Here is a 56,290-nt window from a genome sequence, read left to right on the forward strand (position 1 = left end):
CCGACCGGGCATTGTAGCTGTGAAGGGTGGACGAAATCCACCGCCAGCCAGCGCAGCCCTGCCGCCTAAGCGCCGTGGATTAATCCACTCCGCGCTGGCGTTCGGCGTGGAAGGTGGCCACAAAGCTTTCAAACTGATCGGCCTCAATCGCTTGGCGCATGTCGGCCATCAGTTGCTGATAATAGTGCAGGTTATGCACCGTGTTCAGCCGCGCGCCAAGAATTTCGCCCGCCCGGTGCAGATGGTGTAGGTAAGCCCGGCTAAAGTTCCGGCAAGCGTAACATTGGCAGGTTTCATCCAGCGGACGAGTGTCGTTGCGGTATTTGGCATTTTTGATCTTGATATCGCCAAAGCGGGTAAAAATCCAGCCATTGCGGGCGTTGCGGGTGGGCATCACGCAGTCGAACATGTCAATGCCGTGCGCCACGCCGTATACCAGGTCTTCCGGGGTGCCCACGCCCATCAGGTAGTGCGGCTTGTCCGCTGGCAGCATGGGCTGCATCACCTGCAGCATGCGCTGCATTTCATGCTTGGGCTCGCCCACCGACAGGCCGCCAATGGCAATGCCGTCAAAGCCGATGGCCATCAGTTCGCGCAGCGATTCTTCGCGCATCGCCGGGTACATGCTGCCCTGGACAATGCCAAACAGCGCATTCGGGTTGCCTTGGTCGTCAAAGGCCTTGCGGCTGCGCTCTGCCCAGCGCAGGCTCATGCGCATCGAATCGGCAGCGGTTTTTTCATCGGCGGGATAGGGCGTGCATTCGTCGAAAATCATCACGATGTCCGAATTCAGCACACGCTGGATTTCCATGGATTTTTCTGGGGACAAAAACAGCTTGTCGCCATTGATCGGGCTCTGGAAAGTCACGCCGTCTTCGGTAATCTTGCGCAAATCGCCCAGGCTGAATACCTGAAACCCGCCCGAATCGGTGAGGATGGGTTTGTCCCAGCCAATAAACTGATGCAGGCCGCCAAACTCGGCCACCACGTCCAGACCAGGGCGCAGCCATAAATGGAAGGTGTTGCCCAGAATGATCTGGGCACCAATTTCATTCAGCTCCAGCGGGCTCATGGCCTTGACTGACCCATAAGTGCCTACCGGCATGAAAGTGGGGGTTTCAATCGTGCCGTGATTCAGGACCAGCGTGCCACGGCGGGCACCGGCGCTGGTGGAGTGCAGAGTAAACTGGAGCATGATGTCGGAGAATGTTTTAGAAAAATCAGCGGGCTAGTATACCGCAAGCCGGGCGCTTGCAAAAAATGCTTGCGCATCGGATCAAATCTCTCTAAACTGCGCAGCTCCTGACTTACAGGCGGTTAGCTCAGCTGGTTAGAGCGCCACGTTGACATCGTGGAGGTCGCTGGTTCGATTCCAGTACCGCCTACCAAAATACTTTGCGGAGTTTTTCCCATGGCTTTCCGAACTACCACTACCGGCATCAGCACCCTAGCTTGAGCCTCGGATTGTTACTGCGAACTACTGCGTAAAACACAAGAAAGTGCGGCTCTGGCCGCACTTTTTTTTTGGTTTTTTTTCGTCACCCCCGTTGATCTGCCCCACTGCCCGGAGTATTGACATGCCTGATATCCGATTGCCTGATGGTTCCATCCGCTCCTTTGAACAGCCGGTCACCGTGGCAGGCGTGGCCGCCTCGATTGGTGCCGGCCTGGCCCGCGCCACCCTGGCGGGTCGGGTGGATGGCGCGCTGGTGGACGCCAGCCATCTGATTGAACACAACGCCGACCTGGTGATCATCACCGAGCGCGACGCCGATGGCCTGGACATCATCCGCCATTCCGCCGCCCACCTGCTGGCGCACGCGGTGAAAACCCTGTTCCCCGACGCTCAGGTCACCATCGGCCCGACCATCGAAAACGGCTTTTACTACGACTTCAGCTACAAGCGCCCGTTTACCCCGGACGATCTGGCCGCCATCGAAAAGAAAATGGCCGAACTGGCCAAGGCAGATATTCCGGTAGAGCGCTACACCCTGTCACGTGACGACGCCGTGGCTTATTTCAAGTCGATTGGCGAAGCCTACAAGGCCGAGATCATCGAATCGATTCCGCAGGATCAGACGCTGAGCCTGTACCGCCAGGGCGACTTTACCGACCTGTGCCGTGGCCCGCACGTGCCATCCACCGGCAAGATCAAGGTGTTCAAGCTGATGAAGCTGGCCGGTGCCTACTGGCGTGGCAACAGCAAGAACGAAATGCTGCAGCGCGTGTACGGCACGGCTTTTGTGAAGAAAGAAGAGCTGGAAGCCCACCTGCACATGCTGGAAGAAGCCGAAAAGCGCGACCACCGCAAACTGGGCCAGCAGCTGGATCTGTACCATATGCAGGACGAAGCACCGGGTTCGGTGTTCTGGCACCCCAAGGGCTGGCGTTTGTTCCAGACGCTGATTGGCTATATGCGCCAGCGTCAGGAACAAGCCGGCTATGTGGAAGTGAACACGCCGGATGTGATGGATCGCGGCCTGTGGGAAACCTCCGGTCACTGGTTCAACTACCGCGAAAACATGTTCACCACGCAAACCGAAGACGAGCGCGTGTTTGCCCTGAAGCCGATGAACTGCCCTGGCGCGGTGTCGATGTACGCCCACGGCTTGCACAGCTACCGCGATTTGCCGATGCGCATGGCCGAATTTGGCAAGGTGCACCGTTACGAGCCGTCTGGCGCGCTGCATGGTTTGTTGCGTGTACGCCACTTTACCCAGGATGACGCGCATATTTTCTGTACCGAAGGCCAGATGGAACAGGAATGCCGCGATGTGGTGGCGCTGATTCTGGATATTTACAAGGATTTCGGCTTTGACAGCGTGCGCATCAAGCTGTCTACCCGCCCGGAAAACCGCATTGGCTCGGATGAGGTGTGGGACAAGCTGGAAGGTGCGCTGTCTTCTGCGCTCGAGTCCATGGGCATGGCCTACGAGCTGTTCCCTGGCGAAGGCGCGTTCTACGGCCCGAAACTGGAATTTGTCTTGCGTGATACGCTGGGTCGCGACTGGCAATGTGGTACGCTGCAGGTAGACATGAATCTGCCCGAGCGTTTTGACATCAGCTATGTGGCCGAAGACAACACCAAAAAACGTCCGGTGATGTTGCACCGTGCGCTGTTTGGCTCGCTGGAGCGCTTCACCGGCATTCTGATCGAACACTACGCCGGTGCCTTCCCCACCTGGCTGGCACCGCAGCAGGCAGTGGTGATGACCATCACCGAAGCACAGTGCGATTATGCCCGTGAAGTGACGGCACAATTGCGCGCTGCAGGCGTTCGTGTTGAAGCCGACTTGAGAAACGAGAAAATTAGCTATAAAATCCGCGAGCATAGCCTGCAGAAATTGCCGTACCAGGTCATCGTCGGTGACAAGGAAAAAGCAGGCGGTCTGGTTGCCGTGCGCACGCGGACTGGCGAAGATCTCGGTCAGTTGCCGCTTTCCCAGTTTATCGAACGAATCAAGTCGGAATCGTCGCGTTAAGCCTTATGCCACGGTGCATGACATTTTGTAATTAGGAGAATTTGCTATAGCTCAGGAAAAAGAACCACGGATCAACGGTGAGATCACCGCACGCGAGATCCGCCTGGTAGGCAGTGAAGGCGAGCAGCTCGGTATTGTCGGTCTGCGCGATGCGCTGGAACGCGCCGAAGAGGCTGAACTGGATCTGGTCGAAATCGCCCCCACCGCACAACCGCCGGTGTGCAGGCTGATGGACTACGGTAAGTTCAAGTACCAGGAAAGCAAGAAAAAACACGAAGCCAAACTGAAGCAAAAGCAAATTCAGGTCAAGGAAGTCAAATTCCGCCCCGGCACAGATGACGGTGATTACAACGTCAAGCTGCGCAACCTGATCCGCTTCTTGACCGATGGCGACAAGGCCAAGATCACCCTGCGTTTTCGCGGGCGTGAAATGGCGCACCAGGATATTGGCCTGACCCTGCTCAAGCGGGTGGAAGCTGATCTGCTGGAAGTGGGCACTGTCGAGCAGTTTCCCAAGCTCGAAGGTCGCCAGATGGTGATGATGATTGGCCCTAAAAAGAAATAAGGGCTATCATAAGCAGTTAATCGGCACGGCAGGGTGATCTGCCGTGCTGGTTTTCGCCATTGGGGCAACCTGATGGTGCTAAAAGCGTGGCGTTGCGGGTTCTCAAGCACGGTGTTTTACCGTCACCTCTCGCCAAATCTAACAAATCAGCAGGAGCAATCCATGCCTAAGATGAAAACCAAGTCGGGCGCGAAAAAGCGTCTGAAAGTGTTGGGCAACGGTGGTGTTAAGCGCTCGATGGCATTCAAGCGCCACATTCTTACCAAGAAAACCACCAAGACCAAGCGTCAGTTGCGCGGTACCGTGATGGTACATAGCACCAACATGGCTGCTGTCCGTGCAATGCTGCCCTACGCTTAAGGAGTAAACTATGCCTCGCGTCAAACGTGGTGTAACCGCCCGTGCCCGTCACAAGAAAATCCTCGCGCTTGCCAAAGGCTACCGCGGTCGTCGCAAAAACGTATACCGGATCGCCAAACAGGCGGTGATGAAGGCCGGTCAATACGCTTACCGTGACCGTCGTCAGCGCAAACGCCAGTTCCGCACCCTGTGGATTGCCCGTATCAACGCCGCTGCGCGTGAATGCGGTCTGTCCTACAGCAAGTTCATGAACGGCGTGAAGAAGGCTGCCATTGAGATCGACCGCAAGGTGTTGGCCGATCTGGCAGTGTTCGACAAGCCGGCATTTGCCCAGATCGTCGAGCAAGCCAAGGCCAACCTCGCCGCTTAAGCAAGTGTGATGAAAAAGGGAGGCCCCGCGCCTCCCTTTTTTTTATCGCCGGCCCCATCGGCCCGGAAACGCTGAGCCAAGCCTGCAGGACACGCCATCCCATGCCTAACGCATGGCGCAGCGCTGGCAGCATTGGCTGAGCGTTTCTCCCCATTAAAGCGTGTTATCCCGAATTACTCCCGAGACAGACCCCATACCATGACTCATCTCGAAACGATTCTTGCTGCTGCCCGGACTGCACTGGCTGCTGTCACGGACACGGTTGGGCTCGAACAAGTCAAGGCTCGCTACCTTGGCAAATCTGGCGAGCTGACCGAGCTGCTCAAGCAGCTGGGCAAACTGCCGCCGGAAGAGCGCAAAACCGCTGGCGCGGCCATCAACGAAACCAAGCAAGCCTTTGAAGCGGCATTCAATGCCCGCCGCGATGCGCTGGCCGCCGACAAACTGGCCGCCCAGCTGGCAGCCGAAGCGCTGGACGTCACCCTGCCTGGCCGTGGCCAGGCCCAGGGCGGCCTGCACCCGGTGACGCTGACCCTGGAGCGGATTACCGAGCTGTTTCACTCGCTGGGTTTTGCCGTGGCCGACGGCCCGGAAATCGAATCGGATTTCCATAATTTCCAGGCGCTGAATATTCCGGCCAATCATCCGGCCCGCGCCATGCAGGATACTTTTTATGTGGAAGGCGGTGATGTGCTGCGCACCCACACCTCGCCCATCCAGATCCGCTACATGCTGAATAACCCGCCGCCGATCAAGATCATCGCGCCGGGCCGGGTGTATCGCGTCGATTCCGATGCCACCCATTCGCCGATGTTCCACCAGATGGAAGGCCTGTGGGTGGACGAACGGGTGAGTTTTGCTGACCTGAAAGCCACGCTGACCGACTTTCTGCGCCGTTTCTTCGAGCGTGACGACCTGCAGGTGCGTTTCCGCCCGTCGTTCTTTCCGTTTACCGAACCTTCGGCAGAAATCGATGTGCTGGGCGAACGCGGCTGGCTGGAAGTGGGCGGCTGCGGCATGGTCCACCCCAATGTGCTGGGCAATGTGAATATCGACCCGGAGCGCTACACCGGCTTTGCCTTTGGCATTGGCCTGGACCGCTTTGCCATGCTGCGCTACGGGATCAACGACCTGCGCCTGTTCTTTGAGAACGATCTCAACTTCCTCAAGCAATTCAACTGATCGCAGGCGAGGCTCACCATGAAATTTTCTGAAAACTGGCTGAAAAGCTGGGTGAACCCCGGCTTGTCTACCGAACAACTCACCTACCTGCTGACCATGGCAGGCCTGGAGGTGGAAAGCACAGAAGCCGCTGCCCCGGTGTTTACCGGCGTGGTGGTGGGCGAAGTGAAAACCGTGCGCAAGCATGAAAACGCCGACCGCCTGCGTGTGACCGAAGTGGACGTGGGCACTGGTGCGCTGGTGCAGATTGTCTGCGGCGCGCCCAATGTTGCCGAAGGGGTGAAGGTGCCGTGCGCCTTGTCTGGCGCGCTGCTGCCGGGCGACTTCAAGATCAAGCCCACCAAGATGCGCGGCGTGGAATCCAATGGCATGCTGTGTTCCGGCAAGGAACTGGGCATTCCCGACGAGGTGGATGGCCTGCTGCTGCTGCCGGCGGATGCGCCGGTGGGCGCGTCGATCCGTGATTATCTGGATCTGGACGACACGGTGATTGAGCTGAAAATCACCCCGAACCGCGCTGACTGTCTGGGCATGCGCGGCATTGCCCGCGAAGTGGCCGCGCTGACCGGGAGCAGTGTTTCGATGCCGGCGCTGTCGCCGCTGGCGGTAACGCTGGACGAACAGCGCAGCGTCACCCTGGCGGCGGATCAAGCGTGTGGCCGCTATCTGGGCCGGGTGATTCGCGGCGTTAATCAGGCTGCGCCAACGCCGGACTGGATGAAAACCCGTCTGCTGCGCGCCGGGCTGCGCTCGATTTCGGCCATTGTCGATATCACCAATTATATTTTGCTGGAACAGGGTCAGCCGCTGCATGCATTTGACCTGGCCAAGCTGGACGGTGGCATCACCGTGCGTATGGCGGCAGCAGGCGAAACGCTGACCCTGCTTAATGGCAAGGAACAGATGCTGGATGCCGACATGCTGGTGATTGCCGATGCGAGCAAGGCGGTGGCACTGGCCGGGATCATGGGCGGGGCCAATAGCGAAGTGGACGACACCACCCAGGATATTTTTCTGGAATCGGCCTTTTTTGCCCCGGAAGCCATTGCCGGGCGTGCGCGCCGGCTGGGCTTTTCCTCCGATGCTTCGTTCCGCTACGAACGCGGGGTGGATTTCACCCTGCAAGCCGAGGCAATGGAACGCGCCAGCGCGCTGATTGTGCAGATTTGTGGCGGCCAGCTGGGGCCGGTCAGCGAAGCGGTGGGCCAGCTGCCTGCCCGTGCGCCGGTCAGCGTGCGCGTGGCGCGGGTGAATCAGGTGCTGGGCCTGGCGCTGGCAGCGGATGACATGGCGGCGATGTTTGCCCGATTGGGATTTGTGGCGGAGTATCAGGATGGCCGTTTTGCCGTCACCCCGCCCAGCTTCCGCTTTGATATTGCCATCGAAGAAGACCTGATTGAAGAAGTGGCCCGGCTGTTTGGCTACGACAATATTCCGTCTGACGCGCCGCTGTCGGCCAGCCATATGCTGGCCCAGCCGGAAACCCGCTGCCCACGCAGCGAAATGCGCCGTCGGGTGGCTGGCCGCGAGTATCAGGAAATTGTCAGCTATGCGTTTGTTGACAGCAGCTGGGAGCAGGATTTTGCCGCCAATGCCGCACCAATCAAGCTGATCAACCCGATTGCCAGCCAGATGAGCGTAATGCGCTCAACGCTGATGGGCGGTCTGGTGGACACCCTGGTGGCCAATTTGAATCGCAAGCAATCCCGTGTGCGTATTTTTGAAATTGCTCGGGTATTTCTGCGTGATGGCGAGCAAGTCAACCAGCCAGAACGCCTGGCCGCGCTGGCGTATGGCAGCCGTGCACCGGAACAATGGAGCCAGAAAGCCGAGCGCGTGGATTTTTACGACCTCAAGGCCGATCTGGAAGCCCTGCTGGCACCGCGCGTGGCCAGCTTCCGCAAGGTGAGCCATCCGGCCCTGCATCCGGGACGCGCCGCCGAGGTGGTGCTGGATGGGCAAGTGATTGGCGTACTGGGCGAATTGCACCCGCAATGGGTACAAAAGTACGATCTGCCCGCCGCCCCGGTGCTGTTTGAAGTGGCGCTGGATGCGCTGCTGACGCGCGCTGTGGTTAAGGGGCAGCCGGTGTCACGCTTCCAGCCGGTGCGTCGCGATCTGGCGCTGGTGATGGATGAAAGCGTGGAGGCCGGCAGCCTGCTGGCAGCGTTCCAGGCGCTGGTGCTGCCTGGCGTAACCGGAATCGGCCTGTTTGACGTTTACCGTGGCAAAGGCCTGGAAGAAGGCAAAAAGAGCCTTGCTTTCAAGGTGTTAATGCAGGATACTGCCAAAACTTTGACCGATGCCGAGGTGGATGCCGCTGTTCAGGCGATCATCGACTGCGCCGCGCTTCAAGGTGCCAGCCTGCGCCTGTAAGGTTCAGTGTGTAGGTCTGGCCCACGCTGCTGCCGGCATTGCGCCGGCAGCAGATTGTTTTTAGGGCAGCCGCCGCGTAGTTGTCCGGTAATACCGGGTAAAAATGCCGGGCAAACCGGCTTCTGTCTTCACCACATTAGAGTTATGATTAAGGGGTAAGCATGACGTTGACCAAGGCTGAACTTGCCGATTTGCTGTTCGACAAAGTCGGCTTGAACAAACGCGAAGCCAAGGATATGGTGGAGTCGTTCTTTGAAGAAATTCGCGTGGCGCTGGAAGAAGGCGATGCCGTTAAACTGTCTGGTTTTGGCAATTTCCAGCTGCGCGACAAACCGCAGCGTCCAGGACGTAACCCCAAGACCGGTGAAGAAATTCCCATCACCGCCCGCCGTGTGGTCACGTTCCACGCCAGCCAGAAGCTGAAGGGAATGGTCGATGACCACTACGCGACCCAGCACGCCTGATTTACCCCCGGTGCCCGGCAAGCGCTATTTCACCCTGAGTGAAATGTGCGCGCTGACTGGCGTGGCACCGGAACTGCTGCGCCAGTGGGAAGCCACTGGCATGTCGTTTGGCCGACAGCCTGGCAGTCGGCCACGCCAGCATTATCAGCACCATGAAGTGCTGATGGTGCGTCGTCTGCGCAATGTGTTGCTGGCGCAACGGGCGGCTCAGGCCCGCCAGGCGGCTGAATCGCGCAGCCGTCTGGGCTCCCCCGCCCTGCGCGCTGAACTGGCGTCGATTCTGGCCTGGCTGGATATTTAAATTCAGCCAGTCAGGATGCGTATCAGGCTGCAATGGCGGCCTGCAGGATTATCAAGTGGCTGTTTTGTTTGGGTTTCTGATCAAATCAGCCAAATCTGCATCAGGGGCTAGCGCTGGCGCGGGGCTACTGTTATAATTCTGTTCTTGTTGTACGGAGTGTGGCGCAGCCTGGTAGCGCATCTGCATGGGGTGCAGAGGGTCGGTGGTTCGAATCCACTCACTCCGACCAAATTCAAAAAGCCGACCGCTTGCGGTCGGCTTTTTCACGTCTTGTCCAAGGCCAACAGGCTTGCCACCCGGCACGCCTACCGATATCCCGCCTTATTCTCTTGCCCCACCCCCGCCCGCCACCGCACCGGTTTTTTTTACCCACTGGCTTTATTGTTTGGGCTTGGCTTGGTGTTTTTATGCGTAGATTCACCTATTGATTGCCGGGTATTTAAGCCTGACCGCACAAACCCAGCCACCCATGCACAGGTTTGCCCACCCAGCCTTGCCTGACTCCGTGAATTTACTGAGTGAAAAATTTAAATAAAAAACTTGACGAGAGCAGGCTAAATTGGCTAATTTAATGGTGTTGATTAAATACACCAGACGCTAAAGGATATTGCGCAATGATTGATTTCCAGACCTTCACTTTCCAAGAACTGCTGCAACTGAAGATTGAACTCGAAGTTGAACTGAAAAAGCGCGAGCAGGAAGAAAAAGCTGCCGCCCGCAAGAAGATTCTCGAAATCGCTCGCACCTTCAACTTTGATCTGGACGAACTGTTCTCCGCGCCGAAAGCCGCTGGCGGCGTACCGCGTCGTCTGGTTGAGCCGAAGTACTTCAACCCGAAAGACCCGGAACAAACCTGGACTGGCCGTGGCCGTCAGCCGGTGTGGGTGCAGGAATTCATCGCCAATGGCGGTACCACTGATCAACTGCTGATCAATAAAGACTGATTCATTCGGTCTGCCGGATGCGCCAGCCTGCTTGCTGGCACATCGGAACACAAAGCGCCGTGATGTGCCTCCCGCTGCGGGTAAGGCCACATTACGGCGCTTTTGTTTTATGCCTGCGTTTTCCCTGTTCACCGGCTGGCAGCTTGGCCCGGTGCATCCATCCTGCATGCGTGATCTTCAGCGGCCAAGCCCTGGCCCAGCCTACATCCGGCGCAAAACTGTGCATCAGGCTTGAATCGGGGCGATAACCCGCTACACTGAAAGTGTGTCATTCATTGTGCGTAAATATCGGCCTCTGCCTACCGATATGTGTACAAGTTGATCCAGCAAGGCACACAGGCATGGTGCCTCTTGCCTGCCTGATTCAGGCAGATGACCTACCAGGAGCAGCTTCTTATGGAATTTCCCGTGCCGCACGACCCGGCTCTGCGCTGTATTCGGCTGAGCATTCCGGCACATCGCAGACATCTGTCCCTGTTGGGCGCTGCCGTAGAGGCGGTAGCGCGCGAGGCCGGTTTGAGTGCTGATAGCGCCTATGCATTCAATATGGCCGTGGTTCAGGCCATTTCTGCCGTGCTGCGCTACACCGGGCCAGACAGCACGCCAGCCTGTTTTGAGCTGGAGTGCATGGATACCCCGGAACGCATACAGGTGTGCATACGCGACCAAGGCCCGCCTTGGGTCAGTGCCAGCGGTGTGGCCCAGCCAGAAACCACCCAGGCGTTTGAACTGGTGCGGGCGATGGTGGACACCCTGGATTACACCCAGGATGCCCAGGGCAACAGCCTTAAACTGGTGCGTTTTCGCCCGCGTCGTCCACTGGAAGACGAAGACTGAACCATGCAGTTCAGATGCGTTATGCTATTGGCTTTATTATTATGTTGTATATCTACAACATTTCTTGAGTAAGGCAAAAGGGCGCGGGGCGTGGCCTGATCGGCTGGCAGCGAGCGCCCCGGGCTTTTTGTCTTAGCGTCCCAGCCAGCGGGCAATCCGCTGCGCTGCTTGTTCCAGCCGTTCTACCGAAGTGGTGTACGCCAGGCGCACATGCTGGGCTGCGCCGTGCTGGCCAAAGTCACGTCCCGGTGCCACCGCCACATGTGCTTCGCTCAGCAAACGCTCGGCCCAGGCAAAACTGTCGTCGGTGTGTGCCGACACATCGGCGTAGGCGTAAAACGCCCCTTCCGGCTGTGCGGCAAATTTGAATCCCAAAGGCGCAAATGCCGCCAGCAAGGCATCGCGCCGACGCTGAAATTCTGCCCGGCGATGTTCCAGAATCTCCAGCGTCTCGGGAGAAAAAGCCGCCAGCGCAGCATATTGCGCCGGGGTGGACGGTGATAAAAACAGGTTTTGTGCCAGCCGGGTCACCGCATCCAGATACGCTTCTGGCACCACCAGCCAACCCAGCCGCCAGCCGGTCATCTGAAAATATTTGGAAAAACTGTTCACCACAAAAATCTCATCGCTGATTTCCAGCGCCGAATGCGCGGCCCCGGCATAGGTCAGGCCGTGGTAGAGCTCGTCCACCAGCAAGGTGCCACCACGTTGATTAACCGCCTGATAAAGCTCGGCCAGCGCCTGGGGCGAAATCAGCGTGCCGGTGGGATTGGCCGGGCTGGCAATCATGGCCGCCACGGTATTGGCCGACCAATGCCGGGCAATATCGTCCGCGCCCAATTGATAGCCGCGATGGGCGTCTACCGGAATACTGACCGGCTGACCATTGACCAGGCTGACCAGATGCCGGTTGCATGGGTAGGTGGGGTCGGGCAGCAAAACCTGTTCGCCCGGATTGACCAGCGCTGCCAGCGCCAGTTGCAAGGCCCCGGATGCGCCAGGGGTGACCACAATGCGGTGAGCCGGCAGCGTAATCTGGTAACGCTGTTGGTAAAAATCGGCAATCGCCTGACGCAGCGCCGGAATGCCCAGCGCCGGGGTATAAAATGTCCGCCCGGCTTGCAAGGCGGCAATGCCGGCAGCCACAATCGGTGCCGGAGTCGGAAAATCCGGCTCGCCAATTTCCATATGGATCACATCATGCCCAGCCGCTTCCAGCGCCTTGGCTTTTTCCAGAATGGCCATGACATGAAACGGGGCAATGACATCCAGGCGATGGGCAACAGACATGACAAACCTTTGCAAAAGGTCAATTATACGACTGCTTACCTAGGGCAAGGTAGGCTGCGCTACCGCAAAAGGGCGATGCACCAGACACACTCAAGCGCCAAGTCAACCCGCGCTGCTGCCGACACTCACGCGGCATTCCTCTGGTACTGCTGCAATCAGCTTGGCGTAGCTTGAGCCTCTCCATCCGCCACGCTACACTTGGTCGATGGCACACCTTCACGACAACGGTTATAAATACCTGTTTTCCCACGCCGAACTGGTGCAGGAACTGCTGGAGGCCTTTGCCCCGCCGGGGGTGTCCGCCCTGCTCGACTACACCACCCTGCGCCTGGAAAATGGCAACTACGTCACCCCGGCGATGAAGCCTCGGGCGGATGATCTTGTCTGGTCGGTCGAACTGCACGGGCAGCGCATTTACCTCTATCTGCTGCTGGAATTCCAATCCACCCCGGACGACACCATGCCGGCGCGCATGCTGCAATATGTGGCCGCACTTTACGACCACCTGCTGCGCAGCAAGGCGGTCAATACCGCCGAAGGGCTGCCCCCGGTGCTGCCCATCGTGCTGTACAACGGCGACGCCCGCTGGCGGCAAAGCAGCGAACTCTACGATCTGATCCGCGTCCATCCGCAGGTGCTCAAGCCGTTTCAGCCCCGGCTGAAATTCTGGCTGCTGGACGAAGGGGCATTCCCCGCTGCCGAGCTGGAAGACATGCACCGCGTGGTGGCGGCCATCTTTCGCTTCGAGCACACGCCAGATAGCGCAGCGGCCAAGCAAGCCATCCGTTGTCTTGCCCAAGCGATTGCCCAATCGCCATTCAAGCAGCGCATCGACCGGGTGGTGACGCGCTGGATAAAACACCGGCTGCAGAGCAAAATGCCCGGACTGGCCGTGCCCGATGCCGAAGAATTGACGAAAGGGATGGATATGCTGGAAACCAATATTGACCGCTGGGAAGCCCAGGCGATTGCCAGGGGGATGGAGCAGGGCATGCTTCAGGGGATGCAGCAGGGAATTGAGAAGGGCATGCAGAAAGGCATTCAGCAGGGCATGCAGAAAGGGGTGCAGCAAGGTATTCAGCAGGGTATGCAACAGGGTGAAGCCTTGTTGCTGCAACGACTGTTGACCCGCCGTTTTGGTGCGCTGTCGGCCACACTGCTGGCCAGCATTGCCGCCGCCACGCCCGCCCAGCTGGAAACCTGGGGCGACCGGGTGCTGGATGCCACGTCGCTGGATGAGGTGTTTGGCGAAACACGGCATTGACGGTGGATTCCACGCCAACAGCAGCCCCATCTAATAAGTAGCTGCAACAAGCCCTTTGCCCCGATGCGTCCCCCGCACAGCGGGCAGCGCACACCCGCGCAGGTGAGCCGCCTAGACCACGTCAGCTTACGGGCCGTGAAGTATGGGGCAGGTGATTATCCTGATCCGTCGCGCCCCAGCCCTGCCCGCCCGCCGTCAGCCCGATATAATGCCTACCTTGCCCTTCCGGATTGCCTGCCCATGCCCGCTGCCTGTTTTCTGCCCTCCCTTCGCCCTACCCCGCCATGCCGATGAAAACCCTGGTCTGGCTGGGTGCGGGGGGCTGTGGCGGGTGTTCGATGTCGCTGCTGACCGCCGAATCGCCCGATTGCCTGACGGCGCTGGCGCAAGCCGGGATCGAGCTGGTCTGGCATCCATCGCTGTCGGCGCTGAGCGGAACCGAGCTGCTGGCCACGCTGGACGCCATGGAAGCGGGTCGGCAGCCGTTGGACATCCTGTGCATTGAAGGTGCGCTGCTGACCGCATTTGCCGGCCAGTGCCAGACCCTGGGCGGTGGCGAACCGCTGGTGGCACGGGTGGCGCGGCTGGCCAGGGTGGCCCAGTGTGTGGTGGCGGTGGGAGGCTGTGCCGCGTTTGGCGGGGTGGGCGCGGCTGACGATGCTGGCATTGGCGGGCGCGGCCTGCAGTTTGATGGCGACCAGCCCGGTGGCGTGCTGGGCGCGGGTTTTATTGCCCGTGGCGGTTTGCCGGTGGTGAATATTGCCGGCTGCCCCACGCACCCCGGCTGGGTGCTGGACACCCTGGCGCTGCTGGCCGCCCACGCCTTGCCCGCCAGCGGGCTGGACAGCCTGCAGCGCCCGCGCTTCTATGCCGACCGGCTGGTGCACCATGGCTGCCCGCGCAACGAGTTTTACGAATTCAAAGCCACTGCCCACGCGCTCGGCCAGCAAGGCTGTCTGATTGAACACCTGGGCTGTCGCGGTACCCAGGCGCACGCCGATTGCAATATCCGCCCCTGGCATGGCGGCAGCTCGTGCCTGAAAGGCGGGTTTTCCTGCATCGACTGCACCGCGCCAGACTTTGCCGCGCCACACCGTCAGCCGCTGACCACGCCCAAACTGGCTGGCCTGCCCACCATCTTGCCATCCGACATGCCCAAAGCCTGGTTTGTGGCGCTGTCGGCGTTGTCCAAGTCGGCCACCCCGGCGCGGCTGCGCCATAACGCCCAGTCTGACCGGCTGGACATTGCCCCCACCCCACCCACAGGAAAACGTCGATGAGCCGCAAGATTCTGGGCCCGTTCAACCGGGTGGAGGGCGATCTGGCGGTTAACCTGACCCTGGACGGCGAACGGGTGAGCAGCGCCCAGGTGACCAGCCCGATGTATCGCGGCTTTGAGCGTGCGCTGGTGGGCCGGCCTTTGGCCGATGCGCTGGTGGTGGTGCCACGCATTTGCGGCATTTGTTCGGTATCGCAGTCGGTGGCGGCGGTGCGGCTGATTCAGGCGCTGACCGGCGTCAGCCCGGCCGCCAACGGCGAGCGGGTGATGAATATTGTCCACGCCTGCGAAAACCTGGCCGACCACCTCACCCATTTTTACCTGTTTTTTGCCCCCGACCTGGCTCACGCCGACTATGCCGGCCAGCCCTGGCACGCCGACTGGGCCGCGCGGCTGGGCAGTGGCGGCCCGGCGGCGCGGCAATGGCTGGCAGCGCGCGCCACCCTGCTGCGCATGGTGGGCTTGCTGGCCGGACGCTGGCCGCACACCCTGGCCCTGCAGCCCGGCGGCGTGACCCGCACGGTGGACGCAGTGGAGCGCCTGCGCCTGCTGGGCTGGCTGGCCGAGGTGCGCCAGTTTGTCGAAACCGTGCTGCTGGGCGTGCCCATCGAACAGATGCTGGCGCTGCAACAGCCAGATGATCTGGACGCGCTGCGCGCCGGGGCTGGCGACGCCGGGCGCTGGCTGCGCGCCGCCGATGCGCTGGACTTTGCCCGGCTGGGCCGGGCGGGCGACCGTTTTCTGGCGTTTGCCGCCTACCACAACCAGGGGAACGCACCGTGGCCAGCCGGGCTGTGGGCCGACGGGCGCGCGCAGCCGCTGGACCTGAGCCTGCTGAGCGAAGATGTCAGCCACAGCTGGTATGAGGCCGCACCGCCGCGTCATCCCGCCGCAGGCGATACCCTGCCCAACCCGCACAAGCACGGCGCTTACAGCTGGAACAAAGCACCACGCCTGGCCGGGTTGCCCGCTGAAACGGGTGCACTGGCCCGCCAGCTGCTGGCGGGCCAACCGTGTCTGACCGCGCTGGTGCGCCAGCACGGCGGCTCGGTGCTCACCCGCCTGCTGGCCCGTCAGATCGAAGCCGCCTGGCTGGTGCAGGCAATTCAGTGCTGGCTGGCCGCGCTGGAACTGTCTGAGCCATTTATCCAACCGCCCACCCACACCCCGCTCACCGATGGCATGGCCGCCGGGCTGACCGAAGCCGCACGCGGCGCACTGGGCCACTGGGCCAGCGTGGAAGGTGGGCGCATCAGCCGTTATCAGATCATTGCGCCAACCAGCTGGAACTTTTCCCCGCGTGACGCCCACGGCCAGCCCGGCCCGCTGGAAATTGCCCTGGAAGGCGTGGCCAATCAGGACGTGCGCATCCAGCATGTGGTGCGTTCGTTTGATCCCTGTATGGTTTGTACGGTGCACTGAACCACCATGAGCTCACCCCGCCTGACCCCCGCCGCCATCAGCGCCGCCCACCTGTCCGACGACACCGCCCTCGACCCTGGCACCTGGAGCGAAGTGGTCAGCAAAATGGACGAAGTGTTTCGCGAGCTGGTGGCCTCGCAAGAAGCGCTGGAAGCCAAACACACCGAACTGGCCGAAGCCCACGACGCGCTCCAGCGCACCCAGGCGCAGCTGGTGCAAGCCGAAAAAATGGCCTCGCTGGGCCGGCTGGTGGCCGGCGTGGCGCATGAACTGAACAACCCGATCAGCTTTGTGCTGGGCAACGCCCACGCCATGCAACGCTATGGCCGCCATCTGAGCGATTATCTGGCCGCCGTACACGCCAGCGAACAAAGCGCCGAACTGGCCGCCCTGCGCCGCCGCCTGCGCATCGATGCCATTCTGGCCGACCTGCCGTCATTAATTGACGGGCTGATGGAAGGCGCAGAACGCTCGGCGGCAATTGTGGACGGCCTCAAGCGCTTTTCCGCCACCGACCGGGGCGGCGCAGAGCGCTTTGACCTGGCCGACGCCGTGCGCCGCTCGGCCCACTGGGTAGAAAAAGCCGCTCCCGCCCAGGTGCAGCTGCGCCTGGACCTGCCAGACAGCCCGGTGATGCTGTGCGGCGCAGCCGGGCGTATCCAGCAGGTACTGATCAACCTGCTGCAAAACGCCGTGGACGCCACCGCCGGCCAACCCGCGCCCAAGGTCAGCGTCAGCCTGCACCTGGCCGACGGCTGCGCCTGGGTGCGGGTGGCCGACAACGGCCCTGGCCTGTCGCCTGCCGTGCAGCAGCGGCTGTTTGAGCCGTTTTTCACCACCAAGCCGGTGGGCGAAGGCACGGGGTTGGGGCTGTCCATCAGCTTTGGCATCGTCGAGCAGCATGGCGGCCAGCTGCGTGCCGACAATGCAGCAGAAGGCGGTGCCTGCTTTACCCTGCGCCTGCCGCTGGCTGATGGCTAAAGGATACGCTGAAAAAATCGTCATTCCTGAGCAGGCGGGAATCCAGAGTGTTGATTTTGCTGGGTATTGCTTTTGGCAAAAACGATTTTTCTGAATCAATTCAGCGTGACCCTAGACCTCTTTCGGCATGCGCCTCACCTCACGTGTCGTTCCCGCGCAGGCGGGAACCCAGACGGTGCCACATCGTGCGCCGTGGGGGATTGGCATCGTGGGGTGGTGAGAGCACGCACCTGCTGCACGCTGTGGATGCTTCTGGATTCCCGCCTGCGCGGGAATGACGGGGTGAAGTGCGGCGGGTGGTTGGCTGTGGCAAAGCAAGACAAAGATTTGTTTTAACAGAACAAATTGAGATGCCCGACGTCAGCTTGCTCACATATGCCCTTGCGTTTCAAGGTGATGGGTGATTAGACCTTTTTCGGCATGAGCCTGGCCTCACGTGTCGTTCCCGCGCAGGCGGGAACCCAGGCTGCGCCACATCGTGCGCCGTGGGGGGTTGGCATTGTGGGGTGGGGTGCGGACTGTGCCCCTGTGTTTCAACGTGACTGATTACTAGCCAGGACTGTTCGCCACATTTTGTAAGCACTTCTTAAGGGCGAGCGGCTTGGCTGAAAACCGGTTAGCAGGATTCCATATTGTGTGCCAAGTGATTAGACTGTAATCAAGCTTGACCCAGGGCCAGCGCCTTGCCGTGGCCGCCCAGCCAGCGCAAAAGCCACAGCCCATCCGCCAAGCCAGTGATTTTATGCTGTTAATCCCACATGCCAGTGCTTTGCCGGGGCAAGCGGGGCCATCTGCCATTTCCCCTCCCATCCCGGCGGGCCTGGCACGCTTCGTGTAACAGCGTACAGTTGGATGTAATTCTGATAACGGGCGGCCCAGCAGTACCGCGCTGGCCACAACCCAAGCCCACTTTCAAGAGGATGATATGGTGAAACTTCGCTCCGCCCTGGCCGTGCTGGCCACCCTGGCCGCCCCGCTGGCTGTTGCCCACACCGGCGCGCATGAACATTTCGACCTGTTTGCCGGCCTGGCCCACCCCATTTCCGGTGCCGACCACCTGCTGGCCATGGTGGCCGTGGGCATCTGGGGTGCCATGCTGGGCGGCTCGGCCCGGCTGGCGCTGCCGGCCAGCTTTGTGCTGGCCATGCTGCTGGGCGGCGTCGCTGGCCATCTGGGCCTGAACCTGCCCGCCATCGAAACCGGCATTGCCCTGTCGGTGCTGGTGCTGGGTCTGATGGTGTCGCTGGCCGTGCGCGTGCCCACTCTGGCTGCCGTGGCCATGATCGCCGGCTTTGCCCTGTTCCACGGCTACGCCCATGGTGCCGAAGCCCCGGCTGGCGGCAGCTTCTGGCTGTACGGCGCTGGCTTTGCCGCCGTCACCGCGCTGCTGCATCTGGCCGGCTTTGGCCTGGGCCAAAGCCTGGTGAATCGTAGCCGTGTGCTGCTGCAAGTCATCGGCGGCGGCATGGCGCTGACCGGCGGCCTGCTGCTGGGTGGCGTGCTGTAACGCACACGCCGCTCACGGTGCGCAGCCCTGTTGGAGGGCGACGTGCCGTGAGCGGCACGCCGGGCACTATCGGTTGATGGTGGTGGCGGGGATATCACTGCGATTACTTTCCTATATTTTCCTATCGGTATTGCATGCCAATACGCTGTGGCTGCGTGACAGTGATCAGCGCAAATCTGGGCATGACATCACCCTGCACATCTCGTGGGCGCTGATGTGCATGCAACGGCATGCACATGCGGATAAACCACATGACACCTCAAGTCTAATGGCATAGTATTTGCCAATATGACATGCATAGGGGTCAATCGTGCTGCGTGCTTCTGAGCATCTGCCAAACACCAGGTTGGAATTTACCTGCCTGCTTCCTGCTTCCCGCACCCTCTGGGCCAAAAGTGGCGAACCGCAAGGGCACAGCCTGCTGTGTCACATGCTGGATGTGTCAGCGGTTGCCCTGGCCCTGCTGGACCACTGTCAAATAGACAATACGCAATTAGCGCGCTGGTTTGGCTTGCCGGCTGAGCATGTGCGTCTTTGGCTGGCGCTGTTGGTGGGCTTGCATGATTTTGGCAAGGCCACGCCCGGTTTTCAGGTCAAATGGCCCGCTGGCCAGGCGGCTGATGAGGCGCTGGGTTTGTCGTTTGCTGCACCCGATGCCTTGCGCGCCAGCCGGCATGATCTGGCCACGGCGGCCTTGCTGCCCAAGGCGCTACAGGCGCGTGGGGTGCCTTGTCCATGGGCACTTGCCGTGGTGCAGGCCATCAGCGCGCACCATGGTTTCAATTTTGTGCCAGGAGACAGCAAGGCTGGCAAACCCTTGCGCGAGCCAGCCGCGTGGGGGCAGGCGCGTGATGCCTTGCTGGACGCGTACTGGCACACACTGGCACCGCAAGGCATACCGGAAGAAATCGACATCTGCCTGGACGCCGTGGCCTGGTTGGCCGGTTTGACCAGTGTCTGCGACTGGATTGGCTCCAATAGCGAATGGTTTGCCCCCGGCGAGCGCCAGCCTACCCTGCTGGGCCATTGGATGCATGCCCGTCAGCTGGCCGTAGCGGCATTGGCCGAGCCAGAACGCCTGGGCTGGCCGATTACCCAACCGTTGCTGGATGGGCTGCCGCAGGATTGCCACGCGCTGATTGCCCGGATTTTGCAGACCGATGCACCGGTGCGCGCCCGCCCACTGCAACAGGTGGCGGATACCTTGTTGGCACAAGGCCAGGGGCCGGCCTTGCTGGTGGTGGAAGCACCTATGGGTGAGGGCAAAACCGAGCTGGCGTTTCTGGCCAGCCTGCGCTTGCAGGCGCGTCAGGGGCATCGCGGCCTGTATGTGGCCCTGCCCACCCAAGCCACTGGCAATGCCATGTTTGAGCGCACTCTGACCTTTTTGCGCGCCTTTGCCGATGGCCGTGCGCTGGATATTCAGCTGGCGCATGGCGGGGCCTTACTGAACGACAGCGTGGCGCGCCTGCGCAATGTCTGGGGGGAAGACGGCAAGCGCGAGGCGGTGCGTTCGGCAGCCTGGTTTGCCCAGCGCCGGCGCGGCCTGCTGTCGCCTTATGGCGTAGGCACGGTAGACCAGGCGCTGTTTGGCGTGATGAACGTCAAGCACCATTTTGTCCGCCTGTGGGGGCTGGCCAATAAAGTGGTGGTGCTGGATGAAGTACACGCCTACGACGCATACACCGGCTCGCTGATTGAGTATTTATTGAAATGGCTGAAGGGCTTGGGCTGTTCGGTGGTGCTGATGAGCGCCACCTTGCCCACCGCCACCCGTCAGGCCTTGCTCAAGACCTGGGGCGTGCGCTCGGCGCTGCCGGAGTGCGCTTATCCACGCGTGCTGGTGGCCGATCAGGCTGGCGTGCGGGTGGATACTTTCACCGCCCGCGAACAAGCCCCTATCCAACTGCTGGGGCTGGAAGAATCGCTGGATAGCCTGGCCACCCAGGCGTTGGACTGCCTGGCGGATGGCGGCTGCGGCGCGGTGATTGTCAACACCGTAGACCGCGCTCAGGCCTTGTTCCAGCTGCTGCGTGAGCGAGTGCCGGACGACACCGTGTTGCAGCTGTTTCATGCCCGTTATCCAGCAGAACAGCGCCGGGAAAAAGAACAAGCCACCCTGGCCACGTTTGGCCCGCCCGATGCCAGTCGCCAGCGTCCGCAGCGCGCCCTGCTGATTGCCACCCAAGTGGCCGAACAAAGTCTGGATCTGGACTTTGACTTCTTGTTATCTGACCTGGCGCCAGTGGACTTGCTGCTGCAACGCGCAGGCCGCCTGCATCGCCATCGCCGAGCCTGGCGTCCGACCGATCACCAGCAACCGCGCTTATGGGTCGCTGGCTTGTGCGCTGACCGTCTGCCCGACCTGAAAACCACCCACTGGGGCCATGTGTATGGCGACTATCTGTGCCTGGTGACCTGGGCCATCTTGCTGCGCGAGCCGGTATGGCACCTGCCCGCTGATATTGATCGTCTGGTGCAGGCGGTTTATGCCCCCTGGCCTGAGCTGGACCATGTGCCAGACGAGGTGCGCACCCGCATTGAAGATGTCTGCCGGGTCGAGCACAAAGCCGAGGCCCAGTTTCAGCAAGGTCTTGCCAAACAACTGGCCATTGATCCCCGCGCCGAGCCCGACGTGGCCTATATCGACAAACCACACGGCGGCGACGAAGACGACACCCTGGCGCTGCGCAACCGCACCCGGCTGGGCGACGACAGCGTGACGGTGATTCCGCTGTGGGTGGATGCCGATGGCCTGTGGCGCATTCATCCTGACGACGCACCTTTTGATCCACAACAGGTGGTCAGCCATGCCCTGGCCCGGCAACTGTTGGCGCGCCAGCTCACCCTGTCGCGCAAGGCGCTAACCGTCCATCTGAAAGCCCAGCCGGCCTACCCTGCCCTGGCGGAACATCCACTGCTGACCCAAAGCCAGCCCTTGCTGCTGGTGGATGGCGTGTGCCGGGTAGGCAAGCTGGAAGTCAGCCTGGATGCCGAACTGGGGGTGTGTTATCGGCGGGTGGGGGAGTAAACGTCAGCTGACTTCAATTGAAATAGACAAAAGTCATTGTGCATAAGTTGTAAGGTGCGGGATATTGAGTGTCCCACATCCGCTGCCCAAACACCGTATTTACATACCATCACGGAGGGACCACATGTGCTGAAAGCCTTCAACCTGCTGGATGAACCCTGGCTGCCGGTGCGTTATGCCGACGGTCGGATAGCTGAGGTGGGCCTGTTGCAACTGTTTGCCGACGCCAGGCAAATGGTGGCGCTGGCCGAAACCTCACCACCTGGCCTGATTGCCCTGTACCGCGTGCTATTGGCCATCACCCATCGCGCACTGGCGCGCGAGCATGGAGAATGGGGCAAAAGCGATTTGACGCGCTGGCATGCCAAAGGGCTGCCAGTGGAAGCTCTGCATGCGTACCTGGAACACTGGCGCGAACGCTTTTACCTGTTTCATCCGGACTGGCCATTCATGCAAGTGGCTGCCCTGGCCGAGGCCGAGGAAACCCGCCACAAAAGCAAACCCTGGACGCAGATTTCGCTGGCCAGCAGCAGCGGCAATGCGCCGGTGCTGTTTGATCACTCGGTGGACACCCGCCCTTCGCAGATTACCGCCGCTCAAGCCGTGCGCCATTTGCTCGGGTTTTTGCAATTCACCCCCGGTGGCTTGGTGAAAACCGTGAGGGATTCTGACAAGGCCGGTCCACTGGCCAACACCGCAGCCGCCCTACCGATGGGCGACACCCTGGCGCGCACCCTGTGCCTGGCGCTGCATCCCTGCTCCATTGAGCCCGACACGGATCTTCCCGCCTGGGAACAGCCTGCCCCGCCAAGCCTGGCTAACTTGCGCGCCGAGCCCACTCTGGCGACGGGTGCCAACGACCGCTACACCCGGCTGAGCCGCGCCGTGCTGCTGTTGCCCGAAGACGACGGCCAGCATATCAGCCAACTGCGTTTTGCCGCCGGATGCGCGCTGGCCGAAGACGACCATGCCCCTGATCCAATGGCCAATTACCGCATGGGCAGCAATGGGCTGGTGCGGCTGAACTTCAGCGAGGGCCGCGCCATCTGGCGTGATTTGTCGGCCCTACTGCCCGACCCGAGCGGCAAGCACGCCAAACCTGCTGGCGTGCTGGGCTACGCGCATCGCTTGCTGGGTGCCTTGGGGCAGGCTGACAGCTGGCTGCCAGTGATGGTGCTGGGCTTGACCAGCGATCAGGCCAAGCTGGTGCGCTGGCGGGTAGACAACGTAGCCCTGCCCACCTGCCTGCTGGAACAGGAAGACGTGGTCGAGCTGCTGCGCGCCGCCTTGCGCGACAGTGAGACGCTGTTTGTTGGCCTGCGCCAGATTGCCACGTCCATGCTGGCTGAATCCATGCCCGATTCCAAGCACAAAGACACCCGCGCCCGTGCCCGCGCCATGTTTGACAACGGTGCCTCGGCGGCCACCTATTTTGCCCATCTGGAACGGCGCTTGCCGGCGCTGCTGGCCTGCCTGGCGCAAACGGGTGATCACCATACGCTGTGGCAGGCTGCCCAACTGCACGCCATGACGCCCGCCTGGCAAGCCGCCTGCCGACAACTGGGCGAGGGCGCGCGCGCCATTCGTGCCTGCGCCCAACATGAGCCCCGTTACCTGGGGTTGATCAAACCCCTGCTGCCCCCTGCCACCAAAGAGGCCACGCATGTCTGAGCCATCATTTATCACCGATTTCATCGAAAAACTGCAAAAGCAGGATCGTCGCGCGCTGGCCATTTTGCGGCGTAGCGCCAGCTTTGCCCCTGGTGCCTATCCTGCCGCTTATCCGTTTGTCGAGCGCCACGTCGGCGTGGACTGGCACGCCCAGGACAGCCGGCGGCAGGCGCTGTACATCACCGCCATGCTGTACGCCCTGCATCCGCGTCAGGCCGAGGTCAGCCTGGCCACCGCGTTAGGCCGGCTGATGAAAGCCCGCGACAGCGGCAGCATCGAACTGCGCTTTATTGCTTTGCTGGCTGCCGATGGCGACGAACTGCCGTATTACCTGCGCCAGATCGTCTCGCTGCTGGCAGCAGACGAACACGGCATCAATTACGCCGAGCTGCTGCAAGACCTCATCCCGTGGCTGAACAGTTTTTCTCCCGAATCACGCGACCGCATCCGGCAAAAGTGGGCGCGCGATTTTTACCGTCAGCTTGCCCAGACCCCTGCTGCTTGAACCCCATCCCATCCCTTATTGTGAGACGCTGCCATGAGCCTGTTTATTGAATTTCACCTGATCCAGAACTTTGCCCCCAGCAACCTCAACCGCGACGATACCGGTGCCCCCAAAGATGCCATATTTGGCGGCTACCGCCGCGCCCGCATCAGCAGCCAGTGCCTGAAGCGCGCCGTGCGCCAGACTGCTGAGTTTCCTGCCGGCCACCAGGGTGTGCGCACCAAAAAATTGCTGGAACTGCTGAGCGAGCAACTGCATACCCAATTTGGCCGGGAAGCCGAAGACATGTCCACCCGCATCCAGCTGGCGCTAGCCGCTGCCGGCCTGGCGGTGAAAGAAGACGGCAAAACCGAATATCTGCTGTTTCTCGGACAACAGGAAATCAACGGCTTTGCCCAACTGATTGACCAGCATTGGGATAGTCTGGCCGCGCCAGCCAGCAGCGAAAAGAAAAGTAAAAAAGATGCCAAGGCCAGCGCTCCGGCTGAGGTGGTCAAGCAAGCCAAAACCATCATGAATGGCGGCAAGGCGCTGGATGTGGCGCTGTTTGGCCGCATGCTGGCCGACCTGCCGGAAGTCAACCAGGACGCCGCCTGCCAGATGGCCCACGCCATCAGCACCCACCGCGTTGAGCGCGAATTTGATTATTTTACCGCCGTGGATGACAAAGGCGGCCCGGAAGAAACCGGTGCCGGCATGATTGGCCAAGTGGAGTTCAATTCCGCCACGTTCTACCGTTACACCAACATTAACCCGGCCAAGCTACTGGACAATCTGCAAGGCGACCGCGAACTGCTGCTGAACGGTTTGCGCGCCTTCACCCTGGCCCTGGCGCGCGCTATCCCCACCGGCAAGCAAAACACCTTTGCCGCGCACAATCCACCCAGCTTTATTGGGGTGGTCATCCGCCATGCCAGCCCGATCAACCTGGCCAATGCCTTTGAAACCCCGGTGTATGCCGAGCGTGGCCAAGCGCTGACCAAGCCCTCAGTGGTCAAATTGGCCGAATACGACAGTGCGCTATCCGCCGTGTATGGCGACCCCCGCGACTGCTGGGCCTATCTGGATCTGTCGCAAGCCTGGCCGCAAGACAAGGGCGACAAGCTGAATAGCCTTACCGAACTGGCCGATTGGGTGGCGCAGCACATTGCCAATGCACAGGAGGCCTGACATGGCCACCTTGCTGCTGCAACTGGTGGGCCCCATGCAGGCATGGGGCGTCACCAGTCGCTTTGACGAACGCGACAGCGGGCTGGAACCGTCCAAATCCGGGGTGATTGGCCTGCTGTGTGCCGCCCTGGGACGCGACCGCGCCGAGCCGGTGGACGACCTGGCCGCCCTGCGCATGGGCGTGCGCGTGGACCGTGAAGGCCTGCTGATGCGCGATTACCAAACCGCCACCGGTCTGTTGCTGGCCTCGGGCAAGCCCGACCACAAGCGCACCGCGATCAGCCCACGGTTTTATCTGGCCGACGCTGCTTTTTTAGTCGGGCTGGAAGGCTCGCGCACTCTGCTGGACACCTTGCAAAGCGCGCTCAAGCAACCCGTCTGGCCGCTGAGCCTGGGGCGTAAATCCATGCCGCCCGGCAAACCGGTTTGGCTGGCCGATGGCGTGCGTGACACAGACTTGCTCACCACCCTGGAGCAAGCCGATTACCTCTCCAAGCCACTCCAGCCACACGACACCCAGCCGCTGCGCCTGATGCTGGAACACCCTTCAGAAGGCGCGGTGCGGCTGGATCAGCCAGTGGCCCCGTTTGCCCAGCGGCGCTTTGGCCCGCGCTTTGTCCAATCGGCCACCCTGGAGAGGCGTCATGCACCTGACCCAACTCACGCTTGATTCGCGCCACACCGCCATCCGCCGCGATCTGGGCAACGCCTACGACATGCACCGCACCCTGGCCCGAGCCTTTGCCACCCAGCTCGATGCGCCTCCCGAACGATTTTTGTGGCGGCTGGATGCGCTGGACGCCCTGACCGGCCGCGCCGTGGTGTTGATTCAATCCAATGGCCCTGGCGTGTGGAATCACCTGCCCACCCCGAGCGCGCAAGTGCGCGAGAAATCTTTTGACCCCGCTTCGCTCGCCCAGCTTGGCCAGCGCTGCCAGTTTCGCCTGCTGGCCAACCCCACTGCTTCCCGGCAAGGCAAGCGTTATGGGGTATGGGAAGAAACCGCCCAGCGCGATTGGCTGATGCGCCAACTGAGCCAAGCCGGGGCAACGTTGCAGGACGTGGAATGCACGCGCAACGAGCGCTGGGTGCTGCGCAAGCCTGCTCAAGCCGAGCCTATTGTGCTGTGCGCCATTGGCTTTGAAGGTGTCCTCACCGTGGACAAGCCCGATGCCCTGCAACATGCCCTGCGCAATGGCATTGGCCGGGGCAAATCCTTTGGCCTGGGCCTGCTGTCGCTGGCACCGCTGCGAGACTGGTAATGGCTTCCCCACTGCTCCCCAAACTCAAACCCCTGCCCATCAAAGAACGGTTATCTGTGCTGTTTGTCGAGCGCTGCCAGCTGGACGTGCTGGACGGGGCGTTTGTGGGTGTGGATGTCACCGGCATCCGCACCCACATCCCGGTGGGCGGGGTGGCCTGCCTGCTGCTGGAGCCCGGCGTGCGTGTCTCGCACGCCGCCTGCAAGCTGGCCGCCGAAGTGGGCACGCTGCTGGTATGGGTGGGCGAGGCTGGCGTGCGGCTGTATTCCGCCGGCCAGCCCGGCGGTGCCCGCGCCGACCGCCTGCTGTATCAGGCCCGGCTGGCGCTGGACGACGAGGCCCGGCTGAGTGTGGTGCGCGAGATGTATCGCCGTCGCTTTGGCGAAGAACCGCCGCAGCGGCGCAGCGTGGAACAACTGCGCGGCATCGAAGGCAGTCGCGTGCGTGCCATTTACAAGCTGCTGGCCGGGCAATACGGCGTGAAATGGGAAGGCCGCAACTACGATCCCAAAGACTGGGACGCCGCCGACCCCATCAACCGCTGCCTGTCCGCCGCCAACCACTGCCTGTATGGCGTGGTGGAAGCCGCCGTCCTGGCCGCCGGCTACGCCCCCGCCATCGGCTTCATCCATAGCGGCAAGCCCTTGTCGTTTGTTTACGACATCGCCGACCTGTACAAATTTGACACCGTCGTCCCCGCCGCCTTTGCCGTGGCCGCCAAATCCAGCGGCGGCAACGACGAACGCACCGTGCGACAAGCCTGCCGCGACATGTTCCGCCGCAGCAAACTGCTGGAACGCATCATCCCCGACATCGAAGACATCCTGGCCGCCGGCGGCCTGGACGTACCGCAGATTGAAGGGGTGGTGGAAGCCGCCATACCGGAAGAAAAGGGGATCGGCGATGCTGGTCATCGTGCTTGAAAACGCCCCGCCCCGGCTGCGCGGGCGCATGGCCATCTGGCTGCTGGAAATACGCGCCGGGGTGTACGTGGGCACTTACAACCGCAAGGTGCGCGAATACCTGTGGCATCAGGTGGAAGAAGGGCTGGAAGACGGCAACGCGGTAATGGCCTGGCAAGCCAGCACCGAAGCTGGGTTCGAGTTTGTCACCCTGGGCAAAAACCGGCGTATGCCGGTAGAATTCGACGGTGCCCGGCTGGTGTCTTTTCATCCGCCGGACAGCGCAGATCAAGGGTGAAAAGATGCTCTTTAACAGCCTGAAATCGGCTACCTTGCCTGCCTAAAAATTGACCAGAAAAGTTGGTAGATTTTGACGTAGGTGAAAAAGCCTTTTGGATCAATGATGTATTTTTAGTGTGTTCCCCGCGTCAGCGGGGATGAACCGACGCCCTTGCACGGCAGGTCACAGGTATCTTTGTGTTCCCCGCGTCAGCGGGGATGAACCGTAATCGACAATGCGCACTATGTAACCCATTTCGTGTTCCCCGCGTCAGCGGGGATGAACCGGTAGGGGCTTGCTTGTTGGTGTGAGTGTGTCAGTGTTCCCCGCGTCAGCGGGGATGAACCGGACGTTGGCATTTGACACTCATGTCACGGATGGTGTTCCCCGCGTCAGCGGGGATGAACCGCATTCTCTCCGTCCTGACAGTTATTTTCATCTGTGTTCCCCGCGTCAGCGGGGATGAACCGAATATTACATGGAAATTACTACTGCTGTGTTTGTGTTCCCCGCGTCAGCGGGGATGAACCGGCAAGCGCTTTGTAAAAAGCCTTGTGGAAAAAGTGTTCCCCGCGTCAGCGGGGATGAACCGAATGGCTTGACCACAATTATCCGACTGCTTGAGTGTTCCCCGCGTCAGCGGGGATGAACCGAGGCAAAATGATTGATGAGCAAAATCGTCAGGGTGTTCCCCGCGTCAGCGGGGATGAACCGCATGCTTTGCAGTCCGAAATATTGCCCGGCGTGTGTTCCCCGCGTCAGCGGGGATGAACCAGGCGGTGAGGGAAACCGATGAATAACCAGAAAAGTGTTCCCCGCGTCAGCGGGGATGAACCGCACCACAAACATGTCGCCAATGCCGTCTTTGAGTGTTCCCCGCGTCAGCGGGGATGAACCGATTTATCATTCTCAACTGCTGAGGAAACCATGGTGTTCCCCGCGTCAGCGGGGATGAACCGGGCGCTCAGGCTGGCGCGCCGCATGTATCCGGGTGTTCCCCGCGTCAGCGGGGATGAACCGTCGATCACCACGCCGCAGCATGTTGATGTGGCGTGTTCCCCGCGTCAGCGGGGATGAACCGCTTTGGCAGATGCCTTCGATACAACTACATCAGTGTTCCCCGCGTCAGCGGGGATGAACCGCATCAACTTTGCATTTGAAGCACAATTGCGAAGTGTTCCCCGCGTCAGCGGGGATGAACCGCCATGCGCAAAACTTCTTTCTATTACTGCACCGTGTTCCCCGCGTCAGCGGGGATGAACCGATGCCCTTGCACGGCAGGTCACAGGTATCTTTGTGTTCCCCGCGTCAGCGGGGATGAACCGAATCTTCAAACCAGTCCGACGCGCTTTGTTATGTGTTCCCCGCGTCAGCGGGGATGAACCGCCACAGCGCAAGCGGCTTCTGAGTTGCTTGGAGTGTTCCCCGCGTCAGCGGGGATGAACCGGCCTACTACGATGCCAAAAATCAGGACGTGGCGTGTTCCCCGCGTCAGCGGGGATGAACCGGAGTATATTAATGGCACACATAGTACTAAGTGGTGTTCCCCGCGTCAGCGGGGATGAACCGGGGCGTCATCATGGGTACTGAATGGACGTTACGTGTTCCCCGCGTCAGCGGGGATGAACCGTAACCATGATTGGCTGAAAGTATCTGAAATCAGTGTTCCCCGCGTCAGCGGGGATGAACCGCCTTGACAACGCTGCCACAGACAGGGCAGTTCGTGTTCCCCGCGTCAGCGGGGATGAACCGAGCCTTCAAAAGCCCTACCAGATGCCTACCTGGTGTTCCCCGCGTCAGCGGGGATGAACCGGACCCTATCCCAATCTGCCTCCGAGAGGATCAGTGTTCCCCGCGTCAGCGGGGATGAACCGAATTCTTGACAGGCTATTAACTGTGTGATTCCATTTCTATTTATAAATTGAATTAATTATCCATTCCCAGCCGGTGAGGCTCTGCATCTTTCCCGGCTGGTTTTCCAACTGAGCAAGGCCCTGTTCCAAGTGGGCTTCCAAGGCCTCCAGGCTATCGAAGGCTCGGTTGTGGAAGTACTTCTCGCGCAACTCATCCCACACGTGTTCCTGCGGGTTGAGTTCCGGCGCATAGGGCGGAAGGAAGATCAACCTCAAGTTGTCCGCCAGCTGAAACGGACTCTTGTGCCAACCGGCTCCATCCAGCACCATCACGATGTTTTCGTCGGGGTAGCGCCGGGCAACCTCATCCAGAAACAGCTGCATGCACTTGCCGTTCACCTGCGGCAGGATCAATGAGTCGAAACGCCCATCTGCCGGACTGATCGCACCGTAGGCATAGACATATTGCTGTGTCACCATGGCTTTCACCACGGGCCGATGCGGCTTTTTCTGCCAGCAGTGGCGAACGTCGCTGATGCGGCCAAATCGAGCCTCGTCCTGGAACATCAATCGCAGCGGACGCGCTACGGCAAATCGGGTTCTTTCTTCTGCCAAGCGCCCCTGCAGTTTTTTTTCCAGTCTTCCTGGGCGTCGGGGTCGCTTTTCGGATGAATCTTGTCCGGAGCCACTTTCCGCCAGCCATGGCGCGCCAGCATCGCATAAATGGTGGAGAGCGCCAGCGGTTTGCCCAGCTTGGCCTCGATGACCGGCTTGAGCGGCGGCACGATCACCACTCCGCCGGTAGCCGCCTCGGTGAGCGCCTCATCCAGAATCTTGGCCTCTTGCTCCAGGCTGGCCTTGGCCCGGTTGCGCAGTTCGCGCTTGCTGCGCTTGGGCCTGGCTTCGCCAGCCTGCTCCCGGCAGAAATTCGTCCGCAACGTACAGGTTGCCCCGACCGAACGACCAATGATTTGAGCCGTCTGCTCGATGCTGAGGTTGAACAGCAGTGGCAGCGCAACCGCCTGAGCGGTGCGCAACTCTTCTACTGTCTTTGCCTTTTTCAGCAAATCTTGAGCCTGTGCCAGATGTTCCATCCCGCCCGGAAGCCGTGCCATGTTCATCTCCATCGATAGGGTGGAGATATTATTTCATTTTATATCTGTAATTGGAATGAGTAGGTGTTCCCCGCGTCAGCGGGGATGAACCGCAATTGCGCCTGTGTATGACCATCACAGGTAAGTGTTCCCCGCGTCAGCGGGGATGAACCGGAACTTTGAAAATGGATAATGTCTTGAATAGGGTGTTCCCCGCGTCAGCGGGGATGAACCGGAGATGGTGGTAAATTTCCACATGGTACTGTTGTGTTCCCCGCGTCAGCGGGGATGAACCGATTCGATTGTATGAGAAAGCATGGGAAATGTAGTGTGTTCCCCGCGTCAGCGGGGATGAACCGCTGGACAGTTTATTATACGGAGCCCGGCCAAAAGTGTTCCCCGCGTCAGCGGGGATGAACCGTAGGACTAGGTTTCAACTGGGTAGTAAGGCTTGTGTTCCCCGCGTCAGCGGGGATGAACCGATGTATTTGGAAGACGAGAAGATGCGATCTGTGTGTTCCCCGCGTCAGCGGGGATGAACCGCACGTTATGAATTGCTTGTTCCGTGCCTTGCAGTGTTCCCCGCGTCAGCGGGGATGAACCGAGCGCGCAAGAAAATACGGTGGAAAGCCTTCTGTGTTCCCCGCGTCAGCGGGGATGAACCGACTCAGCGTCCGGAAAAATCCCGTGGCAAAAGGTGTTCCCCGCGTCAGCGGGGATGAACCGACCGTCTGGGTCACCGCCGCCAAACGGTTTGGGTGTTCCCCGCGTCAGCGGGGATGAACCGCATTAGTTTACGCTGCGCGTCAATAGGCATTGGTGTTCCCCGCGTCAGCGGGGATGAACCGGCATTTGCCGAATTTAGCACCGCCACCGGCCAGTGTTCCCCGCGTCAGCGGGGATGAACCGCACGTCCACGTTTTGCAGCCCGACAAACACCGGTGTTCCCCGCGTCAGCGGGGATGAACCGGCGTATGACCATGATGTGGCCAAAAACAAACCGTGTTCCCCGCGTCAGCGGGGATGAACCGACAGCTACACGATCTACTGCCAGGGCCTGGTGGTGTTCCCCGCGTCAGCAGGGATGAACCGAACCGCTTGCCAACAACCGAAGGGGCAAACGCGTGTTCCTCGCGTCAGCGGGGATGAACCGTCGTCACCATGACCTGAGAGGGCCATAATTCAGTGTTCCCCGCGTCAGCGGGGGTGAACCGGGGCAATCGGCGTCTGCCTCCCGCGCTCACTGTATGTGGGGATTGCACTGGCCGGGTTGGACTCGAACCAACGTCACCACCGGCGCATTGCTGCGCCGCCGTCCCGTCTACCTGAATGGGGCTCTACGACCAGTGCGGTTTTATTGTACCGACCAGAACCATGTTCGGCCATAAAATCGACAACCCTGAAGCCCACCTCAAGGGGAATGCACCGCCAAAATCCCCCTACGCCCGTTCCAGCACCACAAATGCCAGGCACTGGCTGCGTTCGTCGCTGATGCTCAGGTGGCAGTGAATGATGCCGCGCTGTTGCAGCCAGCTGGCCAATTCGTCTGAAAACGCCCAGCCGGGGCGGCCCAGGGTGTCGTGGGTGACGGCCAGCGCGCCCAGGGTCACCGGGGCGCGCAGGCCGGTGCCGGCGGCTTTGGCAAAGGCTTCCTTGGCGGCAAAGCGTTTGGCCAGCAGCCGGGCCGGGTCGTGGGCGCTGGCCCAGTCCGGCCATTCGGCGGGGGAGAGAATGCGCCGGGCAAAGCGTTCGCCATGGCGGACCAGGGCGGTACGGATGCGGTCGATTTCCACCAGATCCGAGCCGATGCCGGCAATCATGCTGCGCTGCGCCGGGCTTCCACCATCAGGGCTTTCATGTCGCGCACGGCGCGGTCAAAGCCGGTAAACAACGCCTGGGCCACAATGGCGTGGCCGATGTTCAGCTCGCAGATATCGGGAATGGCGGCCACCGCTTGTACATTGTGGTAGTGCAGGCCATGGCCGGCGTTGACCACCAGGCCCTTGAAGCGGCCACTTTCGGCGGCGTCGCGGATGCGCGCCAGTTCGGTTTGCCGGGCGGTGTGGCCAATGGCGTCGGCGTAGCGGCCAGTGTGCAGCTCCACCACGGGGGCACCGGCTTCCACGGCGGCGGTCAGCGAGGTGTCGTCCGGGTCGATGAACAGCGACACGCGAATGCCGGCGGCGGTGAGCTGACGGGTGTAGTCGCGCACCACGTCAAAGTGGCGCTCAACATCCAGGCCGCCTTCGGTGGTGAGTTCTTCGCGTTTTTCCGGCACCAGGCACACGTCATCCGGGCGGGTGGCCAGGGCGTGGTCGAGCATTTCCGGAGTGAGGGCCATTTCCAGGTTCATCCGGGTTTTCAGCGCGCGGCGCAGCAGGCGCACATCTTCGTCCTTGATGTGGCGACGGTCTTCGCGCAGGTGCAGGGTAATCAGGTCAGCGCCGGCGGTTTCGGCCACCAGGGCGGCTTCCAGCGGGCTGGGGTAATGGGTGCCGCGTGCATTGCGCAACGTGGCCACATGGTCGATGTTCACCCCTAACAGGATCATGATGCGGGTCTCCACAGTAGCCGGCAGCCGGGGCTGTCCGGGTGTTTCAGTATCGGCCTGGCGGCTTAGTGTGCGGCCAGACCAGCCAAATGCTGCATCAGTTCGCGGGTGGCCAGCGGCGTGCTGCCCAGGCAGTCGGCCAGAAGCTGGCGGGTCAGGCTGCGGGCTTCGCGCACGGTCAGCGGGTCAGAAAAATCTTCGTCGGCCAGCGCCAGCAGGGTGCTGCCGCTGAACTCGCCCTGGCTGTCGGCCAGGATGCCGTTGGGCAGCTGACAATGATACCGTCCGGCGGCGTCCAGCGGGGCACCGTCGTGGGTGCAGCGCAGGCTGGGGGCATAGCCCAGTTCGGCCAGAAGGCGCAGTTCAAACCGGCGCAACAGCGCTGACATGTCCTGACGGCCATCGCGCGGGCCGATGGCGCGCACGGTGGCGGCGTAGTCGGCAAACAGCGCGGGGTGCGGGTCTTCGCGGGCGGTCAGGCGCAGCAGCAGTTCGTTCAGGTATAGCCCGGCCAGCAAGGGCACGCCGCCCAGCTGCGGCAATGCGCCCTGCCAGTCGGCGTGAGCCAGGGTTTTCAGCTCGGTTTTGCCAAACCAGCCCAGCACCAGCGGCTGAAACGGCAGCAGCAGGCCGCGCAGGGCGGCGCGGGGCCGGCGTGCGCCGCGCGCCACCACGGAAACCCGGCCATGGTCGCGGGTAAACAGCTCGACAATCAGGCTGGTTTCCTTGTAGGCCTGCGCATGCAGCACAAAGGCGGGCTGGTGGTCTACCTTGCCGGGGCTGGACATGACGGCGGCGGGCTCAGTCCAGGTTGAACTGCTTGAGGAAACGCACGTCGTCGGCCCAGCCGCTCTTGACCTTGACCCAGACTTCCAGGAACACCTTGCTGTTGAACAGTTTTTCCATATCGGTGCGCGCTTCGGTGGCAATTTTTTTCATGCGCTCGCCATCACGGCCAATCAGGATGGCTTTTTGCCCGGCCTTGTCCACCAGCACGGCAGCGTAGATGCGGCGCAGATTGCCTTCGATTTCAAATTTTTCGATTTCGACGTTCATCGAGTACGGCAGTTCTTCGCCCAGGTAGCGGAACAGTTTTTCCCGCACCAGTTCGGCGGCCAGAAAGCGTTCGTTCTTGTCGGTGACCATGTCTTCCGGGTAGAGCGGCACGCTGTGCGGCAGGTGCGGCTCGACCACATTCAGCAGCAGGTCCATGCGGTGGCCGTGCTTGGCGCTGACCGAGACGATTTCGGCAAAGTTGAATTCGGCGCTGGCCTTGAGCAGGAAGTTGGCCATGTCGGCCTTGTCCTTGACCCGGTCGGCCTTGTTGACCACCAGAATCACCGGGCGGTGCGCGGGCAAGAGGGCAATCACTTCGCGGTCGGCGTCGGACAGGCGGCCCGCTTCCAGCACAAACAGCACGCAGTCCACATCAGACAGGGATTCCTTGACGCTGCGGTTGAGCGCTTCGTTCAGCGCGTTGCGGTGGCGGGTTTGAAAGCCTGGGGTATCAACAAAAATATACTGCGCCTTGGCGGTGGTCTGGATGCCGGTAACGCGATGGCGGGTGGTCTGGGCTTTTTTCGAGGTGATGCTGATTTTTTGCCCGATCAGGTGGTTCATCAGCGTGGATTTGCCCACGTTGGGGCGGCCAACAATCGCCACAAAACCACAGCGGTAGTCTTCCGGCACGTCCATGGCGGCGGCGGGCAGTGCCTGCAGGGCGGCTTCCAGTTGTTCTGCCGACAGACCGTCGGCGTCGGCGGCCAGGGTCACAGCGTGCGGGTCATGCGCGTCGGCATCGGTCTGGGTGTCGTCGGCAGGGTGCGGGGTAGGATGGGTCATGGTCAGGGCTTTCTGCGGGCAGGTTGCCGGGCTTCGAGGGCGCTCAGGGCCAACTCGGCGGCTTGTTGTTCGGCAGCGCGGCGGCTGCCGCCCTGCCCTTCGGTCATGATGCCAATTTCGGCCAGGTCACAGGCCACCCGGAACGATTGTTCGTGGGCTTCGCCGAGCTGGGCCAGGATGGTGTAGCGCGGCAGGCTGTAGCGTTTGGCTTGCAGGGCTTCCTGCAACCGGGTTTTGGCGTCTTTGGCGTGCTTGTTGGGGTCGATGGCGGCAATCCGGCTGGCGTACAGCCCGCGCACCACCTGTTCGGCCTGGGCAAAGTCCACATCAAAGCTGACGGCGGCAAACAGTGCTTCCAGTGCATCGGCCAGAATCGACGCCCGGTCGTGGCCGCCGCTTTTCAGTTCGCCTTCGCCCAGAAACAGGCAGTCGCCAATGTTCAGTTCACGGGCAATATCGGCCAGGGTGGCCTGGTTTACCAGGTTGGCGCGCAGGCGCGACAGCTCGCCTTCGCTCAATTGGCCAAACTGGTCGTAGAGCATGCGCGCCACGGTGTAATTCAGGATGCTGTCGCCAATGAATTCAAAGCGTTCGTTATTGGTGGAACTGTAACTGCGGTGCGTCAGCGCCTGACGCAATAGCTGCGGTTGGCGAAACGCATGGCCCAGCCGGCGGGCCAGCCGGTCAAGGTTGAGGGGATGGGTCACTGCCTGTCTGCCTTAGCGTGCAAGTCAAAAGGGAAACGCCGGGGCATGGCCGCCGGCGGGAAGGCGGCCTGAGGGCGCTGGCGCGCGCTCAGGCCAGTTTTGGCCATTGTAGCCCGCCCTGCGCGGGGCGGCCATCTGTCGGTGCTTATTGAATCCGCTGGCCGACGCGGGACAATTCGGCAAAGTTCATCCAGATCATGAAAGCCTTGCCCACCAGCAGGTGGTCATCAACAAAGCCCCAGTAACGGCCATCGTGGCTGTTGTCGCGGTTGTCGCCCATCATGAAATACTGGCCTGCCGGCACCTTGCAGGTAAAGCCGCTGTCGGTGTATTCACACTGTTCGCGGCCAGGAAAGTCGGCCACGGCAGGCAAGAACACCGAGGGTTTGTTGTCTTCCAGCAGCACCGGGTAGCGGTGGCTGCCCTGGGTTTCCTGCAGGCGACGGGTTTGCACCATGGTCATGGCTTTGCCGGTTTCGGCATAGTCGTACAGGCCATCTTCGCGCAGCGGCAGCGGCTTGCCGTTGATGCTCAACTGCTTGTTGTGATAGCGCACGGTATCGCCAGGCAGGCCAATCACCCGCTTGATGAAGTTTACTTTCGGGTCAGGCGGAAAGTTGAACACCACCACGTCGCCGCGCTGCACGTTGCTGACTGGCACAACCACGGTATTGAGTACCGGCAGACGCAGGCCGTAGGTGAATTTGTTCACCAGGATGAAGTCGCCCACCACCAGGCCGGGGCGCATCGACGACGATGGAATCTGAAACGGCTCCACCAGAAACGAGCGCAGGCCAAACACCAGCAGCATGATCGGGAAAAAGCTTTTGGCGTATTCCACATAATGCGGTTCCAGCACGTCGCTGGCGCGGCGCGGGGCCAGAAGCCAGCGGTTCAGCCCGGCAATCACCCCGGTGACCAGCACAAACACCAGCATGACGGCAGAAAAGCTCATCCATTGCGCCAGCAGACCAAAGCCGCCCAGCACCAGCGCCAGATACCCGGCCTGCACGCCAAACGGCTGGTCTTTGTCACCGGCCTGCTTCTTGGCCGAGGTGGCAATCAGGATAGGCCCCAGCACGGCGAGCACGGCAAAAATCACGGTCCAGTTCATTCAAGTCCTTCAGACAGGCAGTTAAGCGGGCCAAGGCCCCCGGTGCCTATATGGTGGCACGGGGGCGGTGCCCTTATTTGTCGCTGACTTGCAAAATGGCCAGGAAGGCGGCTTGCGGAATTTCCACATTACCCACCTGCTTCATGCGTTTCTTGCCGGCCTTTTGCTTTTCCAGCAGCTTTTTCTTACGGGTGATGTCGCCGCCGTAGCACTTGGCCAGCACGTTCTTGCGCAGGGCCTTGATGGTTTCCCGGGCAATGATGTGGCTGCCGATGGTGGCTTGCACGGCGATATCGAACATCTGGCGCGGAATCAGCTCACGCATTTTCGACGCCAGTTCACGGCCCCGGTACACGCTGGTGGCGCGGTGAACAATCAGGCTCAGCGCGTCCACTTTCTCACCGTTGACCATGATGTCCAGCTTGACCAGATCGGCGGCCTGAAATTCCTTGAAATCGTAATCCAGCGAGGCATAGCCCCGGCTGGTGGACTTCAGCTTGTCAAAAAAGTCCATCACCACTTCGTTCATCGGCATGTCGTAGGTCAGCATCACCTGACGGCCCATGTACTGCATATTGCGCTGTACGCCGCGCTTCTGGTTGCACAGCGTCATCACCGCGCCAACGTAATCCTGCGGCACCAGGATGGTGGAGGTGATGATGGGTTCGCGGATTTCCTCAATCTTGCCCAGGTCGGGCAGCTTGGACGGGTTGGCCACTTCAATCAGCTCGCCGTCTTTCATCACCACTTCGTACACCACGGTGGGCGCGGTGGTGATCAGGTCCATATCGTATTCGCGTTCCAGTCGTTCCTGAACGATCTCCAGGTGCAACAGGCCGAGAAAACCGCAGCGGAAGCCAAAGCCCAGCGCTTGCGATACTTCTGGTTCGTAATGCAGCGAGGCGTCGTTCAGCTGGAGTTTTTCCAGCGCGTCGCGCAGCGATTCGTAGTCGTGGCTTTCCACCGGGTAAAGCCCGGCAAACACCTGCGATTTCACTTCCTTGAAGCCGGGCAGCGCTTCGCTGGCCGGTTTGCCCACCACGGTAATGGTGTCGCCCACCTTGGCCGATTTGAGTTCCTTGATGCCGGCAATCACAAAGCCCACTTCGCCGGCGCACAGTTCGCTGCGCGATTCGGACTTCGGGGTGAACACACCCACCTGTTCGCACAGGTGCTGTGCCAGGGTGGACATGAACAGAATCTTGTCTTTCGGGCGCAGCACGCCGTCCACCACGCGCACCAGCATCACCACGCCCACGTAGTTGTCAAACCACGAGTCGATGATCAGCGCCTTCAGCGGGCCGTCCGGGTTGCCTTGCGGTGCCGGAATCTTCTGCACCACGGTTTCCAGGATATCTTCGATGCCGATGCCACTTTTGGCCGAAGCGCGCACGGCGTCGGTGGCTTCGATGCCGATGATGTCTTCGATTTCTTCGGCCACCCGTTCCGGCTCGGCGGCGGGCAGGTCGATCTTGTTCAGCACCGGTACCACTTCCACCCCGAGTTCAATCGCGGTGTAGCAGTTGGCCACGGTTTGCGCTTCCACCCCTTGCGAGGCGTCCACCACCAGCAGCGCGCCTTCGCAGGCGGACAGCGAGCGGCTGACTTCATAAGAGAAGTCCACATGCCCTGGGGTGTCGATCAGGTTCAGGTGATAGATCTGGCCATCGCGGGCCTTGTAGCGCAGCGCAGCAGTTTGCGCCTTGATGGTGATGCCGCGCTCGCGCTCGATGTCCATCGAGTCGAGCACTTGAGCATCCATCTCGCGGTCGGACAAGCCGCCGCAAAACTGGATGAAACGGTCGGCCAGGGTCGATTTACCGTGGTCGATATGGGCGATAATGGAAAAATTGCGGATATGCTTCATGGCGGGTCGCGAATGATAAGAAGCGTTTTGTCCTGGCAGCACGGTGACGGCACAGCGGGCCTTGCCGCGCCACGGCGCAGGAAAAACAGCTTCCCGGATGCGCAAGGCACCCTGGATGACTGAATGGCCCGGATTCTAGCGGATTTCCGCCAGCACTGCATCCAGTCGCACGGTATCCAGATGGTAGTGACAGATTTCTGTTTCACCGTGCATCAATACCGGCACCAGTTCGTCGAAACGTGCCACCAGCGCCGGGTCGTCGTCCACGTCGATCACGTCCAGGGTAAACCCATGGCGGGCCTGATAAGGGCGCAGTGCGTCACGCATGGCGTGGCACAGGCTGCAGTATTCGCGAAAGTACAGGGTAAGGTGCATGGGCGCGCTCGACGAAAAAACAGGGACATCACCGGTTCACGCCAGGCCAGGCACAGACCGCCAGGGCGATGAGCGTCACCGGGGCATTGGCACGATGCGCCGCCGGGTGCTGCCCCTTGCCGTGACGGCGTATGCGCTTGCGCCAGCATGAACCGCTTTTCAAGGGGGTGACTGTAGCGCAACTGGCGGCAGATGGGGCAAATAAGCACAGCAGGGCGGGAGAATGCACCGGTACAAACCCGGCCCTGCTGCGGCGCTGGCGTTGATGCGAACAGGGACGCGGGGGGCTTATTTCTCCGCCACTGGCACCGCCACAAACAGGGTATTGCCATCGCGGATCAAGCGCAGCGCCAGGGTGTCACCCGGCTTGGCGGCGGCCACCTGCTCGCGCAGCTGGTCGGCGCTGCTCAGGGCGAGATTGTTGACACCAACAATCACATCACCCGGCTGCACCCCGGCGCGGGCGGCCAGCCCCTGCACCCGTTGCACCAGCAGGCCATACGGCACGCGCAGTGCGCGTTGCTGGGCCGGGCTGAGTTCGCTCAGCGTCATGTTAAGCCGGGCCAGCGGCGGCTGGGCGTTGGGCTGGCGCGCACGGGCCTGGCGTTCGTTGGGGTCGGCCATTTCATTCGGGATGACGGTGACGCTGCGGTTGGCCTTGTTGCGCCAGATCTCCAGTGTCAGCGGCTGGCCAGGGCGGGCATTGCCAATCAGCCGGGCCAGGTCGCCCCAGTTATCCACTGGCTTGCCGCCCACCTGCAGCACGATGTCGCCGGATTTGATGCCAGCTTTGTCCGCCGGGCCGCCGGGTTCCACGCCATTGATCAGCGCACCGCTGGGGCGGGCCAGGCCAAACGACGCCGCCAGTTCGCGGCTGAGCTCCTGCACCGACACGCCAATCACCGCCCGCGATACCTTGCCCCGGCTTTTCAGCTGCTCGGCCACTTGCATGGCCACGTCAATCGGGATGGCAAAGGAAATGCCCATGAAGCCGCCGGAGCGGCTGTAAATCTGTGAATTGATGCCCACTACCTGACCGTCCAGATTGAACAGCGGGCCGCCGGAGTTGCCAGGGTTGACCGCCACGTCAGTCTGGATGAACGGCACGTAAGCGTCGCCGGGCAACTGACGGCCCTTGGCCGAGACGATGCCGGCGGTGACCGAGCTGTCAAAGCCAAATGGCGAGCCAATGGCCGCCACCCATTCCCCCACCTTGAGCTGGCTGGGGTTGCCCAGGGTGACGGTAGGCAGGCTGTGGCCGTCGATTTTCAGCACGGCCACGTCGGTGCGGCTGTCGGCACCAATCAGCCTGGCCTTGAATTCGCGCTTGTCAGTGGTGCTGACGGTGATTTCATCGGCCTTGGCCACCACATGGGCGTTGGTCATGATGTAGCCATCGGCTGAAATCAGAAAGCCGGAGCCCAGCGAGCTTTGTTGTTGTTCACGCGGCTGGCCGGGCGGGTTGAAGCGGCGGAAGAACTCGGAAAACAGGTCATTGCCCAGTTCGTCGCCAAACGGATTGGCGCTGGTTTTCACCGTTTGCGTGGTGCTGATGTTTACCACGGTGCGGCCCTGGGTTTCTACCAGGCGGGTAAAGTCGGGCAGATCACGGGCGGCGTGGGCCACGGCGCTGCACAGCATGCTGGCCGCCAGCGCCCAGCCGGCCAACCGGCGGGAAAGCGTTAATGTCGACATGATGAGGCGTTCCGAACAGAATCAGGTTGTACAAAGCGGGTAATGACCGGGTGGAAGGCGCTCAGGTTCCGCGCCTGGCGGCTGTGCCGGCGCACTGCCAGCAGGCTGGCCGCCAGCGCGGCCAGCGCCAGCAGCACCGACAGCGTTTCGCTGAATGCCGCACCAAGCAGCGCACCGGCCAGCAAGGCGGCCAGCGGCAGCGCGTACAGCAGCAGTGCGCTGTTCAGCACACTGTTCGGGCGCACCGCCACCACCACCCAGTCGCCGGCGCGGGCGGCCAGCGGGTTATCCACCAGAAAGGACGGTGCACCGCGCTGGAAGGTGCGTGCCAGGCTGAGCGAGCGGCAGCCGCGCACCGGGTCGCACTGCCCGCACGGAGTGTGCGGGCGCACCTCCACCCAGGCCTGCCGGCCTTCGCAGCGCAGGACGCGGGCTTCGGTTTCGATCATGGCTTGAGCTGGACTGAGTTGGCGATGGTCTGGATTGAGGCGTCCGGCAGGTCGCCCACCACGGTAATCAGGGTGTCGCCCACCGGGCGGCTATAGGCGCGCAAGGCACCGCGCACAAAATACCCGGCCACCCGCGAGCGGGCATTGCTGGCCCCTGGCTCGATAAAAACAGAAAACCGCGCCAGACCATCGCTGTATACCAGATGGCGCACTGGCTGGTGACGGCCCGCAATGGTGCGGCGCACGTCGCGCATCAGGCGAAACCCGGCTGGAATCACCTTGATGTCGGGCCGGTCGGCGCGGCTATCTTCCAGATGGACAGGCGGACGTTCCGGGCTGATGGTGTGCTGCTGTTCAAAACTGGGGCGAAAAGCCTGCTTGTCGCGCACCGGCCCCAGGGTAAGCTGGGTAAAGGCAAACTGCTCCACCACATCACGGCGGCCATTGACCACGCTGATCTTGATCGGCAGGCTGGTTTTGTCCTCAATGCAAAAATGGTAGGCGTAGCGGGCGTTGTCGCGCGGCTCCAGCGCTATCCAGCTGCAGTCGTAGCTGGCCACCCGGTCGTGCTCCAGCTGGCGCATGGCGTACACGGTGGTCAGTTCAGCCGGGTTGTCCGGCAGCAGCTCGGGAAACAGCCGCTGCGCGCCCAGCTTGGCTTCCAGCAGCGCCTGCGCGTCGGCGCCGTAGGCAATCAGCTCATGACCATGACGAATCAGCTCCCAGCGCACGCCATCCAGCGATTCGCGTTTTTCCCGCGCGGTATTGCCGTCGTGGCTGTGCGTCAGCCGGTAGGATTCGACGGTGCCGCCCGCCTGATGCAGGTAAGCGCCCGAATAGCTTTGCTGGCGGGCGGCGTTGACATAGCGTTTCAATAATTGTTGCGCTTCGCCATCAGACAGGGGAGAAGTTGCCCAGGCCGGGGCGAGCACCAGCCAGGCGGACCATGCAAAAACCCGTCGCTGCATCAACGTCGTCCCTCAACCGTGCTGGTGGACACTGCCATCAGATACGGCGACACCGATTCCTGATGGGCAAGCAGGTAGGGGTTGTTGGCCGGTGCTTCCGACGGCGTCGGGGCCATGGCCAGGGTTTGCACCGGTTCGGCACGTTCCAGCACGGCGGTGGGCAGGAGGGCGTCCGGCTCGATGCCATCCCATTGCCCCCCCACCATCACCGCCACCAGCGCCGCGCTGGCGGCCATGGCGTAGCCTGCCCAGCGCAGCACTTTGCCAGGGCGGGATACCGGGGCCGGTTGCGCACGCGGGGCCAGCACGGTGGGTTCATCCACCAGGCGGTCATGCACGGCTTGATCGACACGCATGGTCAGGTGCTGCGACTGGCGCAGGGCATCGCCAATCAGGTGGTAGTGATTCCAGTTGTGTTGCAAGTCCGGATCGGTTTTCATCCGGGTCAGCAGGGTGTCAGCGTGCTGATCATCCAGTTCGCCATCCACCAGCGCCGAGAATTGTTCGTTCATCATTACCACCTTTTGTTCTTGGCCGTGTCCAACAACGGTTTGAGCTGAACCGAAATGGCTTCGCGGGCGCGGAAAATCCGCGACCGTACCGTGCCAATCGGGCAGTCCATCGCCTGGGCGATGTCTTCGTAGCTCATGCCTTCCATTTCGCGCAGGGTGATGGCCGTGCGCAACTCTTCCGGCAATGCCTCGACGGCCCGATTGACCGTTTCGACAATTTGCCGGTTCATGTACTCGGTTTCCGGGGTGTTCATGTCGGGCACTTGCGACGACATGTCGACAGATTCCCCGTCTTCGTCCTCATAATCCCCGCTCAGCAACGGGCGCTTGCCCGAGGCCGACAGGTAGTTTTTTGCTGTATTGATGCCGATGCGGTACAGCCAGGTATAAAACGCACTTTCTCCACGAAAGCTTGGCAAGGCGCGGTACGCCTTGATAAATGCCTCCTGGGTGACATCCTCGATTTCGGCTTGATCGCGGATGAACCGCGACAACAAGCGCGCCAGACGGCGCTGATACTTGTTGACCAGAAAATCGAATGCGCGCTTATCTCCCCGCTGCGCCCGGCTGACCAACTGCTGGTCAATATCCCGTTCGCTCATGCGATAAGTGGCTCCCGACTTGGCACCTGGCGTGCGGGCACGCTCAGGCCCATGGCCTTATTTTGCGGGTAAGCTCCGTGGGCGGTGTCCCCACTTCCGCGCTTACCCTGCTTATTATCTGGAATGACGTGAATTGACATCCTCCCCCATCTGATGTTCGGAGGGGGCCTGCTGCTGGCGGTATCACTTCACCGCTCACGGCACAGGCACAATGGGCGTACCCTGCCCAGCGAGCAGGGGTGACACCGCCCACCATGGCCACGCTGTTCCCGTCTTGGGAAACGCTGAAAAAACCGTCATCCGGCACAGCTAGTTCAGTAGACTTACGCCCCTGGGGCAAGTTCGCTGCAGGGGTGAATAAACTTGATCCCGCGCAAACCGGCCCACCCGTCCCTCGTGGGGGTCATGGTACTGGAATCGGCGGCAGGATGCAGCAGGATGGTAATGGGCAGCACAGGTTAAAACAGATATACCCCCTGTGGCTGCGGGGCCGGCAGCGGCATGTCTTCTCCGCGCAGCGCCCGCACCGATGATTCAATGGCGTGGCACAGCGACGACAGCGGCAGATCGTTGCCCTCCTTGCCAAACGGTTCTTCCAGCTCCTCGCCCAGCACATCCAGCGCCAGGTAGGTGTAGGCAATGAACACCGCAATCACCGGGGTCAGCCAGCCAATGCTGACCGACAGCCCCAGCGGCAGCAGCATGCAATAAATCGTGACCGTGCGGTTGAGCAGCACCCGGTAAGTAAAGGGAATGGGCGTGCCGCTGATGCGCTCGCAGCCACCCAGCGCCTCGGACAGGCTGTCGAGCTGACGGTCCAGCGCCTGCCATTGCCAGTCGTTGATCTGGCCAGACTGGCGCAATGCGGCGGTCTGGCGTTGCAGCTCGCCCAGAATCAGCAGCGGCTGACAGGGCGAATCGACCAATTGCTGATAGTGCGCTTCAGGCAGCAGGCGGGCCAGATGGTGATGCACATCATCGCGGCGCAACTGGCCTTTGAGCGCATAGGCAAATGCGCACACACCGTCCATCAGCACCCGGCTGTCGGTTCGATCGCCAAGCAGTGCCAGCAGCTTGCCGCTGAAGGTGCGCGAGGCAATCACCACCAGCCCCCACAGCTTGCGCGCCTCCCAGAAGCGGTCGTAACTGGCAGAATTACGAAAACCCAGAAAAATCGCCAGCGAGACGCCCATCAGGGTAAAGATGTAAATGTTCAGCGAGGATTGGGCGTGGCGGGTTTCCCACCAGTCGTTCAGCAGCACCGAGACGACCGAGATGGCCAGCACCAGACACAGCCGCGACAAAATACGCGGCAACACCGATCCGCGCCAGACAAACAGCAGGCGAAACCAGTGACGGCGAGGATAAATAATCATGAAAAAGCAGACGGGAACATGCCCGGAATGGGCCGGGTGTCCATGATAGCGGACAAAGTCACGCCGGCAAATGCGGGGTTGCACTGGCCGGCGTGATCAATCCATCAGCCCGGTCACTGGTGTGACCGGGCCAAGGTGCGTCAGTCGCGTTCGCCACCAAACGCCATCAGCAATTGCAGCAGGCTGCTGAAGATGTTGTACAGGCTGACGTACAGGGTCAGCGTGGCCGACACATAGCTGGTTTCGCCGCCGTCAATCACCTGCTTGATCTGGAACAGAATCACCGCCGACGAGAACAGGATGAAACCCACGCACAGCGTCAGGTGCAGCGCCGGCAGTTGCAGGAAGATGTTTGCCACCACCGCCACCATCAGCACCACGGCACCCACGGTGAGGAATTTGTTCAGGAAGCTGAAATCACGCTTGCTGACCGTGGCAATGGCCGCCAGGGCAAAAAACGCTGCCGAGGTGCCAGCAGCGGCCAGTGAAATCAGCTGGCCACCGTTGCGCAGCGACAGCGCGGTTTGCAGCAACGGGCCAAGCAGCAGACCCATGACAAAGGTCAGCGCCAGCATCAGGCCCACGCCGGCAGAATTGTCACGGTTTTTTTCCACGGCAAACATCAGACCGTAAATTGCCGCCATCATCACCAGGCTGGACACAATCGGGCTGGCGCGCATGAAGGAAAAATTGACCTGAACGCCAATCAGGGCACCGGCCAGGGTGGGCAGCAGGCTCAAGGCCAGCAACCAGTAAGTATTGCGCAGAACCTTGTTGCGGCTTGCAGCCAGTGTCGAACTGGCAGAGGCTGAAGACAACTGGATGTGCATGGTGACATTCTCCGTCAAATGATGTTCAAGTGCCGCTGTGTGCGGTACAAAAGCCGGCAATCCGCCGGCAGGCAAACCTCAGTATAAAGAGGATGCTGCCAATCTGCATGAATACCGGCCAAGCCACGATATCGACTGTGGTTTGCAGGCTACGACCGGACGGCGCATCAACAAGTTCCCGCTTCCTGCTGCACGCGGCTTGTCAGCAAAAAGCGCAATCATGTATCCTTTACGGCTAGCCGGCACATCTGGCTCGGTCCGTTCGGGCCGCAGCCGGGGGCCAGACTTCCTTTTGCGAGGGTGGCGGAATTGGTAGACGCACTGGATTTAGGTTCCAGCGCCGAAAGGTGTAAGGGTTCGAGTCCCTTCTCTCGCACCAGAACAACGCTTGTGCCAGCATGGTGCCCAGTCGGGTGCATGCTGGCGCTATAGTGCGCCCGTGATTTTCCTTTCTCATTACACTGATTCGATTTAAGGATTAATAATGCAAGTTCAGCTCGAAACGCTTGGCACCCTGGAACGCCGACTGAATATCACCCTGGCCATGACCGATATCGACGCCGAAGTGAAGCAGCGCCTGCAGCGCGTTGCGCGCACTGCCAAGGTGCAAGGTTTCCGTCCGGGCAAGGCTCCGCTGAAGATTGTCGAGCAGAATTATGGTGCCCAGGTGCGCGAAGAGGTGCTGGGCGAACAAGTGCAGCAAAGCTTTGCCAAGGCCGTGCAGGAACAGCAGCTGGACATCGCCGGCTACCCGCGCTTCGAGCCGTTTGCCGAAGACGCCGCCAGCGGCAGCGAATTCACTTTCAGCGCCGTGTTTGAAGTGTACCCGGAAGTGGTGGTGGGCGATCTGTCGGAAAAAGAAATCGACAAGCCGGTCACTGACGTGAGCGAAGCCGAGATCGACAAGACCCTCGACATCCTGCGCAAGCAGCGCACCCGCTTCAACCACGCCGAACGCGCCGCCCAGACTGGCGACCGCGTGACCATCGACTTCAAGGGCACGATTGACGGTGAAGCGTTTGCGGGCGGCAGCGCCGACAACTACTCGTTCGTGCTGGGCGAAGGCCAGATGCTGCCGGAATTCGAAACCGGCGTGCTGGGCATGAGCGAAGGCGAAACCAAGGACGTGCCGCTGAATTTCCCTGAGAATTACCACGGCAAGGACGTGGCCGGCAAGCAGGCCATTTTTGCCATCACCTTGAAAAACGTCGCCGAGCCGCAACTTCCGGAAGTGGACGCCGAGTTTGCCAAGAGCCTGGGCGTGGCGGATGGTGATGTGGCCAAGATGCGTGACGAAATCAGCAAGAACGTCAACCGCGAATCCAAGCGTCGCCTGCAGGCCCGCGTCAAGGAAGGCGTGATGCAGGCGCTGCTCGACGTCACCCCGCTGGAACTGCCGAAGGCCCTGGTTCAGCTGGAAATCAGCCGTCTGATGCAACAGGCCCGCCAGGACATGGCTCAGCGCGGCTTTGGCGACCAGATGAAAGACATGCCGCTGCCGCCGGAACTGTTCCAGGAACAGGCTGAACGCCGTGTGTCTCTGGGCCTGATTCTTGCTGCAGTGGTGGAGAAGCACCAGCTGAGCGCCACGCCGGAACAGGTTAACGCCCTGATTGCCGAGCAGGCAGAAAGCTACGAAAACCCGCAGGAAGTGATCGACTGGTACCACGCCAGCCCGGAACGCCTGAACGGCCCGGCCTCGGTGGTGCTGGAAGATAACGTGGTGGCTTTTGTTCTGTCTCAAGCCAAGGTCAACGAAAAACCGGTTTCGTTTGAAGAATTGATGGGGAATGCCTAATGCACACACTGCCAGGTTGGCTGAATAGCACGCCGGGGTCGCAAAATCTCGGCCTCGTTCCGATGGTCGTCGAGCAAAGTGGTCGCGGCGAACGCGCCTTTGACATCTACTCGCGCCTGCTCAAGGAACGCATTATTTTCCTGGTCGGGCCGGTGACGGATGACTCGGCCAATCTGGTGGTGGCGCAGCTGCTGTTTCTTGAGTCGGAAAACCCGGACAAGGACATCTCGCTGTATATCAATTCGCCAGGGGGCTCGGTCACTGCCGGCATGTCGATTTACGACACGATGAATTTCATCAAGCCGGACGTGTCCACCCTGTGCATTGGCCAGGCATGCAGCATGGGCGCTTTCCTGCTGTCTGCCGGTGCCAAGGGCAAGCGCTTTACCCTGCCCAACTCGCGGGTGATGATTCACCAGCCGCTGGGCGGCTATCAGGGCCAGGCCTCGGACATTGAAATCCACGCCAAGGAAATCCTGTACCTGAAGGAACGTCTGAACAAGATGCTGGCCGAGCACACCAGCCAGCCGCTTGAGGTGATCGAGCGTGACACCGATCGTGATAACTTCATGAGCGCCGACGCTGCCGTGGCCTATGGCCTGGTGGACAAGGTGCTCTCCCACCGGCACGAAGCCGCATGACGGATGATGTAATGTCGGACAAGAAAACCAGCGACAAGCTGTTGTATTGCTCGTTTTGCGGCAAAAGTCAGCACGAAGTCAAGAAACTGATTCAGGGCCCGCAAGTTTATATCTGCGATGAGTGTGTCGAGCTGTGCAACGACATTCTGCACGAAGAGCAGGTGGCTTCGCCGGCACCGGGTGAACTGGGCGAAGGCGGTAAGCGTGCGCCGCTGCCGCCGCCGCGCCAGCTGCGCGAAACCCTGGATCAGTACGTCATCGGCCAGGAAGGGGCAAAAAAAGCCCTGGCCGTGGCGGTGTATAACCACTACAAACGTCTGGAAACCCGGCTGGAGCCGGGCGATGTCGAACTGGCCAAAAGCAATATCCTGCTGATTGGCCCGACCGGCTCGGGCAAGACGCTGCTGGCACAAACGCTGGCGCGCATGCTGGATGTGCCGTTTGTGATGGCCGACGCCACCACGCTGACCGAAGCGGGCTATGTGGGTGAAGATGTAGAAAACATCATCGCCAAGCTCTTGCAAAAGTGCGACTACGATGTTGAGCGTGCCCAGCGCGGCATTATCTACATCGACGAAATCGACAAGATTTCGCGCAAGTCGGACAACCCGTCGATCACCCGTGATGTGTCGGGTGAAGGCGTGCAGCAGGCGCTGCTCAAGCTGGTGGAAGGTACGGTGGCGTCAATTCCGCCGCAAGGCGGGCGCAAGCACCCGAACCAGGAATTCATCCAGGTAGACACCACCAATATCCTGTTCATTTGTGGCGGGGCGTTTGATGGGCTGGCCAAGATCATCCGCAACCGCTCGCAAAAGGGCGGCATCGGATTTGGTGCCGAGGTGTACTCCAAGGACGACGGGCGCGCGGTGGGCAAGGTGCTGCAGGAAACCGAACCGGAAGATCTGATCAAGTTTGGTCTGATTCCGGAGTTCATCGGTCGCCTGCCGGTGATTGCCATGCTCGACGAGCTGGACGAAGAAGCCCTGGTCACCATCCTGACCGAGCCCAAGAACGCCTTGGTGCGACAGTTCCACAAATTGTTTGAAATGGAACAAGTCGAGTTGGAAATCCGACCCTCGGCGCTGCGCTCGATTGCCAAGCAGGCGCTGGTGCGTAAAACCGGTGCCCGTGGCCTGCGTTCGATTCTGGAACGTGCGCTGCTGGACACCATGTACGACCTGCCGTCGCTGCAGGACGTCATCAAGGTGGTGGTGGATGAAACCGTGATCGACAAGGGCGCTGCGCCATTGATGATTCACGCCGACGCTGCCCCGGTGGCTCAGTCCGCCTGAGCCTTTGCCGTTTTGGTGTCGAAAAACCGCTCGCCTACCGGTGGGCGGTTTTTTTATGCAAAATCGTTGACAGCGGGCCAGCGAATCCTTGCCGCCTGTCTTGATTTCACGCATCCTTGCCCCATTTAGCTCTTTATTACTGCGCTATCATTATCCAGGATTCAGGTCGATCACCATGCCCACTACCGAACTGCTTACCGAAGACACCGCCCTGCCGCTGCTGCCGCTGCGCGACGTGGTGGTGTTTCCGCATATGGTCATCCCCCTGTTTGTCGGGCGACCCAAGTCCATCAAGGCGCTGGAAAAAGCCATGGAATCTGACAAGCAGATTCTGCTGCTGGCGCAAAAGTCCGCTTCCAAAGACGAACCTTCTGCAGACGATCTGTACACCATTGGTGCCATTGCCACGGTGCTGCAGCTGCTCAAGCTGCCGGATGGCACGGTCAAGGTGCTGGTGGAAGGCCGCCAGCGCGCCCAGGTCAACAGCATCAATGAAGATGCCGGCTATTTTGTTGGCGAACTGACCCCGCTGCCGGCTGAAGGCAAGGAAAGCACCGAGAGCGAAGCCATGCGCCGGGCGCTGATTGCCCAGTTTGAGCAGTTTGTCAAACTGAACAAGAAAATCCCGCCGGAAATCCTCGCCTCGCTGTCTGGCATCGACAAGGCTGGCCGCCTGGCCGACACCATTGCCGCCCACCTGCCGCTCAAGCTGGAGCAAAAGCAGGAGGTGCTGGAGATGTTCGACATCAAGAGCCGCCTGGAGCACCTGCTGGCCCAGCTGGAGTCGGAAATCGACATCCTGCAGGTGGAAAAGCGCATCCGTGGCCGGGTCAAGCGGCAAATGGAAAAAAGCCAGCGCGACTACTACCTGAATGAACAGGTGAAGGCCATCCAGCGCGAGCTGGGCGAAGAAGACGAAAGTTCCGACCTCGACGATCTGGAAAAAAAGATCAAGGCCGCCGGCATGAGCAAGGAAGGCCGGGAAAAAGCCACCAGCGAACTGCGCAAACTGCGCATGATGTCGCCGATGTCAGCTGAAGCCACCGTGGTGCGCAACTACATCGAAACGCTGATTGAGCTGCCGTGGAAGAAAAAGACCAAGATCAGCAAGGATCTGGCCCACGCAGAAACCGTGCTCGACGAAGACCACTTTGGCCTGGAAAAGGTCAAGGAGCGGATTGTCGAATACCTCGCGGTGCAACAGCGGGTGGAAAAACTCAAGGCACCGATCCTGTGCCTGGTGGGGCCGCCCGGCGTGGGCAAGACCTCGCTGGGGCAGTCGATTGCCCGCGCGGTCAACCGCCAGTTTGTGCGCATGGCGCTGGGCGGCGTGCGTGATGAAGCCGAAATTCGCGGTCACCGCCGCACCTATATCGGCTCGATGCCGGGCAAGGTGCTGCAGAACATGACCAAAGTGGGGGTGAAAAACCCGCTGTTCCTGCTCGACGAAGTGGACAAGATGGGGGCCGACTTCCGTGGCGATCCGTCGTCTGCGCTGCTGGAAGTGCTGGATCCGGAACAGAACGCCACCTTTGTTGACCATTACGCCGAGGTGGAATACGACCTGTCCGACGTGATGTTTGTTGCCACCGCCAACTCGATGAACATCCCGCCGGCGCTGCTCGACCGCATGGAAATCATCCGGCTGTCCGGCTACACCGAAGACGAAAAGATTGCCATTGCCGAACGCTATCTGCTGCCCAAGCAACTGACCAACACCGGCCTGAGCGATGCCGAAATCGTGGTGCAGGAATCCGCCATCCGCGACATCGTGCGCTACTACACCCGCGAAGCCGGCGTGCGCAGCCTGGACCGCGAAATCAACAAGATCTGCCGCAAGGTGGTCAAGGCCCAGCAAGGCAAGAAAACTACGGCGAAGCCCACCCGGATTACCGTCAGCGCCAAGAATCTGGACAAATACCTGGGGGTGCGCCGGTTTGATTATGGCCTGGCCGAAGAAGCCAATCAGGTTGGCCAGGTCACCGGCCTGGCCTGGACCGAAGTAGGCGGCGAGCTGCTGACCATCGAAGCTGTTGGCCTGCCGGGCAAGGGCAATATCATCCGTACCGGCCAGCTGGGCGAGGTGATGCAGGAATCCATCACCGCCGCGCTGAGCGTGGTGCGGCGTCGCGCGCGCAGCCTGGGGATTCAGCCCAACTTCTACGAAAAGAACGACATCCACATCCACCTCCCGGAAGGTGCCACGCCCAAGGATGGCCCATCTGCCGGGGTGGGGATTGTCACCGCCATCACCTCCAGCCTGACCGGGATTCCGGTGCGCGCCGATGTGGCGATGACCGGCGAGATCACCCTGCGCGGCGAAGTGCTGCCAATTGGTGGCCTGAAGGAAAAGCTGCTGGCGGCGCAACGCGGCGGTATCAAGCATGTGCTGATTCCCAAGGGCAATATCAAGGATCTGGCGGAAATCCCTGATACCATCAAGAAAAAGCTGGAAATTCACCCGGTAAAGTGGATTGAAGAGGTGTTTGCCCTGGCGCTGGAGCACAACCCGGCCCCGCTGGCCGAAGACGATGACGTTGGCACGATTCCTGCCAAAGCCGACGAACTGCCGGTGACACGCGCCGTGACCCACTGATTGGCCAAACTGGCCTGCTGCTGCGCTGCCGGAATGGCCGATAATAACCGGCCTTCATCGTGCAGCGCAGCATGACGGCCAGCGCCGTCTGGCATGTCATTCCGGTTACACCCGCTTGGAATAAGCCGGCAAAGTCGCTTGACACAAGGATTTGCCGCTTGCTATAAAGCCGGGAGATTTTAATTATTCCTGTGTGCACCGGCTCACAATTCTCGTAAAGGGGACAACAGTGAACAAATCCGAATTGATCGATGCCATGGCCGCATCGGCTGATATTTCCAAAGCCGCTGCAGGCAAAGCCCTTGATGGTATGGTCGATGCACTGACCCAAGCCCTGAAGCAGGGTGATTCGGTCACGCTGGTGGGGTTTGGCACCTTCTACGTGGGCGAGCGCGCCGAGCGCACCGGTCGCAATCCGAAAACCGGCGAAAGCATCAAGATTCCGGCAGCGAAATCTCCTAAATTTCGCGCTGGTAAAACCCTGAAGGATGCGCTATAATCTTTCCTTCATTTGCGAACTCTACCAGTTTGCAAATGATCTGGGCGGTTAGTCTCAGTTGGTAGAGCACTGCCTTCACACGGCAGGGGTCACTGGTTCGAGTCCAGTACCGCCCACCAGCAGCGGAGTGGTAGTTCAGTTGGTTAGAATACCGGCCTGTCACGCCGGGGGTCGCGGGTTCGAGTCCCGTCCACTCCGCCAGCCAGAATGCGAAAGGTGAACGTGCTCCGTTCACCTTTTTTCATTTGTCCGCCCGTGTTGCCACGGCCCTGCCTAAGAGCTGCCCGATGTTTGATTTTGTCCAGAAAAATTCCCTGTTCATCAAGGTTGTTCTCGGCGCTGTTGCGCTGACTTTTGTTGGCTTCGGGGTGGGCAGCTACACTGCAGCCACCGACGACCCCTACCTGGCCAAAATCGACGGGGTCAAGATCTACAAGCGCGACGTTGAGCGCATGCTCAATGGCCGCCCTGCCGACGCCGCCACCCGCCAGGGTGTGCTGGAAAACCTGGTGCGCAAGGAACTGCTGCTGGCTGACGCCCGTCACGCCGGCCTGGTGGTGACCGCGCCAGAGCTGCGCAAGGCGATCATGGAGATCCCCGGCCTGCAGGACAACGGCAGCTTCAGCAAAACCCGCTACGAGGCGTTTCTGACCGGCCAGGGGCTGAATGTCAGCCAGTTTGAGCGCATGATCAGCGAAGACATCCTGATTCAGAAACAGCTCGACAGCATTGCCGGCTCCTCGCTGGTGTCCAGCGCGGGCATTGAGCGCTTCAACCAGCTGATTGGCCAGTCGCGCGACATCAGCACCTGGGTGCTGCGCCCGCAGCAATTTGCCGACGCGGTGAAAATCGACGATGCCGCCATCAGCGCCTACTACACCGCCCAGGCCAAGCGCTACCAGCTGCCGGAAATGGTGCGTGCCCAGTTTGTGGTGCTCAACCAGGACAAACTGGCCGCCGAGGTGACGGTCAGCGACGACGAAGCGCACAAATACTTTGACCAGCACCGTGCCGAGCTCGCGCCGGAGCAGCGCCGGGCGTCGCATATCCTGCTGACGGTGGCTAAGGACGCCGACGCCGCCACGCGCAGCAAGACGCGCGAACAGGCAGAAGCACTGCTGAAAGACCTCAAGGCCAATCCGGGCCGCTTTGCCGAGCTGGCGCGTAGCCGCTCGCAAGACCCCGGCTCAGCCAGCCAGGGCGGCGATCTGGGCTTTTTTGGCCGGGGCATGATGGTCAAGCCCTTTGAAGACACTGCATTCAAGCTGGCCAAGGGCGAACTGAGCGGCGTGGTGGAAACCGACTTTGGCTACCATATCCTGCGCCTGGACGACATCAAGCAGCCCGATTTTGCTGCGGTCAAGGCCGAGGTGGTCAGCCGCCTGCAAAAACAGAAATCCAGCGCCCGCCTGCGCGAGCAGGCTGAAAAACTGAATGAACTGGCCTACCAGCAGGCCGACAGCCTGAAAGCCATCAGCGACACGCTCAAGCTGTCGGTGGAAACCAGCGACTGGCTGGCGCGCGACAGCAAGCCGGCCAACCCGCTGCTGGGCCACGCCAAGGTGCGCGACGCGCTGTTCAGCGATGATGTGCTCAAGGGCAAGCACAATAGCGAAGCCATTGAAGTGGCACCGGGCACACTGGTGGTGGTGCGCGTGGCTGAGCACAAGCCGGCGACGCAGCGCCCGCTGGCCGAGGTGGCCGCCAGCATCCGCCAGACCCTGATTGACACCAAGGCAGCGGAACTGGCCAGCGAAAAGGGTAAATCTCTGCTGACCAGCCTGAAAGCCGGCAAGGCCGTCAGCGGCGACAGCTGGACCCCATCGCAAACCGTGTCGCGCCAGGCACCAGTCAGCCTGTCGCGTGACGCCGCCCGCGCGGTGTTTTCAGCCCAGGTGGCCAAACTGCCGGCGTACACTGGTGCCGCCACTGACACCGGCGATTATGTGATCTACCGGATCAACAAAGTGACCGCTGCCCCCGCTGCCAAGCCAGAAGACCAGGCCCGCCTGCGGGAAATGCTGGGCCAGGCAATGTCCAATGCTGAAGCGATGGCCTATGTAGAAAGTCTGCGTGCCCGCTTCAAGGTGCAACTGCGCCAGCAAACTGAAGACCCGGCGCAATAACGCCAATCACGCGTCGCCCCCGCCCCCCATGGCCAGCCTAGGGGGGGGGTTTACCTCTGTCGTCTGTGCCTGTGCCAGCAGCGCCCTGGCCAGGGATGCCAGGGCAATCGCTTGCGCTTCCCAGCGGTCAATATTGGTTTCCAGCATTTCCATCCCTTTCGTCAATTCTCCGGCACAAGTAAATCCGACTTCCCTGTAGTTCGACCGACCAGACAAGATCATCCGCGCGCGGCTTCATCGCCGGGGTGACGTAGTTGCCGTTTTCAAGGCGCAGGGTGGTGTAATCCAGCAAGGCGGACACACCCGGGGGGCAAAGGCCTCCAGCAGCTCCTGCACCAGTTCGGCGTGAGAAAACAGGTATTTATAACCGCTGTCGTGGAGATGTGCCATCGCCCAAGTGTCGCGTGGCGGATGGGTGGGCTCAAGTTGCCGCTGTGCTTGTGTGTCATGCTCCGGGCCAAAAAAGCAGGGCGCAGCACACCTCCAGAAGCGATGAACCGCCGAGACGGTGGTGGTGGGGATGGATTGTCAGGGGGGGGCGTTCGTGTGACGGCCCTGGCCAAGAGTGCGGGCAAGCAGGCCGTTTGCCGCAAACCCGGCTACAATTCAGGCTGACTTTCTCAGGGTGGCGGGCAGTGGGCCGGCTGCCCGACCTGGAACACCATGCATATCGACCGCTTTTTTGCCCCCTGCCCGCGTGGCCTGGAAGGGGTGCTTGCCGAAGAACTGGACGCGCTGGGCGCCTCCGCCATTGAATCCGCCGACGGCGGCGTGGGTTTTGCCGGCGACTTTTCGCTGATGATGCGGGTTAACCTGCATTCGCGCTTTGCCAGCCGCATCCTGTGGCGGCTGGGCGGCGGGCGTTGCCGCACCGACGCCGACCTGTACCGGATTGCCATGGGCATCGACTGGCCGCTGCTGTTTTCGGTCGACCGCACCATCAAGGTGAAAACCGACGCGATTCGCAGCCCGCTGAAAAGCCTGGAATTTGCCTCGCTGAAAATCAAGGATGCCGTCTGCGATGTCTTCCGCCAGCGCGGCGGCGAGCGCCCCAGCGTGGACACCCGCGCCCCCGATGTGCGCATTCACGCCTTTTTGAGCGCCGACACCGCCACCCTGTATCTGGATACCTCGGGTGAGGCACTGTTCAAGCGCGGCTGGCGGCGGGAAACCCAGGATGCACCGCTGCGGGAAAACCTGGCCGCCGGCATTCTGCGCCTGAGCGGCTGGACCCCTGGCACGCCCTTGCTTGACCCAATGTGCGGCAGCGGCACTTTTCTGGTGGAAGCCGCCGACATGGCGCTGAACCGCGCGCCAGGCCGTGCGCGCAGCTTTGGTTTTGAAAATCTCAATGGCTTTATCCCCGCCCGCTGGCAGGCGCTGCGCGCCGAAGCCCAGGCTGCCGAACGCAAGCCGGTGCCATTGCCCATCTGGGGCAGCGACCGTTTTGGCCCGGCACTGGATAGCGCCCAGCGCAATCTGGACGCCGCCGGGCTGGGTAACTGCATTCAGCTGGCCTGCCGCGATGTGCTGGAAGTACGCCCGCCCGCCGACCATGGCGTGCTGGTGTGCAACCCGCCCTACGGCGTGCGCCTGGACGATCAGGACCGGCTGGCTGAGCTGTATCCGCGCCTGGGCGACTGGCTGAAGCAGCACTGGGCAGGGTGGGATGCGTTTTTCCTGACCGCCGACTTGCGTCTGGCCAAGCTGATCCGGCTGTCGGCCAGCCGGCGCACGCCGCTGTTCAATGGGGCACTGGAGTGTCGCCTGTTTGCCTACAAGATGATTGCCGGCGGCAATCGCCGTCCGTGACACATGGCGCGAATAGGCCGATGACCCCGCACACATGTTGAAACCTCACCGGGCCGCTGGCACAGCGCGCCCCGGTGTATTTTCCTATCCCCGATTGCCAGAGGAAGCCGGATGTCTGCCCTGAGCCTGCCTGAACTCCCTGCTGCGCTGCTGGAACAGGGCGTGACGCTGCGTCCGCGTCGTGATGACGATGCGGACTTCATGCGTAAGCTGTTTTTTTCTTACCGCCAGCCGCAGTTGCTTGGC

Annotated in this window: 51 protein-coding genes, 6 tRNA genes and 2 CRISPR repeat arrays (1 of these 59 only partly in view); of the genes, 36 read left to right on the forward strand and 21 right to left on the reverse strand. The window is 61.1% G+C overall.

The window, feature by feature from the left end; translation table 11 throughout:
- Positions 1 to 79: 79 nt before the first annotated feature.
- Positions 80 to 1,195 carry a tRNA guanosine(34) transglycosylase Tgt gene (gene tgt, locus BXU06_RS04275; protein ID WP_077297149.1) on the reverse strand — a complete coding sequence of 372 codons (1,116 nt, stop codon included), beginning with the start codon at positions 1,193 to 1,195 and terminating at the stop codon, positions 80 to 82.
- A 116-nt stretch (positions 1,196 to 1,311) separates the two neighbouring features.
- On the opposite strand from tgt, the gene BXU06_RS04280 reads away from it, so the two are divergent.
- The 12 genes from BXU06_RS04280 to BXU06_RS04335 all read left to right on the forward strand — a co-directional run bounded on the left by BXU06_RS04280 (position 1,312) and on the right by BXU06_RS04335 (position 10,881).
- Positions 1,312 to 1,388: transfer RNA gene (locus BXU06_RS04280), tRNA-Val, on the forward strand.
- A 189-nt stretch (positions 1,389 to 1,577) separates the two neighbouring features.
- Positions 1,578 to 3,482, forward strand: coding sequence for a threonine--tRNA ligase (thrS, locus tag BXU06_RS04285; RefSeq protein WP_077297151.1), 1,905 nt, complete (start codon positions 1,578 to 1,580; stop codon positions 3,480 to 3,482).
- A gap of 46 nt (positions 3,483 to 3,528) precedes the next feature.
- Positions 3,529 to 4,047 carry a translation initiation factor IF-3 gene (gene infC, locus BXU06_RS04290; RefSeq protein WP_077297153.1) on the forward strand — a complete coding sequence of 173 codons (519 nt, stop codon included), beginning with the start codon at positions 3,529 to 3,531 and terminating at the stop codon, positions 4,045 to 4,047.
- Between the two features lie 162 nt (positions 4,048 to 4,209).
- Positions 4,210 to 4,407, forward strand: coding sequence for a 50S ribosomal protein L35 (rpmI, locus tag BXU06_RS04295; RefSeq protein WP_077297155.1), 198 nt, complete (start codon positions 4,210 to 4,212; stop codon positions 4,405 to 4,407).
- A 10-nt stretch (positions 4,408 to 4,417) separates the two neighbouring features.
- On the forward strand, positions 4,418 to 4,777 hold the full coding sequence (gene rplT / locus BXU06_RS04300) for a 50S ribosomal protein L20 (protein ID WP_077297157.1): 360 nt from the start codon (positions 4,418 to 4,420) through the stop codon (positions 4,775 to 4,777).
- Positions 4,778 to 4,975: 198 nt separating this feature from the next.
- Positions 4,976 to 5,959 (forward strand): phenylalanine--tRNA ligase subunit alpha, encoded by a 984-nt coding sequence (gene pheS, locus BXU06_RS04305; RefSeq protein WP_077297159.1) that lies wholly within the window; start codon positions 4,976 to 4,978, stop codon positions 5,957 to 5,959.
- A gap of 18 nt (positions 5,960 to 5,977) precedes the next feature.
- A complete protein-coding gene (pheT, locus tag BXU06_RS04310) occupies positions 5,978 to 8,335 on the forward strand; it encodes a phenylalanine--tRNA ligase subunit beta (protein WP_077297161.1) in 2,358 nt (785 codons plus the stop codon).
- A gap of 161 nt (positions 8,336 to 8,496) precedes the next feature.
- Positions 8,497 to 8,799, forward strand: a complete 303-nt coding sequence (locus tag BXU06_RS04315) for an integration host factor subunit alpha (RefSeq protein ID WP_077297163.1) — start codon at positions 8,497 to 8,499, stop codon at positions 8,797 to 8,799.
- Positions 8,771 to 9,100, forward strand: a complete 330-nt coding sequence (locus BXU06_RS04320) for a MerR family transcriptional regulator (protein ID WP_150125099.1) — start codon at positions 8,771 to 8,773, stop codon at positions 9,098 to 9,100. The genes BXU06_RS04315 and BXU06_RS04320 overlap by 29 nt, the downstream gene beginning before the upstream one ends.
- A 152-nt stretch (positions 9,101 to 9,252) precedes the next feature.
- Positions 9,253 to 9,329, forward strand: a tRNA-Pro gene (locus tag BXU06_RS04325).
- 385 nt (positions 9,330 to 9,714) lie between these two features.
- The gene (locus BXU06_RS04330) at positions 9,715 to 10,044 is read left to right on the forward strand and encodes an H-NS family nucleoid-associated regulatory protein (RefSeq protein WP_077297167.1); all 330 of its coding nucleotides are present in this window, start codon (positions 9,715 to 9,717) and stop codon (positions 10,042 to 10,044) included.
- A gap of 396 nt (positions 10,045 to 10,440) precedes the next feature.
- Complete coding sequence (locus tag BXU06_RS04335; RefSeq protein ID WP_171982109.1) at positions 10,441 to 10,881, forward strand: ATP-binding protein; 441 nt, start codon at positions 10,441 to 10,443, stop codon at positions 10,879 to 10,881.
- Between the two features lie 132 nt (positions 10,882 to 11,013).
- On the opposite strand, the gene BXU06_RS04340 is transcribed toward BXU06_RS04335, so the two are convergent.
- On the reverse strand, positions 11,014 to 12,171 hold the full coding sequence (locus BXU06_RS04340; protein ID WP_077297171.1) for a pyridoxal phosphate-dependent aminotransferase: 1,158 nt from the start codon (positions 12,169 to 12,171) through the stop codon (positions 11,014 to 11,016).
- Between the two features lie 205 nt (positions 12,172 to 12,376).
- Between BXU06_RS04340 and BXU06_RS04345 the strand changes: the two genes are divergently transcribed.
- The 13 genes from BXU06_RS04345 to cas2e all read left to right on the forward strand — a co-directional run bounded on the left by BXU06_RS04345 (position 12,377) and on the right by cas2e (position 27,463).
- Positions 12,377 to 13,435 (forward strand): Rpn family recombination-promoting nuclease/putative transposase, encoded by a 1,059-nt coding sequence (locus BXU06_RS04345; RefSeq protein ID WP_077297173.1) that lies wholly within the window; start codon positions 12,377 to 12,379, stop codon positions 13,433 to 13,435.
- Positions 13,436 to 13,725: 290 nt separating this feature from the next.
- Positions 13,726 to 14,715, forward strand: coding sequence for a hypothetical protein (locus tag BXU06_RS04350; RefSeq protein WP_256364060.1), 990 nt, complete (start codon positions 13,726 to 13,728; stop codon positions 14,713 to 14,715).
- A complete protein-coding gene (locus BXU06_RS04355) occupies positions 14,712 to 16,136 on the forward strand; it encodes a nickel-dependent hydrogenase large subunit (RefSeq protein WP_077297177.1) in 1,425 nt (474 codons plus the stop codon). The genes BXU06_RS04350 and BXU06_RS04355 overlap by 4 nt, the downstream gene beginning before the upstream one ends.
- A gap of 6 nt (positions 16,137 to 16,142) precedes the next feature.
- Positions 16,143 to 17,117: a sensor histidine kinase gene (locus BXU06_RS04360; protein ID WP_077297179.1), complete on the forward strand. Its 975-nt coding sequence runs from the start codon at positions 16,143 to 16,145 to the stop codon at positions 17,115 to 17,117.
- Positions 17,118 to 18,042: 925 nt separating this feature from the next.
- Positions 18,043 to 18,624, forward strand: coding sequence for a HupE/UreJ family protein (locus BXU06_RS04365; RefSeq protein ID WP_216352538.1), 582 nt, complete (start codon positions 18,043 to 18,045; stop codon positions 18,622 to 18,624).
- 310 nt (positions 18,625 to 18,934) lie between these two features.
- Positions 18,935 to 21,655 (forward strand): CRISPR-associated helicase Cas3', encoded by a 2,721-nt coding sequence (gene cas3 / locus BXU06_RS04370; RefSeq protein WP_253189521.1) that lies wholly within the window; start codon positions 18,935 to 18,937, stop codon positions 21,653 to 21,655.
- A gap of 126 nt (positions 21,656 to 21,781) precedes the next feature.
- Entirely contained in the window at positions 21,782 to 23,326 is a 1,545-nt protein-coding gene (casA, locus tag BXU06_RS04375) for a type I-E CRISPR-associated protein Cse1/CasA (protein ID WP_077297181.1), read from the forward strand.
- Positions 23,319 to 23,831, forward strand: a complete 513-nt coding sequence (casB, locus tag BXU06_RS04380; RefSeq protein ID WP_077297183.1) for a type I-E CRISPR-associated protein Cse2/CasB — start codon at positions 23,319 to 23,321, stop codon at positions 23,829 to 23,831. Before casA ends, casB begins: the two co-directional genes overlap by 8 nt.
- Before the next feature lie 33 nt (positions 23,832 to 23,864).
- Positions 23,865 to 25,001 (forward strand): type I-E CRISPR-associated protein Cas7/Cse4/CasC, encoded by a 1,137-nt coding sequence (cas7e, locus tag BXU06_RS04385; RefSeq protein ID WP_077297185.1) that lies wholly within the window; start codon positions 23,865 to 23,867, stop codon positions 24,999 to 25,001.
- A gap of 1 nt (position 25,002) precedes the next feature.
- Positions 25,003 to 25,671, forward strand: a complete 669-nt coding sequence (gene cas5e, locus BXU06_RS04390) for a type I-E CRISPR-associated protein Cas5/CasD (RefSeq protein ID WP_077297187.1) — start codon at positions 25,003 to 25,005, stop codon at positions 25,669 to 25,671.
- Positions 25,646 to 26,263 (forward strand): type I-E CRISPR-associated protein Cas6/Cse3/CasE, encoded by a 618-nt coding sequence (gene cas6e, locus BXU06_RS04395; protein WP_077297189.1) that lies wholly within the window; start codon positions 25,646 to 25,648, stop codon positions 26,261 to 26,263. The genes cas5e and cas6e overlap by 26 nt, the downstream gene beginning before the upstream one ends.
- Entirely contained in the window at positions 26,263 to 27,186 is a 924-nt protein-coding gene (cas1e, locus tag BXU06_RS04400) for a type I-E CRISPR-associated endonuclease Cas1e (protein WP_077297191.1), read from the forward strand. Before cas6e ends, cas1e begins: the two co-directional genes overlap by 1 nt.
- Positions 27,167 to 27,463, forward strand: coding sequence for a type I-E CRISPR-associated endoribonuclease Cas2e (gene cas2e / locus BXU06_RS04405; RefSeq protein ID WP_077297193.1), 297 nt, complete (start codon positions 27,167 to 27,169; stop codon positions 27,461 to 27,463). The genes cas1e and cas2e overlap by 20 nt, the downstream gene beginning before the upstream one ends.
- Positions 27,464 to 27,581: 118 nt before the next feature.
- A CRISPR array of direct repeats spans positions 27,582 to 29,319; the repeat unit is 29 nt; unit sequence GTGTTCCCCGCGTCAGCGGGGATGAACCG.
- A gap of 36 nt (positions 29,320 to 29,355) precedes the next feature.
- Here the strand turns inward: cas2e and BXU06_RS04410 are convergent.
- The 18 genes from BXU06_RS04410 to BXU06_RS04490 all read right to left on the reverse strand — a co-directional run bounded on the left by BXU06_RS04410 (position 29,356) and on the right by BXU06_RS04490 (position 45,280).
- Complete coding sequence (locus tag BXU06_RS04410; RefSeq protein ID WP_253189514.1) at positions 29,356 to 29,913, reverse strand: IS630 family transposase; 558 nt, start codon at positions 29,911 to 29,913, stop codon at positions 29,356 to 29,358.
- Positions 29,883 to 30,413, reverse strand: a complete 531-nt coding sequence (locus BXU06_RS04415) for a winged helix-turn-helix domain-containing protein (RefSeq protein ID WP_077296878.1) — start codon at positions 30,411 to 30,413, stop codon at positions 29,883 to 29,885. Before BXU06_RS04415 ends, BXU06_RS04410 begins: the two co-directional genes overlap by 31 nt.
- Before the next feature lie 63 nt (positions 30,414 to 30,476).
- A CRISPR array of direct repeats spans positions 30,477 to 31,606; the repeat unit is 29 nt; unit sequence GTGTTCCCCGCGTCAGCGGGGATGAACCG.
- 47 nt (positions 31,607 to 31,653) lie between these two features.
- Positions 31,654 to 31,761, reverse strand: a tRNA-OTHER gene (locus tag BXU06_RS17240).
- Between the two features lie 70 nt (positions 31,762 to 31,831).
- On the reverse strand, positions 31,832 to 32,212 hold the full coding sequence (gene acpS / locus BXU06_RS04420; RefSeq protein WP_077297195.1) for a holo-ACP synthase: 381 nt from the start codon (positions 32,210 to 32,212) through the stop codon (positions 31,832 to 31,834).
- Positions 32,209 to 32,943 (reverse strand): pyridoxine 5'-phosphate synthase, encoded by a 735-nt coding sequence (pdxJ, locus tag BXU06_RS04425; RefSeq protein ID WP_077297197.1) that lies wholly within the window; start codon positions 32,941 to 32,943, stop codon positions 32,209 to 32,211. Before pdxJ ends, acpS begins: the two co-directional genes overlap by 4 nt.
- A gap of 65 nt (positions 32,944 to 33,008) precedes the next feature.
- The gene (gene recO, locus BXU06_RS04430; RefSeq protein ID WP_077297199.1) at positions 33,009 to 33,731 is read right to left on the reverse strand and encodes a DNA repair protein RecO; all 723 of its coding nucleotides are present in this window, start codon (positions 33,729 to 33,731) and stop codon (positions 33,009 to 33,011) included.
- A 13-nt stretch (positions 33,732 to 33,744) separates the two neighbouring features.
- Positions 33,745 to 34,638 (reverse strand): GTPase Era, encoded by an 894-nt coding sequence (gene era / locus BXU06_RS04435; protein WP_077302654.1) that lies wholly within the window; start codon positions 34,636 to 34,638, stop codon positions 33,745 to 33,747.
- 149 nt (positions 34,639 to 34,787) lie between these two features.
- A complete protein-coding gene (gene rnc / locus BXU06_RS04440) occupies positions 34,788 to 35,492 on the reverse strand; it encodes a ribonuclease III (protein ID WP_077297201.1) in 705 nt (234 codons plus the stop codon).
- 145 nt (positions 35,493 to 35,637) lie between these two features.
- Positions 35,638 to 36,606 carry a signal peptidase I gene (gene lepB, locus BXU06_RS04445; protein WP_077297203.1) on the reverse strand — a complete coding sequence of 323 codons (969 nt, stop codon included), beginning with the start codon at positions 36,604 to 36,606 and terminating at the stop codon, positions 35,638 to 35,640.
- A 73-nt stretch (positions 36,607 to 36,679) separates the two neighbouring features.
- On the reverse strand, positions 36,680 to 38,473 hold the full coding sequence (lepA, locus tag BXU06_RS04450; protein ID WP_077297205.1) for a translation elongation factor 4: 1,794 nt from the start codon (positions 38,471 to 38,473) through the stop codon (positions 36,680 to 36,682).
- A gap of 135 nt (positions 38,474 to 38,608) precedes the next feature.
- The gene (locus BXU06_RS04455; protein WP_077297207.1) at positions 38,609 to 38,848 is read right to left on the reverse strand and encodes a glutaredoxin family protein; all 240 of its coding nucleotides are present in this window, start codon (positions 38,846 to 38,848) and stop codon (positions 38,609 to 38,611) included.
- 288 nt (positions 38,849 to 39,136) lie between these two features.
- Positions 39,137 to 40,543: a DegQ family serine endoprotease gene (locus BXU06_RS04460; protein ID WP_077297209.1), complete on the reverse strand. Its 1,407-nt coding sequence runs from the start codon at positions 40,541 to 40,543 to the stop codon at positions 39,137 to 39,139.
- On the reverse strand, positions 40,531 to 40,992 hold the full coding sequence (locus BXU06_RS04465) for a SoxR reducing system RseC family protein (protein WP_077297211.1): 462 nt from the start codon (positions 40,990 to 40,992) through the stop codon (positions 40,531 to 40,533). Before BXU06_RS04465 ends, BXU06_RS04460 begins: the two co-directional genes overlap by 13 nt.
- Positions 40,989 to 41,960, reverse strand: a complete 972-nt coding sequence (locus BXU06_RS04470) for a MucB/RseB C-terminal domain-containing protein (RefSeq protein ID WP_077297213.1) — start codon at positions 41,958 to 41,960, stop codon at positions 40,989 to 40,991. Before BXU06_RS04470 ends, BXU06_RS04465 begins: the two co-directional genes overlap by 4 nt.
- The gene (locus tag BXU06_RS04475) at positions 41,960 to 42,475 is read right to left on the reverse strand and encodes a sigma-E factor negative regulatory protein (RefSeq protein ID WP_077297215.1); all 516 of its coding nucleotides are present in this window, start codon (positions 42,473 to 42,475) and stop codon (positions 41,960 to 41,962) included. Before BXU06_RS04475 ends, BXU06_RS04470 begins: the two co-directional genes overlap by 1 nt.
- A complete protein-coding gene (gene rpoE / locus BXU06_RS04480) occupies positions 42,475 to 43,074 on the reverse strand; it encodes an RNA polymerase sigma factor RpoE (protein ID WP_077297217.1) in 600 nt (199 codons plus the stop codon). The genes BXU06_RS04475 and rpoE overlap by 1 nt, the downstream gene beginning before the upstream one ends.
- A 458-nt stretch (positions 43,075 to 43,532) precedes the next feature.
- Positions 43,533 to 44,450 (reverse strand): bestrophin family protein, encoded by a 918-nt coding sequence (locus BXU06_RS04485; protein WP_077297219.1) that lies wholly within the window; start codon positions 44,448 to 44,450, stop codon positions 43,533 to 43,535.
- Between the two features lie 140 nt (positions 44,451 to 44,590).
- Complete coding sequence (locus BXU06_RS04490) at positions 44,591 to 45,280, reverse strand: Bax inhibitor-1 family protein (protein WP_077297221.1); 690 nt, start codon at positions 45,278 to 45,280, stop codon at positions 44,591 to 44,593.
- A 294-nt stretch (positions 45,281 to 45,574) separates the two neighbouring features.
- Between BXU06_RS04490 and BXU06_RS04495 the strand changes: the two genes are divergently transcribed.
- From BXU06_RS04495 to BXU06_RS04535, 9 genes are all read left to right on the forward strand, one after another.
- Positions 45,575 to 45,659: transfer RNA gene (locus tag BXU06_RS04495), tRNA-Leu, on the forward strand.
- Positions 45,660 to 45,764: 105 nt separating this feature from the next.
- Positions 45,765 to 47,078 carry a trigger factor gene (gene tig, locus BXU06_RS04500; RefSeq protein WP_077297223.1) on the forward strand — a complete coding sequence of 438 codons (1,314 nt, stop codon included), beginning with the start codon at positions 45,765 to 45,767 and terminating at the stop codon, positions 47,076 to 47,078.
- The gene (gene clpP, locus BXU06_RS04505; RefSeq protein ID WP_077297225.1) at positions 47,078 to 47,719 is read left to right on the forward strand and encodes an ATP-dependent Clp endopeptidase proteolytic subunit ClpP; all 642 of its coding nucleotides are present in this window, start codon (positions 47,078 to 47,080) and stop codon (positions 47,717 to 47,719) included. Before tig ends, clpP begins: the two co-directional genes overlap by 1 nt.
- A gap of 11 nt (positions 47,720 to 47,730) precedes the next feature.
- Positions 47,731 to 49,011: an ATP-dependent protease ATP-binding subunit ClpX gene (clpX, locus tag BXU06_RS04510; protein WP_077297227.1), complete on the forward strand. Its 1,281-nt coding sequence runs from the start codon at positions 47,731 to 47,733 to the stop codon at positions 49,009 to 49,011.
- Between the two features lie 175 nt (positions 49,012 to 49,186).
- A complete protein-coding gene (lon, locus tag BXU06_RS04515) occupies positions 49,187 to 51,607 on the forward strand; it encodes an endopeptidase La (protein ID WP_077297229.1) in 2,421 nt (806 codons plus the stop codon).
- Between the two features lie 208 nt (positions 51,608 to 51,815).
- Entirely contained in the window at positions 51,816 to 52,106 is a 291-nt protein-coding gene (locus BXU06_RS04520) for an HU family DNA-binding protein (RefSeq protein ID WP_256364067.1), read from the forward strand.
- A gap of 42 nt (positions 52,107 to 52,148) precedes the next feature.
- Positions 52,149 to 52,225, forward strand: a tRNA-Val gene (locus BXU06_RS04525).
- Between the two features lie 5 nt (positions 52,226 to 52,230).
- Positions 52,231 to 52,307: transfer RNA gene (locus tag BXU06_RS04530), tRNA-Asp, on the forward strand.
- A gap of 86 nt (positions 52,308 to 52,393) precedes the next feature.
- Positions 52,394 to 54,232: a SurA N-terminal domain-containing protein gene (locus BXU06_RS04535; protein WP_077297233.1), complete on the forward strand. Its 1,839-nt coding sequence runs from the start codon at positions 52,394 to 52,396 to the stop codon at positions 54,230 to 54,232.
- Between the two features lie 127 nt (positions 54,233 to 54,359).
- On the opposite strand, the gene BXU06_RS18575 is transcribed toward BXU06_RS04535, so the two are convergent.
- Entirely contained in the window at positions 54,360 to 54,533 is a 174-nt protein-coding gene (locus BXU06_RS18575; RefSeq protein WP_374754322.1) for a hypothetical protein, read from the reverse strand.
- Positions 54,534 to 54,895: 362 nt separating this feature from the next.
- Here BXU06_RS18575 and BXU06_RS04545 point away from each other — a divergent pair, with 362 nt between their 5' ends.
- Both BXU06_RS04545 and BXU06_RS04550 read left to right on the forward strand, forming a co-directional pair.
- Positions 54,896 to 56,044 (forward strand): class I SAM-dependent RNA methyltransferase, encoded by a 1,149-nt coding sequence (locus BXU06_RS04545; protein WP_077297238.1) that lies wholly within the window; start codon positions 54,896 to 54,898, stop codon positions 56,042 to 56,044.
- 111 nt (positions 56,045 to 56,155) lie between these two features.
- On the forward strand, positions 56,156 to 56,290 hold the 5' portion of the coding sequence (locus BXU06_RS04550) for a GNAT family N-acetyltransferase (RefSeq protein ID WP_077297240.1). 384 nt of this gene lie beyond the right edge of the window; the window shows 135 of its 519 coding nt (coding positions 1-135); its start codon is at positions 56,156 to 56,158; the stop codon falls past the right edge of the window.

Origin of the sequence: Aquaspirillum sp. LM1 (assembly GCF_002002905.1) — a bacterium.
GTDB lineage: Bacteria > Pseudomonadota > Gammaproteobacteria > Burkholderiales > Aquaspirillaceae > Rivihabitans.

What these genes read in the sequence shown, in the direction of transcription:
- tgt (WP_077297149.1), bottom strand. Translation starts at nt 1,195, where the DNA reads ATGCTCCAGTTTACTCTGCACTCCACCAGCGCCGGTGCCCGCCGTGGC.
- thrS (WP_077297151.1), top strand. Translation starts at nt 1,578, where the DNA reads ATGCCTGATATCCGATTGCCTGATGGTTCCATCCGCTCCTTTGAACAG.
- rpmI (WP_077297155.1), top strand. Translation starts at nt 4,210, where the DNA reads ATGCCTAAGATGAAAACCAAGTCGGGCGCGAAAAAGCGTCTGAAAGTG.
- rplT (WP_077297157.1), top strand. Translation starts at nt 4,418, where the DNA reads ATGCCTCGCGTCAAACGTGGTGTAACCGCCCGTGCCCGTCACAAGAAA.
- pheS (WP_077297159.1), top strand. Translation starts at nt 4,976, where the DNA reads ATGACTCATCTCGAAACGATTCTTGCTGCTGCCCGGACTGCACTGGCT.
- pheT (WP_077297161.1), top strand. Translation starts at nt 5,978, where the DNA reads ATGAAATTTTCTGAAAACTGGCTGAAAAGCTGGGTGAACCCCGGCTTG.
- BXU06_RS04315 (WP_077297163.1), top strand. Translation starts at nt 8,497, where the DNA reads ATGACGTTGACCAAGGCTGAACTTGCCGATTTGCTGTTCGACAAAGTC.
- BXU06_RS04320 (WP_150125099.1), top strand. Translation starts at nt 8,771, where the DNA reads ATGACCACTACGCGACCCAGCACGCCTGATTTACCCCCGGTGCCCGGC.
- BXU06_RS04330 (WP_077297167.1), top strand. Translation starts at nt 9,715, where the DNA reads ATGATTGATTTCCAGACCTTCACTTTCCAAGAACTGCTGCAACTGAAG.
- BXU06_RS04335 (WP_171982109.1), top strand. Translation starts at nt 10,441, where the DNA reads ATGGAATTTCCCGTGCCGCACGACCCGGCTCTGCGCTGTATTCGGCTG.
- BXU06_RS04340 (WP_077297171.1), bottom strand. Translation starts at nt 12,171, where the DNA reads ATGTCTGTTGCCCATCGCCTGGATGTCATTGCCCCGTTTCATGTCATG.
- BXU06_RS04345 (WP_077297173.1), top strand. Translation starts at nt 12,377, where the DNA reads ATGGCACACCTTCACGACAACGGTTATAAATACCTGTTTTCCCACGCC.
- BXU06_RS04350 (WP_256364060.1), top strand. Translation starts at nt 13,726, where the DNA reads ATGAAAACCCTGGTCTGGCTGGGTGCGGGGGGCTGTGGCGGGTGTTCG.
- BXU06_RS04355 (WP_077297177.1), top strand. Translation starts at nt 14,712, where the DNA reads ATGAGCCGCAAGATTCTGGGCCCGTTCAACCGGGTGGAGGGCGATCTG.
- BXU06_RS04360 (WP_077297179.1), top strand. Translation starts at nt 16,143, where the DNA reads ATGAGCTCACCCCGCCTGACCCCCGCCGCCATCAGCGCCGCCCACCTG.
- BXU06_RS04365 (WP_216352538.1), top strand. Translation starts at nt 18,043, where the DNA reads ATGGTGAAACTTCGCTCCGCCCTGGCCGTGCTGGCCACCCTGGCCGCC.
- casB (WP_077297183.1), top strand. Translation starts at nt 23,319, where the DNA reads ATGTCTGAGCCATCATTTATCACCGATTTCATCGAAAAACTGCAAAAG.
- cas7e (WP_077297185.1), top strand. Translation starts at nt 23,865, where the DNA reads ATGAGCCTGTTTATTGAATTTCACCTGATCCAGAACTTTGCCCCCAGC.
- cas5e (WP_077297187.1), top strand. Translation starts at nt 25,003, where the DNA reads ATGGCCACCTTGCTGCTGCAACTGGTGGGCCCCATGCAGGCATGGGGC.
- cas6e (WP_077297189.1), top strand. Translation starts at nt 25,646, where the DNA reads ATGCACCTGACCCAACTCACGCTTGATTCGCGCCACACCGCCATCCGC.
- cas1e (WP_077297191.1), top strand. Translation starts at nt 26,263, where the DNA reads ATGGCTTCCCCACTGCTCCCCAAACTCAAACCCCTGCCCATCAAAGAA.
- cas2e (WP_077297193.1), top strand. Translation starts at nt 27,167, where the DNA reads ATGCTGGTCATCGTGCTTGAAAACGCCCCGCCCCGGCTGCGCGGGCGC.
- BXU06_RS04415 (WP_077296878.1), bottom strand. Translation starts at nt 30,413, where the DNA reads ATGGCACGGCTTCCGGGCGGGATGGAACATCTGGCACAGGCTCAAGAT.
- acpS (WP_077297195.1), bottom strand. Translation starts at nt 32,212, where the DNA reads ATGATTGCCGGCATCGGCTCGGATCTGGTGGAAATCGACCGCATCCGT.
- pdxJ (WP_077297197.1), bottom strand. Translation starts at nt 32,943, where the DNA reads ATGATCCTGTTAGGGGTGAACATCGACCATGTGGCCACGTTGCGCAAT.
- recO (WP_077297199.1), bottom strand. Translation starts at nt 33,731, where the DNA reads ATGTCCAGCCCCGGCAAGGTAGACCACCAGCCCGCCTTTGTGCTGCAT.
- era (WP_077302654.1), bottom strand. Translation starts at nt 34,638, where the DNA reads ATGGACGTGCCGGAAGACTACCGCTGTGGTTTTGTGGCGATTGTTGGC.
- lepB (WP_077297203.1), bottom strand. Translation starts at nt 36,606, where the DNA reads ATGAACTGGACCGTGATTTTTGCCGTGCTCGCCGTGCTGGGGCCTATC.
- lepA (WP_077297205.1), bottom strand. Translation starts at nt 38,473, where the DNA reads ATGAAGCATATCCGCAATTTTTCCATTATCGCCCATATCGACCACGGT.
- BXU06_RS04455 (WP_077297207.1), bottom strand. Translation starts at nt 38,848, where the DNA reads ATGCACCTTACCCTGTACTTTCGCGAATACTGCAGCCTGTGCCACGCC.
- BXU06_RS04460 (WP_077297209.1), bottom strand. Translation starts at nt 40,543, where the DNA reads ATGTCGACATTAACGCTTTCCCGCCGGTTGGCCGGCTGGGCGCTGGCG.
- BXU06_RS04465 (WP_077297211.1), bottom strand. Translation starts at nt 40,992, where the DNA reads ATGATCGAAACCGAAGCCCGCGTCCTGCGCTGCGAAGGCCGGCAGGCC.
- BXU06_RS04470 (WP_077297213.1), bottom strand. Translation starts at nt 41,960, where the DNA reads ATGCAGCGACGGGTTTTTGCATGGTCCGCCTGGCTGGTGCTCGCCCCG.
- BXU06_RS04475 (WP_077297215.1), bottom strand. Translation starts at nt 42,475, where the DNA reads ATGATGAACGAACAATTCTCGGCGCTGGTGGATGGCGAACTGGATGAT.
- rpoE (WP_077297217.1), bottom strand. Translation starts at nt 43,074, where the DNA reads ATGAGCGAACGGGATATTGACCAGCAGTTGGTCAGCCGGGCGCAGCGG.
- BXU06_RS04485 (WP_077297219.1), bottom strand. Translation starts at nt 44,450, where the DNA reads ATGATTATTTATCCTCGCCGTCACTGGTTTCGCCTGCTGTTTGTCTGG.
- BXU06_RS04490 (WP_077297221.1), bottom strand. Translation starts at nt 45,280, where the DNA reads ATGCACATCCAGTTGTCTTCAGCCTCTGCCAGTTCGACACTGGCTGCA.
- tig (WP_077297223.1), top strand. Translation starts at nt 45,765, where the DNA reads ATGCAAGTTCAGCTCGAAACGCTTGGCACCCTGGAACGCCGACTGAAT.
- clpP (WP_077297225.1), top strand. Translation starts at nt 47,078, where the DNA reads ATGCACACACTGCCAGGTTGGCTGAATAGCACGCCGGGGTCGCAAAAT.
- clpX (WP_077297227.1), top strand. Translation starts at nt 47,731, where the DNA reads ATGTCGGACAAGAAAACCAGCGACAAGCTGTTGTATTGCTCGTTTTGC.
- lon (WP_077297229.1), top strand. Translation starts at nt 49,187, where the DNA reads ATGCCCACTACCGAACTGCTTACCGAAGACACCGCCCTGCCGCTGCTG.
- BXU06_RS04535 (WP_077297233.1), top strand. Translation starts at nt 52,394, where the DNA reads ATGTTTGATTTTGTCCAGAAAAATTCCCTGTTCATCAAGGTTGTTCTC.
- BXU06_RS04545 (WP_077297238.1), top strand. Translation starts at nt 54,896, where the DNA reads ATGCATATCGACCGCTTTTTTGCCCCCTGCCCGCGTGGCCTGGAAGGG.